At 70.0% G+C, this 46,995-nt stretch carries 48 protein-coding genes, 1 pseudogene and 1 riboswitch (1 of these 50 cut by a window edge); of the genes and pseudogenes, 38 read left to right on the top strand and 11 right to left on the bottom strand.

What is annotated here, in order from left to right; translation table 11 throughout:
- The 5 genes from OC490_RS18870 to ftsH all read left to right on the top strand — a co-directional run.
- Positions 1-315, top strand: partial view of an ammonium transporter gene (locus tag OC490_RS18870; protein ID WP_262059119.1) — the final stretch only. Its footprint begins 1,020 nt before the window's first position; the window shows 315 of its 1,335 coding nt (coding positions 1,021-1,335); the start codon falls outside the window, past its left edge; it ends in the stop codon at positions 313-315.
- Positions 312-650 (top strand): P-II family nitrogen regulator, encoded by a 339-nt coding sequence (locus OC490_RS18875; protein ID WP_003997576.1) that lies wholly within the window; start codon positions 312-314, stop codon positions 648-650. Before OC490_RS18870 ends, OC490_RS18875 begins: the two co-directional genes overlap by 4 nt.
- Before the next feature lie 25 nt (positions 651-675).
- Positions 676-3,126, top strand: coding sequence for a [protein-PII] uridylyltransferase (locus tag OC490_RS18880; protein WP_262059120.1), 2,451 nt, complete (start codon positions 676-678; stop codon positions 3,124-3,126).
- An 81-nt stretch (positions 3,127-3,207) separates the two neighbouring features.
- Entirely contained in the window at positions 3,208-4,764 is a 1,557-nt protein-coding gene (ffh, locus tag OC490_RS18885) for a signal recognition particle protein (RefSeq protein WP_262059121.1), read from the top strand.
- 123 nt (positions 4,765-4,887) lie between these two features.
- Positions 4,888-6,825 (top strand): ATP-dependent zinc metalloprotease FtsH, encoded by a 1,938-nt coding sequence (ftsH, locus tag OC490_RS18890; RefSeq protein WP_262059122.1) that lies wholly within the window; start codon positions 4,888-4,890, stop codon positions 6,823-6,825.
- A 21-nt stretch (positions 6,826-6,846) separates the two neighbouring features.
- Here the strand turns inward: ftsH and OC490_RS18895 are convergent, their stop codons facing one another.
- Positions 6,847-7,704 carry a class I SAM-dependent methyltransferase gene (locus OC490_RS18895; RefSeq protein ID WP_262059123.1) on the bottom strand — a complete coding sequence of 286 codons (858 nt, stop codon included), beginning with the start codon at positions 7,702-7,704 and terminating at the stop codon, positions 6,847-6,849.
- Between the two features lie 198 nt (positions 7,705-7,902).
- Between OC490_RS18895 and proS the strand changes: the two genes are divergently transcribed.
- The 18 genes from proS (at position 7,903) to OC490_RS18985 (ending at position 22,662) form a co-directional block, all read left to right on the top strand.
- Positions 7,903-9,318 (top strand): proline--tRNA ligase, encoded by a 1,416-nt coding sequence (proS, locus tag OC490_RS18900; protein WP_262059124.1) that lies wholly within the window; start codon positions 7,903-7,905, stop codon positions 9,316-9,318.
- Positions 9,319-9,578: 260 nt separating this feature from the next.
- The gene (locus OC490_RS18905; RefSeq protein WP_019068763.1) at positions 9,579-10,175 is read left to right on the top strand and encodes a hypothetical protein; all 597 of its coding nucleotides are present in this window, start codon (positions 9,579-9,581) and stop codon (positions 10,173-10,175) included.
- Between the two features lie 286 nt (positions 10,176-10,461).
- A complete protein-coding gene (gene rpsP / locus OC490_RS18910; protein ID WP_200709732.1) occupies positions 10,462-10,881 on the top strand; it encodes a 30S ribosomal protein S16 in 420 nt (139 codons plus the stop codon).
- Positions 10,882-10,883: 2 nt separating this feature from the next.
- Positions 10,884-11,123: an RNA-binding protein gene (locus tag OC490_RS18915; RefSeq protein WP_005479813.1), complete on the top strand. Its 240-nt coding sequence runs from the start codon at positions 10,884-10,886 to the stop codon at positions 11,121-11,123.
- Between the two features lie 105 nt (positions 11,124-11,228).
- On the top strand, positions 11,229-11,789 hold the full coding sequence (gene rimM / locus OC490_RS18920; protein ID WP_262059125.1) for a ribosome maturation factor RimM: 561 nt from the start codon (positions 11,229-11,231) through the stop codon (positions 11,787-11,789).
- Entirely contained in the window at positions 11,786-12,619 is an 834-nt protein-coding gene (gene trmD, locus OC490_RS18925; protein WP_262059126.1) for a tRNA (guanosine(37)-N1)-methyltransferase TrmD, read from the top strand. The genes rimM and trmD overlap by 4 nt, the downstream gene beginning before the upstream one ends.
- 133 nt (positions 12,620-12,752) lie before the next feature.
- Positions 12,753-13,103, top strand: a complete 351-nt coding sequence (rplS, locus tag OC490_RS18930; protein WP_019058701.1) for a 50S ribosomal protein L19 — start codon at positions 12,753-12,755, stop codon at positions 13,101-13,103.
- A 45-nt stretch (positions 13,104-13,148) separates the two neighbouring features.
- Complete coding sequence (gene lepB, locus OC490_RS18935) at positions 13,149-13,865, top strand: signal peptidase I (RefSeq protein WP_262059127.1); 717 nt, start codon at positions 13,149-13,151, stop codon at positions 13,863-13,865.
- On the top strand, positions 13,858-14,973 hold the full coding sequence (gene lepB / locus OC490_RS18940) for a signal peptidase I (RefSeq protein WP_262059128.1): 1,116 nt from the start codon (positions 13,858-13,860) through the stop codon (positions 14,971-14,973). The genes lepB (OC490_RS18935) and lepB (OC490_RS18940) overlap by 8 nt, the downstream gene beginning before the upstream one ends.
- Positions 14,861-15,835: a signal peptidase I gene (gene lepB / locus OC490_RS18945; protein WP_262059129.1), complete on the top strand. Its 975-nt coding sequence runs from the start codon at positions 14,861-14,863 to the stop codon at positions 15,833-15,835. The genes lepB (OC490_RS18940) and lepB (OC490_RS18945) overlap by 113 nt, the downstream gene beginning before the upstream one ends.
- Positions 15,836-15,913: 78 nt before the next feature.
- Positions 15,914-16,693: a signal peptidase I gene (gene lepB / locus OC490_RS18950; protein WP_262059130.1), complete on the top strand. Its 780-nt coding sequence runs from the start codon at positions 15,914-15,916 to the stop codon at positions 16,691-16,693.
- Entirely contained in the window at positions 16,683-17,222 is a 540-nt protein-coding gene (locus OC490_RS18955) for an NUDIX hydrolase (protein WP_262059131.1), read from the top strand. The genes lepB (OC490_RS18950) and OC490_RS18955 overlap by 11 nt, the downstream gene beginning before the upstream one ends.
- 56 nt (positions 17,223-17,278) lie before the next feature.
- Positions 17,279-17,587: a DUF2469 domain-containing protein gene (locus OC490_RS18960; RefSeq protein ID WP_003965949.1), complete on the top strand. Its 309-nt coding sequence runs from the start codon at positions 17,279-17,281 to the stop codon at positions 17,585-17,587.
- 128 nt (positions 17,588-17,715) lie between these two features.
- The gene (locus OC490_RS18965) at positions 17,716-18,078 is read left to right on the top strand and encodes a YraN family protein (RefSeq protein WP_262059132.1); all 363 of its coding nucleotides are present in this window, start codon (positions 17,716-17,718) and stop codon (positions 18,076-18,078) included.
- A 1-nt stretch (position 18,079) separates the two neighbouring features.
- Entirely contained in the window at positions 18,080-19,705 is a 1,626-nt protein-coding gene (locus OC490_RS18970; protein ID WP_262059133.1) for a YifB family Mg chelatase-like AAA ATPase, read from the top strand.
- Positions 19,702-20,862, top strand: a complete 1,161-nt coding sequence (dprA, locus tag OC490_RS18975; RefSeq protein ID WP_262059134.1) for a DNA-processing protein DprA — start codon at positions 19,702-19,704, stop codon at positions 20,860-20,862. Before OC490_RS18970 ends, dprA begins: the two co-directional genes overlap by 4 nt.
- A 283-nt stretch (positions 20,863-21,145) precedes the next feature.
- The gene (gene whiG / locus OC490_RS18980; protein WP_019068776.1) at positions 21,146-21,988 is read left to right on the top strand and encodes an RNA polymerase sigma factor WhiG; all 843 of its coding nucleotides are present in this window, start codon (positions 21,146-21,148) and stop codon (positions 21,986-21,988) included.
- A 116-nt stretch (positions 21,989-22,104) separates the two neighbouring features.
- Complete coding sequence (locus tag OC490_RS18985) at positions 22,105-22,662, top strand: TetR/AcrR family transcriptional regulator (RefSeq protein WP_262059249.1); 558 nt, start codon at positions 22,105-22,107, stop codon at positions 22,660-22,662.
- Here the strand turns inward: OC490_RS18985 and OC490_RS18990 are convergent.
- Positions 22,616-23,323: a murein hydrolase activator EnvC family protein gene (locus OC490_RS18990; protein ID WP_262059135.1), complete on the bottom strand. Its 708-nt coding sequence runs from the start codon at positions 23,321-23,323 to the stop codon at positions 22,616-22,618. The genes OC490_RS18985 and OC490_RS18990 overlap by 47 nt on opposite strands.
- Positions 23,324-23,604: 281 nt before the next feature.
- Between OC490_RS18990 and rpsB the strand changes: the two genes are divergently transcribed.
- From rpsB to OC490_RS19035, 9 genes are all read left to right on the top strand, one after another.
- Positions 23,605-24,564: a 30S ribosomal protein S2 gene (rpsB, locus tag OC490_RS18995; RefSeq protein ID WP_262059136.1), complete on the top strand. Its 960-nt coding sequence runs from the start codon at positions 23,605-23,607 to the stop codon at positions 24,562-24,564.
- Positions 24,565-24,759: 195 nt separating this feature from the next.
- Positions 24,760-25,596, top strand: coding sequence for a translation elongation factor Ts (tsf, locus tag OC490_RS19000; RefSeq protein ID WP_262059137.1), 837 nt, complete (start codon positions 24,760-24,762; stop codon positions 25,594-25,596).
- Positions 25,597-25,800: 204 nt separating this feature from the next.
- Complete coding sequence (gene pyrH / locus OC490_RS19005) at positions 25,801-26,559, top strand: UMP kinase (protein WP_200685070.1); 759 nt, start codon at positions 25,801-25,803, stop codon at positions 26,557-26,559.
- Between the two features lie 124 nt (positions 26,560-26,683).
- Positions 26,684-27,241: a ribosome recycling factor gene (gene frr, locus OC490_RS19010; RefSeq protein ID WP_127829926.1), complete on the top strand. Its 558-nt coding sequence runs from the start codon at positions 26,684-26,686 to the stop codon at positions 27,239-27,241.
- Positions 27,241-28,431 carry a phosphatidate cytidylyltransferase gene (locus OC490_RS19015; RefSeq protein ID WP_262059138.1) on the top strand — a complete coding sequence of 397 codons (1,191 nt, stop codon included), beginning with the start codon at positions 27,241-27,243 and terminating at the stop codon, positions 28,429-28,431. The genes frr and OC490_RS19015 overlap by 1 nt, the downstream gene beginning before the upstream one ends.
- Before the next feature lie 100 nt (positions 28,432-28,531).
- The gene (rlmN, locus tag OC490_RS19020; protein ID WP_200685074.1) at positions 28,532-29,638 is read left to right on the top strand and encodes a 23S rRNA (adenine(2503)-C(2))-methyltransferase RlmN; all 1,107 of its coding nucleotides are present in this window, start codon (positions 28,532-28,534) and stop codon (positions 29,636-29,638) included.
- A gap of 31 nt (positions 29,639-29,669) precedes the next feature.
- Positions 29,670-29,776: riboswitch (TPP riboswitch) on the top strand.
- The gene (locus OC490_RS19025; RefSeq protein ID WP_262059139.1) at positions 29,773-30,852 is read left to right on the top strand and encodes a thiamine ABC transporter substrate binding subunit; all 1,080 of its coding nucleotides are present in this window, start codon (positions 29,773-29,775) and stop codon (positions 30,850-30,852) included. (Overlaps the previous riboswitch by 4 nt.)
- Positions 30,853-30,896: 44 nt before the next feature.
- Positions 30,897-32,498, top strand: coding sequence for an ABC transporter permease (locus OC490_RS19030; protein ID WP_262059140.1), 1,602 nt, complete (start codon positions 30,897-30,899; stop codon positions 32,496-32,498).
- Complete coding sequence (locus OC490_RS19035; RefSeq protein WP_262059141.1) at positions 32,499-33,521, top strand: ABC transporter ATP-binding protein; 1,023 nt, start codon at positions 32,499-32,501, stop codon at positions 33,519-33,521.
- A 75-nt stretch (positions 33,522-33,596) separates the two neighbouring features.
- On the opposite strand, the gene OC490_RS19040 is transcribed toward OC490_RS19035, so the two are convergent.
- From OC490_RS19040 to OC490_RS19070, 7 genes are all read right to left on the bottom strand, one after another.
- A complete protein-coding gene (locus tag OC490_RS19040) occupies positions 33,597-34,280 on the bottom strand; it encodes an LAETG motif-containing sortase-dependent surface protein (RefSeq protein WP_262059142.1) in 684 nt (227 codons plus the stop codon).
- A gap of 160 nt (positions 34,281-34,440) precedes the next feature.
- Positions 34,441-35,562 (bottom strand): LOG family protein, encoded by a 1,122-nt coding sequence (locus tag OC490_RS19045; protein ID WP_262059143.1) that lies wholly within the window; start codon positions 35,560-35,562, stop codon positions 34,441-34,443.
- A gap of 25 nt (positions 35,563-35,587) precedes the next feature.
- The gene (locus OC490_RS19050) at positions 35,588-35,995 is read right to left on the bottom strand and encodes a VOC family protein (protein WP_262059144.1); all 408 of its coding nucleotides are present in this window, start codon (positions 35,993-35,995) and stop codon (positions 35,588-35,590) included.
- A 63-nt stretch (positions 35,996-36,058) separates the two neighbouring features.
- The gene (locus tag OC490_RS19055; RefSeq protein WP_262059145.1) at positions 36,059-37,435 is read right to left on the bottom strand and encodes a hypothetical protein; all 1,377 of its coding nucleotides are present in this window, start codon (positions 37,433-37,435) and stop codon (positions 36,059-36,061) included.
- A complete protein-coding gene (locus tag OC490_RS19060) occupies positions 37,417-38,157 on the bottom strand; it encodes an ABC transporter ATP-binding protein (RefSeq protein ID WP_262059146.1) in 741 nt (246 codons plus the stop codon). Before OC490_RS19060 ends, OC490_RS19055 begins: the two co-directional genes overlap by 19 nt.
- Before the next feature lie 206 nt (positions 38,158-38,363).
- Positions 38,364-39,743: an aspartate aminotransferase family protein gene (locus OC490_RS19065; protein ID WP_262059147.1), complete on the bottom strand. Its 1,380-nt coding sequence runs from the start codon at positions 39,741-39,743 to the stop codon at positions 38,364-38,366.
- Positions 39,728-40,243: an Lrp/AsnC family transcriptional regulator gene (locus tag OC490_RS19070; RefSeq protein ID WP_262059148.1), complete on the bottom strand. Its 516-nt coding sequence runs from the start codon at positions 40,241-40,243 to the stop codon at positions 39,728-39,730. Before OC490_RS19070 ends, OC490_RS19065 begins: the two co-directional genes overlap by 16 nt.
- 165 nt (positions 40,244-40,408) lie before the next feature.
- Between OC490_RS19070 and OC490_RS19075 the strand changes: the two genes are divergently transcribed.
- Positions 40,409-41,848: a gamma-aminobutyraldehyde dehydrogenase gene (locus OC490_RS19075; protein ID WP_262059149.1), complete on the top strand. Its 1,440-nt coding sequence runs from the start codon at positions 40,409-40,411 to the stop codon at positions 41,846-41,848.
- A gap of 87 nt (positions 41,849-41,935) precedes the next feature.
- Here the strand turns inward: OC490_RS19075 and OC490_RS19080 are convergent, their stop codons facing one another.
- Entirely contained in the window at positions 41,936-42,517 is a 582-nt protein-coding gene (locus tag OC490_RS19080) for a hypothetical protein (protein ID WP_262059150.1), read from the bottom strand.
- 121 nt (positions 42,518-42,638) lie between these two features.
- Here OC490_RS19080 and OC490_RS19085 point away from each other — a divergent pair, with 121 nt between their 5' ends.
- From OC490_RS19085 to OC490_RS19095, 3 genes are all read left to right on the top strand, one after another.
- Positions 42,639-43,295 carry a response regulator transcription factor gene (locus OC490_RS19085; protein ID WP_262059151.1) on the top strand — a complete coding sequence of 219 codons (657 nt, stop codon included), beginning with the start codon at positions 42,639-42,641 and terminating at the stop codon, positions 43,293-43,295.
- Positions 43,296-43,327: 32 nt separating this feature from the next.
- Positions 43,328-44,611 carry a sensor histidine kinase gene (locus OC490_RS19090; RefSeq protein ID WP_262059152.1) on the top strand — a complete coding sequence of 428 codons (1,284 nt, stop codon included), beginning with the start codon at positions 43,328-43,330 and terminating at the stop codon, positions 44,609-44,611.
- A 109-nt stretch (positions 44,612-44,720) separates the two neighbouring features.
- Positions 44,721-45,911: an extracellular solute-binding protein gene (locus tag OC490_RS19095; protein WP_262059153.1), complete on the top strand. Its 1,191-nt coding sequence runs from the start codon at positions 44,721-44,723 to the stop codon at positions 45,909-45,911.
- 90 nt (positions 45,912-46,001) lie between these two features.
- Here the strand turns inward: OC490_RS19095 and OC490_RS19100 are convergent, their stop codons facing one another.
- Positions 46,002-46,232 carry a hypothetical protein gene (locus OC490_RS19100; RefSeq protein WP_262059154.1) on the bottom strand — a complete coding sequence of 77 codons (231 nt, stop codon included), beginning with the start codon at positions 46,230-46,232 and terminating at the stop codon, positions 46,002-46,004.
- A gap of 93 nt (positions 46,233-46,325) precedes the next feature.
- Between OC490_RS19100 and OC490_RS19105 the strand changes: the two genes are divergently transcribed.
- Both OC490_RS19105 and OC490_RS19110 read left to right on the top strand, forming a co-directional pair.
- Positions 46,326-46,685, top strand: coding sequence for a nuclear transport factor 2 family protein (locus OC490_RS19105; RefSeq protein ID WP_262059155.1), 360 nt, complete (start codon positions 46,326-46,328; stop codon positions 46,683-46,685).
- Between the two features lie 181 nt (positions 46,686-46,866).
- Positions 46,867-46,995: pseudogene (locus OC490_RS19110) on the top strand (sortase-dependent protein); the annotation flags it as partial.

The raw sequence follows: 46,995 nt of genomic DNA on the forward strand, positions 1-46,995 counted from the left end.
CTGATCGGCTTCTTCGCCACCGGCAAGGGCCAGTCCGCCGCGACCGGTGTCTTCTACGGCGACCACTCCTTCACCCAGCTGTGGAAGCAGTTCGCCGGTGTCGGCGCGGTCCTCGGCTACTCCCTGGTCGCCTCCGCGGTCCTCGCCTTCCTCATCGACAAGACCATCGGTATGCGGGTCACCGAGGACGAAGAGGTCGCGGGTATCGACCAGGCCGAGCACGCCGAGACGGCATACGACTTCAGCGGCGCCGGCGGCGGCCTCGGCGGCAGCTCTCTCGCCACCGCCACGGAGACGAAGAAGGTGGACGCATGAAGCTCATCACCGCCGTCGTGAAGCCCCACCGGCTCGACGAGATCAAGGAAGCCCTCCAGGCCTTCGGGGTCCACGGTCTGACGGTCACCGAGGCGAGCGGCTACGGTCGTCAGCGGGGACACACCGAGGTCTACCGGGGCGCCGAGTACACGGTCGACCTGGTCCCCAAGATCCGCATCGAGGTGCTGGCCGAGGACGACGACGCCGAGCAGCTGATCGACGTCATCGTCAAGGCCGCCCGCACCGGCAAGATCGGTGACGGCAAGGTCTGGTCCCTCCCGGTCGAGACGGCCGTCCGGGTCAGGACCGGCGAGCGCGGACCGGACGCGCTCTAAAAAGAAACAGAACAGGAGTCGCTGGGTGACGAGTACGGACGTGCGCAAGGATGCAGAGGACTCCGGACCCAGCGGCTACGCGGCGGCCCGGCTGCGCCTCCTCACTGAGGGGGCGCGGTCCGGGCCGCCGCGCCGTGCCGCCCTCGCCGAACTGACCGACGACTGGCTGACCGGCCTCTTCACCGCCGGCAACGAAGCCCTCAAGGGCGTCTCCCTGGTCGCCGTCGGCGGCTACGGCCGCGGCGAACTCTCCCCGCGCAGCGACCTCGACCTGCTCCTCCTGCACGACGGCAGTGACTCCGGAGCGGTCGCCGCCCTCGCGGACCGCATCTGGTACCCGGTCTGGGACCTCGGCCTCGCCCTCGACCACTCCGTCCGCACGCCCGCCGAGGCCCGCAAGACCGCCGGCGAGGACCTCAAGGTCCAGCTCGGCCTCCTCGACGCCCGCCACATCGCCGGCGACCTCGGCCTGACCGCCTCCCTGCGCACGGCCGTCCTCGCCGACTGGCGCAACCAGGCGCCCAAACGCCTCCCCGAACTCCAGGAACTCTGCGCCGAACGCGCCGAGCGGCAGGGCGAGTTGCAGTACCTCCTCGAACCGGACCTCAAGGAGGCCCGCGGCGGCCTCCGCGACGCCACCGCGCTGCGCGCCGTAGCCGCCTCCTGGCTCGCCGACGCCCCGCGCGAGGGCCTCGCCGACGCCCGCCGCCGCCTCCTCGACGTCCGCGACGCCCTGCACCTCACCACCGGCCGCGCCACCGACCGGCTCGCGCTCCAGGAGCAGGACCAGGTCGCCGCCGAGCTCGGCCTCCTCGACGCGGACACCCTGCTGCGCCAGGTCTACGAAGCGGCACGCGTCGTGTCGTACGCCAGTGATGTCACCTGGCGCGAAGTGGGGCGCGTGCTGCGGTCCCGTGCGGTGCGGCCGAGGCTGCGCGCCATGCTCGGGGGCGGCGCCAAACCGGCCGCCGAGCGCTCCCCGCTCGCCGAGGGCGTCGTGGAGCAGGACGGTGAGGTCGTGCTCGCCCGCGCCGCCCGCCCCGAACGCGACCCGGTCCTCCCGCTGCGCGCCGCCGCTGCCGCCGCGCAGGCCGGACTCCCGCTCTCGCTGCACGCCGTACGGCGCATGGCGACCGCGGTGCGTCCGTTGCCCACGCCCTGGCCCGCCGAGGCGCGCGAGCAGCTCGTGACGCTGCTCGGTTCCGGACAGCCGACGGTCGACGTGTGGGAGGCGCTGGAGGCGGAAGGCCTGATCACCCGCCTTCTCCCAGACTGGGAGCGGGTCCGCTGCCGTCCGCAGCGCAACGCCGTGCACATCTGGACCGTCGACCGGCACCTCATCGAAACCGCCGTCCGCGCCTCGGAGTTCGCCCGCCGCGTCAGCCGCCCCGACCTCCTGCTCGTCTCCGCGCTGCTGCACGACATCGGCAAGGGCTGGCCCGGCGACCACTCCGTGGCCGGCGAGATCATCGCCAAGGACGTGGCCGCCCGCATCGGCTTCGACCGCGCGGACGTCGCCGTACTCGCCACGCTCGTACGCCATCACCTCCTCCTCATCGACACGGCCACCCGGCGTGACCTGGAGGACCCGGCGACGGTCCGTTCGGTCGCCGAGGCGGTCGGTACGACGAGCACCCTGGAGCTGCTGCACGCCCTGACCGAGGCGGACGCGCTGGCCACCGGCCCGGCCGCCTGGTCGTCCTGGCGGGCCTCCCTCGTCGCCGACCTGGTGAAGCGGGTCGCCGCGGTCCTCTCCGGCGACGCGCCCGAGGAGCCCGAGGCGGGCGCGGCCACGGCGGAACAGGAACGCCTCGCGATCGAGGCGGTGGCGACGGGCGGCCCGGTCCTCGCGCTGCGCGCCCAGACGGAACCCCCGTCCGAGGACGAGCCCGCCGGCGACCCCGAACCCCTCGGCGTGGAACTCCTGATCGCCGTACCGGACCAGCCGGGCGTACTCCCCGCGGTGGCCGGCGTCCTGGCGATGCACCGCCTGACGGTCCGCACGGCGGAGCTGCGAGCGCTCGACCTCCCGGTCGGCGTAGAGGGCTCGGTCCTGCTGCTGAACTGGCGGGTCGCCGCCGAGTACGGCTCCCTGCCCCAGGCGGCCCGGCTGCGCGCCGATCTCGTACGGGCCCTGGACGGGTCGTTCGACATCGCCGCCCGCCTCGCCGAACGCGACGCCGCCTACCCGCGCCGCCGGGGTGTCGTGGCACCGGCGGCCCGCGTGACGGTCGCCCCGGCCGCCTCCCGGCACGCCACGGTCATCGAGGTGCGCGCGCACGACGCCCCCGGGCTGCTGCACCGGATCGGGCGGGCGCTGGACGAGGCGAAGGTCCGGGTGCGGAGCATGCACGTGAGCACGCTGGGTTCGAACGCGGTGGACGCGTTCTACGTCACCGGGGCGGAGGGGACACCGCTGCCGGCGGAGGAGGCCACGGCGGTGGCGCGCAAACTGGAGGAAACCCTGCGCGGCTGACCCGTGACCCGGTCTTGTGCGACCGGGATACCCTGGAGGGCGATTCCCCAATAGCCACCGACCCCGAGGACCGCGAGCGCCGTGTTCGATACTCTCTCTGATCGCCTCTCAGCCACTTTCAAGAACCTGCGCGGCAAGGGACGGCTCTCCGAGGCGGACATCGACGCCACCGCGCGCGAGATCCGGATCGCGCTGCTTGAGGCGGACGTGGCGCTGCCCGTCGTCCGTACGTTCATCAAGAACGTCAAGGAGCGCGCCCTCGGCGCCGACCTCAACAGGGCGCTGAACAACCCGGCCCAGCAGGTCGTGAAGATCGTCAACGAGGAACTCGTCACGATCCTCGGCGGCGAGACCCGGCGCCTCCGCTTCGCCAAGAACCCGCCGACCGTGATCATGCTCGCGGGTCTGCAGGGTGCCGGTAAGACGACCCTCGCGGGCAAGCTCGGCAAGTGGCTGAAGGACCAGGGGCACTCGCCGCTGCTCGTCGCCGCCGACCTCCAGCGCCCCAACGCGGTGAACCAGCTGAGCGTCGTCGCCGAGCGCGCCGGTGTCGCGGTCTACGCGCCCGAGCCGGGCAACGGCGTCGGTGACCCGGTCAAGGTCGCCAAGGACTCCATCGAGTTCGCCAAGTCCAAGGTCCACGACATCGTGATCGTGGACACCGCGGGCCGCCTCGGTATCGACCAGGAACTGATGCAGCAGGCCGCGGACATCCGCGACGCGGTCAGCCCGGACGAGATCCTGTTCGTCGTCGACGCGATGATCGGCCAGGACGCGGTCAACACCGCCGAGTCCTTCCGCGACGGCGTCGGCTTCGACGGCGTGGTGCTCTCCAAGCTCGACGGCGACGCCCGCGGTGGTGCGGCCCTGTCGATCGCGTCGGTCACCGGCAAGCCGATCATGTTCGCGTCGAACGGCGAGAAGCTCGACGACTTCGACGCCTTCCACCCGGACCGGATGGCCTCCCGCATCCTCGACATGGGTGACCTGCTCACCCTGATCGAGCAGGCGGAGAAGACGTTCAGCCAAGAAGAGGCCGAGAAGATGGCCTCGAAGCTGGCGTCCAAGAAGGGCCAGGACTTCACCCTCGACGACTTCCTGTCCCAGATGGAGCAGGTCAGGAAGATGGGCAGCATCAGCAAGCTGCTCGGCATGCTCCCGGGCATGGGCCAGATCAAGGACCAGATCAACAACCTCGACGAGCGGGACGTCGACCGTACGGCCGCGATCATCAAGTCGATGACCCCGGCCGAGCGCGCCGAGCCGACCATCATCAACGGCTCGCGCCGCGCCCGTATCGCCAAGGGCTCCGGCGTCGAGGTCAGCGCCGTGAAGGGCCTGGTCGAGCGGTTCTTCGAGGCCCGCAAGATGATGTCCCGCATGGCGCAGGGCGGCGGGATGCCCGGCATGCCGGGGATGCCGGGCATGGGCGGCGGCCCCGGCCGCACCAAGAAGCAGCCCAAGCAGGCCAAGGGCAAGCAGCGTTCCGGCAACCCGATGAAGCGCAAGCAGCAGGAGCTGGAGGAGGCGCAGCGCCGCGAGGCCGGCGCCGCCCAGGGCGGCAACGCGTTCGGACTGCCCCAGCAGGGCGCCCAGGACTTCGAGCTGCCGGACGAGTTCAAGAAGTTCATGGGCTGAGCCCCAGAAGGTTCATGGGCCGACAGCCCGTCTTCTACGTCGCCGAGGGCGCCCCTCTCCGGAAGGGCGCCCTCGGCGCATCCCGGGCGTGCCGACACCTTGCCCGTGTCGTAACTTGCCGATATGACCAACCCCGCGCCGCCGCGCAAGTCGCCCGATCAGCCCTGGCGAACGGAAGGCACCCCGGACGAGCCCCCGAAGCCGTCGCCGGGCGGGAAGAAGATGCGCGGCGGCTGGTGGAGTCTGATCCTCACCGCGCTGGTCGTGTACCTGATCGCCAACCTGATCCTGTCGTTCTTCAACGAGGGCGACGAGCCGACGATCTCCTACACGGAGTTCAGCAAGCAGGTCGACGCCGGCAACGTCACCAAGATCTACGCCAAGGGCAACGCGATCCAGGGCCAGCTGAAGAAGGGCCAGGACAACCCGGACGGCGGCGGCAAGTACACCAAGTTCGACACCGAGCGGCCGACCTTCGCGGACGACCAGCTCTGGGAGGACCTGACCAAGCACAACGTCACGGTCACGGCGGAACCGGTCGTACAACACCGTAGTTTTCTGGCCAATCTGCTGATCTCGCTGGCCCCGATGCTGCTCCTGGTCGTCCTGTGGCTCTTCATCGCGCGGCGGATGAGCTCGGGGCTCGGCGGCGCGGGCGGCATGCTCGGCCGCAAGGCCCCGCCGAAACCGGTCGAGCTGGAGCCGGGCAAGCAGCGCACGACCTTCGAGGACGTGGCCGGCATCGACGAGGTCGAGGGCGAGCTGAACGACGTCGTCGACTTCCTCAAGAACCCGGACGAGTACCGCAGGATGGGCGCCAAGATGCCCCGGGGCGTGCTGCTCGCGGGCCCGCCCGGCACCGGCAAGACGCTGCTCGCGCGGGCGGTCGCGGGGGAGGCGGGGGTGCCGTTCTTCTCGGCCTCGGCCTCCGAGTTCATCGAGATGATCGTCGGTGTCGGTGCCTCACGCGTGCGTGAACTCTTCGCGGAGGCCCGCAAGGTGGCCCCGTCGATCATCTTCATCGACGAGATCGACACCATCGGCCGGGCCCGCGGCGGCGGCTCCGGCATGGGCGGTCACGACGAGCGCGAGCAGACCCTGAACCAGATCCTCACCGAGATGGACGGCTTCTCCGGCTCCGAGGGCGTCATCGTCATCGCGGCCACCAACCGCGCCGACGTCCTGGACCCGGCGCTGACCCGCCCCGGCCGCTTCGACCGGGTGGTCGTGGTCTCGCCCCCGGACCGGGGTGGCCGCGAGGCGATCCTGGAGATCCACACCCGCGAGATCCCGCTCGCGAAGGACGTGAACCTCGCCCAGGTCGCCCGTACGACCCCGGGCATGACCGGCGCCGAACTGGCCAACCTCGCCAACGAGGCCGCCCTCCTCGCGGTCAAGCGCAAGCAGAGCGAGGTCACCCAGTCCGACCTCTCGGAAGCCCTGGAGAAGGTCCAACTGGGCGCCGAACGCCCGCTGGTGATGCCCGAGGAGGAACGCCGGCGCACCGCGTACCACGAGAGCGGCCACGCCCTCCTCGGCATGCTCCAGCCCGGCGCCGACCCGGTCCGCAAGATCACCATCGTCCCGCGTGGGAGGGCACTCGGCGTAACGCTCTCCACCCCGGACGCCGACAAGTACGCGTACACCGAGGAGTACCTGCGCGGCCGGATCATCGGCGCCCTCGGCGGCATGGCCGCGGAACAGGTCGTCTACGGCGTGATCACCACCGGCGCCGAGAACGACCTCGAACAGGTCACCAACATCGCGCGCGGGATGGTCGCCCGCTGGGGCATGAGCGAGCGCGTCGGCCGCCTCTCCGCCCTCCCCAACGACGCCCAGCAGGCCTACGGCCTCTCGGCGGCACCGCAGACCCTGGACGTGATCGACCACGAGATGCGCCGCATCGTCGACGAGTGCTACGACGAGGCCATCCGCAAACTCCGCGACCACCGCGGCCAGTTGGACGACCTCGCGGCGGCCCTCCTGGAGAACGAGACGTTGGAGGAGACGGACGCCTACCGGATCGCGGGCGTCACGCGCCTGTTCAAGGAAGACTCCTAGTTCAAGGAAGACTTCTAGTTCTCAGGTCGTACGCGCGATCACATACCGGAAGACGTTCGGCATCCACACCGTGCCGTCCTGCCGCCGATACGGATGCAACGCTTCCGCCAACTCCTTCTCCACCTGCACCTGATCCGTCGCGATGATCGCCGAGTCGAAGAGTCCCGTCGACAACAGCCCTCGTACGGCGCTCTCGACGTCGGCGTACCCGAAGGGGCAGGCCACTCGGCCCGAGCCGTCCGGCCTGAGGCCGGCGCGGTGGGCGACCTCCTCCAGGTCGTCGCGCAGAACCGGGCGCGGGCTGCCCGTGCCGCGCAGCGGGTCCGCCAGCCTGGTGGCCACCCGCAGCACGGACGAGGTCGCGCAGCGCTCCGGCGGACCCCAGCCGGCCAGCACCACGGGCGTCCCGCGCTCGGTCAACGGCGTCGCGGACGCGAGCAGTTCGCCGAGCCCCTCCGAGTCGCCCGCGAGACACCCGATGGGCTCGAAAGCGGTCACCAGGGTGTACGCGGGCGTCTCCGCGTCGGCCGCGTCCCTGGAGGAGCCGTAGACGAGCCGGGTGTGCGCACGCGCGCGTGGGGACCACGGGTCCGGCAGCAGCCGCTCCCGGGCGAGGGCCAGCCGTTCGGGGGAGGAACGCTCGACACCGGTCACCGCAGCGCCTCTGGAGGCCGCCATCAGCAGGGCGAGCCCGGAGCCGCAGCCGAGGCCGAGCAGCCGGGTGCCGGGCCCCACTTCGAGTCGCTCGTAGACGGCTTCGTAGAGCGGCACCAGCATCCGCTCCTGGATCTCGGACCAGTCACGCGCGCGTGCACCCAGGTCCACACGGGGCGCGGGCCCCGTGTGAGGCAGGTAGTGCCGCACGAGCGTAGGTGTCATCGAAAGCGCCCCAATCCGCAGAGAGTTGTGGCCGTGCCCGTTTCCGAGGCCCCCGTGATGTGCGCCCGCACTTCCCCCGTATGCCAGCAAACTCCGCACTCGCTACGGCGTCCAGGGTTTGTGGGGCCCGGCTTGTGGCTTCCCTGTGGGAGTGGCGAGAATTCACATGACGGCAACGTGGGCCCGTACGATCTCGCCATGGCCAAGGCACCCGTACTCACGCCCCGGGCGGAAGATTTCCCCCGCTGGTACCAGGATCTGATCAGCAAGGCCGAGCTGGCCGACAACGGCCCAGTGCGCGGCTCCATGGTCATCCGACCGTACGGGTACGGCCTTTGGGAGCGGATGCAGGCCGAGATGGACGCCCGCATCAAGGAGACGGGCACCGAGAACGCGTACTTCCCGCTGCTGATCCCGCAGTCCTATCTCGCCCGCGAGGCCGACCACGTCGAGGGCTTCGCGCCCGAACTGGCTGTGGTCACCCACGGCGGCGGCAAGGAGCTGGAGGAGCCCGCGGTCGTCCGGCCCACCTCCGAGATGATCATCAATGAGTACTTCTCGAAGTGGGTGCAGAGCTACCGCGACCTGCCCCTGCTGATCAACCAATGGGCGAACGTGGTCCGTTGGGAGCTGCGCCCCCGGCTCTTCCTCCGTACGAGCGAGTTCCTGTGGCAGGAGGGCCACACGGCGCACGCGACCTACGAGGAGGCGCGCGACTTCGCCGCGCACATCCACCGCAAGGTCTACGAGGACTTCATGGTCAACGTCCTCGCGATGGACGTCGTACCGGGCCGCAAGACGGTCAAGGAGCGGTTCGCGGGCGCGATCAACACCCTCACCCTCGAAGGGATGATGGGCGACGGCAAGGCGCTGCAGATGGCGACCAGTCACGAGCTGGGTCAGAACTTCGCGAAGGCCTTCAACACGCAGTACCTGTCCAAGGAGGGCAAGCAGGAACTGGTCTGGCAGACCTCCTGGGGCTCCACCACGCGCATGATCGGCGCCCTGGTGATGATGCACGGCGACGACGACGGGCTCCGGGTGCCGCCGCGTCTTGCGCACATCCAGGTGGTCGTTCTCGCGATCAAGGGCGACGAGGCGGTTCTGGCCAAGGTCCGCGAGCTCGGGGACCGGCTGAAGGCGGCGGGCGTGCGGGTCCGCGTCGACGACCGCACGGACGTCCCCTTCGGGCGCCGGGCCGTCGACTGGGAGCTCAAGGGCGTACCCGTACGGATCGAGATCGGGCCCCGTGACCTGGAGAACGGCACCGCGATGCTGGCCCGGCGGATCCCGGGAGGCAAGGAGCCGGTGGCGATCGACTCCCTCGTAGAGCTGCTTCCCGTCGTCCTTGAGGAGGACCAGGCGCTGCTGCTGAAGCAGTCCCGCGAGCGGCGTGAGTCCCGCACCTCCGAGGTGTCCACGATCGGGGAGGCCGTCGAGGCCGCCACCGCCGGCGGCTGGGCGCGCATCCCGTGGGCGACACTGGGCGAGGAGGGCGAGGCCCAGCTGGCCGAGCACGCGGTCACCGTACGGTGTCTGGTCGCCGAGGACGGGTCGGTACCGGACGCCGACAAGGCACCCGGTAACGTCGCGGTCGTGGCGCGCGCCTACTGAAGCGACGGCCTCCGGCGGCAGAGCGACCGAAAGGCCTCTTGCGCAACGGCGGACAACAGCTCCCCCGGCGCGCGGACACCGTCTACGCGCCGGGTCGTATCTCGGACTACGCACCAGCTTGGTATGAGCTGTGAGGCTTCTCCGCAGATCAGCGCACCTGCCCTCGTCAGGACGCATCAGTGCCAACTGACGGGTACGTGCAAATTATTTGGGATGGCCCGGAATCGGAACACAGGGGCACTCCGGCTCGTTGTCATTACGTGAGCACGACACAGACACCACCTGTTCTCGCCGCAGAGCTGGCAGAGGCGTGGGCCGACATTCAGCGGTACCACCCCGAACTGCCCGATCTGGCCGCGCCCGAGTCCCTGATCGGAGAGTCGTCGTCCGCCTGCGGACACGAGCTCTCCTTCGAGCGACTGCTCCATGAGGCAGTCCATGGCATCGCCGCCGCACGCGGCGTGCGCGACACGTCCCGTGCCGGTCGCTACCACAACCGCAGATTCCTCGCGATCGCCGAGGAGCTGGGCCTGGACCACCCCGACGAACCGCACCCCAGCAGTGGTTTCTCGCTGGTCCAGCTCAACCCCGAGGCCAAGCGGCGCTACCGGCCGACGATGGAGCGTCTCCAGCGCGCGCTGAAGGCGCACACCGTCGCCACCTCGGCGGACACCTCCCGCACCTTCCGCGGCCCGGCCGCCCGGCACGGTTCGTCCGGTGGGGGCGTCCGCGTCAAGGCGGTGTGCGACTGCGGTCGTAACGTACGGGTCGTCCCGTCGGTGCTGGCCCAGGCGCCGATCGTGTGCGGGGGCTGCGGCAAGCCCTTCCGCATTCCGGAGGTCGTGGGCGCGGCCTGAGGGTGCGGCTGCTCGTGGCAGCCGCACCCCGCAGGGCGGGTTGCGTACACCCGCGCCGGTCACCTCCCGGCGCCGGGTGTCGCTTCCGCATGGGCCGGGGTATGCGGGGGCATGCCCCCCGGTCGGGCGAACCGCCAGGGTGTGGCACAATGGCTAGCTGTACTCGACAGCCGCACAGGAACCCTCTCGCCTCCGGCTGACGCGTCCATCGGGCACTCGGGTACCGCAACCCCACGCGGCCATCTCGCCGTGCCCAACCACGTCAAAACCAGGAGAACCCACTCCCGTGGCAGTCAAGATCAAGCTGAAGCGTCTGGGCAAGATCCGTTCGCCTCACTACCGCATCGTCGTCGCCGACTCCCGTACCCGCCGTGACGGCCGGGCCATCGAGGAGATCGGTCTGTACCACCCGGTGCAGAACCCCTCGCGCATCGAGGTCGACACGGACCGCGCGCAGTACTGGCTGGGTGTCGGCGCGCAGCCGACCGAGCCCGTCCTCGCCATCCTGAAGCTCACCGGCGACTGGCAGAAGTTCAAGGGCCTGCCGGCCCCGGCTCCGCTGCTCGTTGCCGCGCCGAAGGCCGCACGCCCCGTGTTCGACGCCCTCGGTGGCGACGACGCGAGCAAGGGTGAGGCCATCACCCAGAAGAAGAAGGCCGACAAGAAGGACGAGGCTGCGGCCGAGTCCGAGTCGACCGAGGCCTGAGCATGCTCGAGGAGGCTCTCGAGCACCTCGTGAAGGGCATCGTCGACAACCCTGACGATGTGCAGGTCGCCTCGCGCGACCTGCGTCGCGGGCGCGTGCTGGAGGTCCGGGTGCACCCCGACGACCTCGGCAAGGTGATCGGCCGCAACGGCCGCACCGCTCGCGCTCTGCGCACCGTCGTGGGCGCCATCGGCGGCCGAGGCGTCCGCGTCGACCTCGTCGACGTGGACCACGTCCGCTGACGTTCGTGGATCACATCCACTGACGTCTATCGCAAACCGGCTCGGGCCGGGGAGGGCCTGCGGGCCGTCCCCGGCCCGTCGTCGTACTACAGGAGATCAAGCACAGTGCAGCTGGTAGTCGCTCGTATCGGCCGCGCCCATGGCATCAAGGGCGAGGTCACCGTCGAGGTACGCACCGACGAGCCGGAACTCAGGCTCGCCCCCGGAGCCGTCCTGGCCACCGAACCCGCCGCCACCGGCCCCCTGACCATCGAGACCGGCCGGGTCCACAGCGGCCGGCTCCTCCTGCGCTTCGAGGGCGTCAGCGACCGCACCGGCGCCGAGGCCCTGCGCAACACCCTCCTGATCGCCGAGATCGACCCGGAGGAGCTGCCGGAGGAGGAGGACGAGTACTACGACCACCAGCTGATGGACCTCGACGTCGTCACCAAGGACGGCGAGGAGGTCGGCCGGATCACCGAGATCTCACACCTGCCCTCCCAGGACCTCTTCATCGTCGAGCGGCCCGACGGCAGCGAGGTGATGATCCCGTTCGTCGAGTCGATCGTCATCGAGATCGACCTGGAGGAGCAGCGCGCGGTCATCGACCCGCCGCCCGGGCTGATCGACGACCGCGCGGAGATCGTGTCGAGCCGGGAAGACTCCTCGGAGGACACGGACGCATGAGGCTCGACGTCGTCACGATCTTCCCCGAGTACCTCGAACCGCTGAACGTCTCCCTCGTCGGCAAGGCACGCGCGCGTGGACAGCTGAATGTGCACGTGCATGATCTGCGCTCCTGGACGTACGACCGCCACAACACGGTCGACGACACCCCCTACGGCGGCGGCCCCGGCATGGTCATGAAGACCGAGCCCTGGGGCGACGCCCTGGACTCCGTCCTGGCCGACGGCTACGAGACGGGCTCCGCCGCGCCCGCGCTCATCGTGCCCACGCCCAGCGGCCGGCCCTTCACCCAGGAACTCGCCGTGGAGCTCTCCGAGCGCCCCTGGCTGGTCTTCACACCCGCCCGCTACGAAGGCATCGACCGGCGGGTCATCGACGAGTACGCGACCCGTATGCCCGTCTACGAGGTGTCCATCGGCGACTACGTGCTCGCCGGCGGCGAGGCGGCCGTCCTGGTCGTCACGGAGGCCGTGGCACGGCTCCTGCCCGGTGTCCTGGGCAACGCCGAGTCCCACCGCGACGACTCCTTCGCGCCCGGCGCCATGGCCAACCTCCTGGAGGGGCCGATCTACACCAAGCCGCCCGTCTGGCGCGGCCGGGACATCCCGGACGTGCTGCTCAGCGGTCACCACGGAAAGATCGCCCGCTGGCGGCGCGACGAGGCGCTGAAGCGCACGGCCGCCCACCGGCCCGACCTGATCGAGCGCTGCGAGCCCAAGGCCTTCGACAAGAAGGACCGCGAGATGCTCTCGATCCTGGGCTGGGCCCCGGACCCGGAGGGGGAGCCGTACGGCCGATTTTGGCGCAGGCCGGACGGCGTGGAAGAATAGGTCGTTGTTGTGCGTCGTCCGGCGTGCGCCCCTGCCACAGGGGGACACGACGCCCGCCCCGACACGGACAACATCCTTCACCTCACCTATCTCCCGTCGGTGACCTGTGGCATCGATGAAGAAAGCAGACGAAATGTCCCACCTGCTCGACATCGTCGACGGCGCCTCGCTGCGCACCGACATCCCGGCCTTCCGCCCGGGTGACACCGTCAACGTCCACGTCCGCGTCATCGAGGGCAACCGCTCCCGTGTGCAGCAGTTCAAGGGCGTAGTCATCCGTCGCCAGGGCGCCGGTGTCCGCGAGACCTTCACGGTCCGCAAGGTCTCGTTCTCCGTCGGCGTGGAGCGCACCTTCCCGGTGCACACCCCGATCGTCGAGAAGATCGAGCTCGTGACCCGTGGCGACGTCCGTCGCGCGAAGCTGTACTACCTCCGTGACCTGCGCGGCAAGGCCGCGAAGATCAAGGAGAAGCGCGACAACTAGTCGCCCTGCGGGGTTCATATCGGAGCCGGATAATATCTGGCTCCGATGGACACCGAACCACAGCCGACAGAGCGCGACCGCTCCTCCCGCCCTTCCGACTCCGAGGACATCTCGGACATCGGAGGACCGGAGGGACGGTCGCGTTTCGCGTTGCTGTCGCGTGTCGTCGAGTGGCTGCCCGGCGGCCGGATCACCCTGACTGCCCTGGTCTGTCTGGTGTTCCTGCTGCTGCTCAACACCTTCTTGGTCCAGCCTTTCCAGATTCCCAGCGGATCCATGGAATCCGGATTGAGGATCGGCGACCGCGTTCTCGTAAATAAGTTGGCGTACCGTTTTGGTGCCCATCCGAGGCGCGGCGACATCGTTGTGTTCGACGGCACCGGCTATTTCGGGGACGCCGACTACATCAAGCGCGTTGTGGGTGTGGGGGGAGACCGCGTGGTCTGCTGCGACGAGAAGGGGAGGCTCCAGGTGAACGGGCGGTCGGTCGACGAGACGGCGTTCCTGTACCCCGGTGACACCCCGTCCAGCGTGCCGTTCGACGTGGTGGTGCCCTCCGGCACACTCTTCGTCCTCGGTGACCACCGCAGCGACTCAAGCGACTCCCGGGATCACCTGGGCGACCCGGGCGGAGGCATGATTCCCGTTGGTGACGTCATCGGACGAGCCGATTGGATTGTCTGGCCCGCCGGGCACTGGACCCACCTCGTCCGACCCGGTGCCTACGCGCGCGTACCCGCCGCGGACGGCGCCCATGGGTAACCGCGGCAGGCCGCGCGGCGCGACGCCGCCGGGCGGCTCCTTCGGGAACGAGAACCTGCTGCCGACCGGCTTCCGGCGCGCGGGCGCGCTGGCCCCGGCCGGGGGCGCCGGCCGCAGCCGGGCCGAGCGGCGCAAGCTCCAGCGCAAGGTCAAGCGACGGCGCAGGCGCGGCGCGGTCCGGGAGATACCCCTCCTGGTGGGCGTCGCCGTCCTCATAGCGCTCGTCCTGAAGACCTTCCTCGTCCAGGCGTTCGTGATCCCGTCGGGCTCCATGGAGCAGACGATCCGCATCGGGGACCGGGTCCTGGTCGACAAGTTCACCCCGTGGTTCGGCTCCGAGCCCAAGCGCGGCGACGTCGTCGTCTTCCACGACCCGGGGGGCTGGCTCGCGGACGAACAGACCACCAAGAAGAACGACCCCGTCGTCGTCAAGCAGGTCAAGGAAGGCCTCCAGTTCATCGGCCTGCTGCCGTCCGACAACGAGAAGGACCTCATCAAGCGGGTCATCGGCGTCGGCGGCGACCACGTCAAGTGCTGTGACTCGGAAGGGCGGGTGACCGTCAACGGGGTTCCCCTGACCGAGGCCGACTACCTGTATCCCGGGAACGCGCCGTCCGAGACGGCGTTCGACATCACCGTCCCCAAGGGCCGGCTGTGGGTGATGGGCGACCACCGCGGCAACTCGGCCGACTCCCGGGCACACCAGAACACCAGCTACGGCGGCACGGTCGCGCTCTCCTCGGTGGTGGGGCGGGCCAAGGTGATCGCCTGGCCGATGGGCCACTGGACCAGCCTGAACGAACCTAAAACCTTCGCATCGGTTTCCAACTCCGTGTCGGGGACGACCGCCGGTCCTGAACTGTCGCATAGGGTTGCCCCGGTCGATCCGAACGGATCGGTCCAACTCCCGAGCCCTGCGGAACTCCCGCTCGTTATGGGAGTGGTGGGCCTGCGCCGAGGATGGGGCAGGCGGCGGCACAGAGTAAGGAGTTGGCGTGGGGGATGTGGCGGTTGGCGCACGGTCCGGACACGACGGCGAGGAGCACCAGGGACATCCCGTGGAAGCACCCGTCCCGGCCGCGGACAGCGCCGTGACCTCCGGGAGTGACGCCGGAGCGGACGAGGACGGTACGGCGCCGGGTGAGGCGACCCGGACCGAGGAAGTGGGGTCGGGCGACTCGACCCCTCCGGTGAAGAAGCCGCGCTCCTTCTGGAAGGAGCTGCCGATCCTGATCGTCATCGCGCTCGTCCTGGCGCTGCTGATCAAGACGTTCCTGGTGCAGGCGTTCTCGATCCCCTCCGACTCGATGCAGAACACCCTCCAGCAGGGTGACCGCGTCCTGGTCGACAAGCTCACCCCGTGGTTCGGGTCCAAGCCCGAGCGCGGTGAGGTCGTCGTCTTCCACGACCCGGACGACTGGCTGGCGGGTGAGCCGACGGCGAACCCCAACGCCCTGCAGACGGTGCTCAGTTGGATCGGCCTGATGCCGTCCGCCCAGGAGAAGGACCTGATCAAGCGGGTCATCGGCGTCGGCGGCGACACGGTCTCCTGCAGCGGCACCGGCCCGCTGATGGTCAACGGCAAGGCGTTGAACGAGCCGTACGTCTACCCGGGCAACACCCCGTGCACCAACGACGACCAGGGTGGTCAGTTCACCGTCAAGGTCCCCAAGGGTGACATCTGGGTGATGGGCGACCACCGGCAGAACTCGCGGGACTCGCGCTACAACCAGTCCGACAAGCACCACGGCATGGTCCCGGTGAAGGAGGTCGTCGGCCGCGCGATCGTCAAGGCCTGGCCCATCAACCGCTGGGGCACGCTGCCGATCCCGGACACCTTCGACCAGACCGGCATCAACACGCAGGCCTCGGCCTCCCGGCTGCTGACGGCCGCACCGGAGGGCCTCGCCCTCGTCGGCGTGCTGCCGCTGGCCCTGTGGCGCCGCAGGCGGTCCGCCAAGGTGGAGTAAAGGCCTTGTAGAGCTTGTGACCTTGGTCCCGGAGGAAGGGCTGACCACCCTCGGTACCGCCGGGTAGGGTGCGGACCCATGGGTGGCGAGAGCGCAACACGTACGGCCCCGCGTACCGGCGGTGGCACTGGCAAGGGCCCGGTGGGCAGCCGGACCGGACAGCGGTTGTCCGGGCTGGCCGTCGCACTGGGCCTTGTGCTGTTCCTCGGCGGGTTCGGCTGGGGAGCTGTGGTCTACCGGCCGTACACGGTGCCGACCAGCTCCATGACGCCGACCATCGACATGGGCGACCGGGTGCTGGCGCAGCGCATCGACGGCAGCGAGGTGCGCCGGGGCGATGTCGTCGTCTTCACCGACAAGACCTGGGTGACCAACGCGCCCGTGGTCAAGCGGGTCGTCGCGGTCGGCGGGGACACCGTCTCCTGCTGCACCAACGGCAAGTTGGTCGTCAACGGCAAGCAGATCGACGAGGGCTACCTCAAGGGGGGCGCGGTCGAGGACAAGACGATCCCGACGGTGAAGGTTCCCAAGGGCCGCCTGTTCCTGCTCGGCGACGAGCGCCAGGGCTCCCTGGACTCCAGCGCCCACCTCACGGACGTCGCCAGCGGCACCGTCGCGAGCAGTGCCGTGAACGCCCGCGTGGACGCCGTCGTATGGCCCATGAAGGGCATGCTGGAGCGGCCCACCGGCTTCGAGGAGCTCGGCGGCCTCTCCCAGCCCGGCCCGCTGCGCACGGTCGTCGCCCTCATCGTCGCGGGCGCGGTGCTCGTCCTCGGCGGCGGCGCCTACGGCCCCGTCGCCAAGCTGCTGGCCGGCCGCCGCTCCCGGACCCGTACGGAGCCCGCCGGTGCCCGCTGAGGCCACCGAGGAGGGCGCGTACGGCGACTCGTACGAGGGCGGGCTGCGCAAGGTCGCCCGGGTGGTCCTCCTCGACCCGCAGGACCGCATCCTGTTGCTCCACGGCCACGAGCCGGACGATCCGGCCGACGACTGGTGGTTCACGCCGGGCGGCGGCCTGGAGGGCGACGAGACGCACGAGGAGGCCGCGCTGCGGGAACTCGCGGAGGAGACGGGGATCACTCAGGTGGAGCTCGGCCCGGTGCTGTGGACCCGGACGTGCTCCTTCCCGTTCGCGGGCCGCCGCTGGGACCAGGACGAGTGGTACTACCTGGCCAGGACGTCCGCCACGGCCGACGGGGTGCCCGGCGCAACGGCCCTCACCGAGCTGGAGCGGCGCAGCGTCTCCGGAGCACGTTGGTGGACGTGCCGGGAACTGGAGCGGGCGCATGAGACGGTGTATCCGACCAGACTCGCCGAGCTGCTCCGCAGGCTGATCGACGAAGGGCCCCCGGCCGGGCCGGTGACCCTTGACACGGAAATCGTCTAGGGGCGCACGGGACTGGCGCACAATGGTGGGATCGCACGGCTGAAGGGGAACATGCCATGAGCGCCGAGGACCTCGAAAAGTACGAGACCGAGATGGAGCTGAAGCTCTACCGGGAGTACCGCGATGTCGTCGGTCTGTTCAAATACGTGATCGAGACCGAACGGCGCTTCTACCTCACCAACGACTACGAGATGCAGGTGCACTCGGTCCAGGGCGAGGTGTTCTTCGAGGTGTCCATGGCGGATGCCTGGGTGTGGGACATGTATCGACCGGCTCGCTTCGTGAAGCAGGTCCGGGTGCTCACATTCAAGGACGTGAACATCGAGGAGCTGAACAAGAGCGATCTGGAGTTGCCGGGCGGCTGACGGCGGCTCTTCGCGGAGCACCCGTCGCTCGTGTGGGTGACGGAGTTCTCCACAACCACTGAACGGTCCACCAAGATCCACTCGGTGGACCGTTCTGCGTGACGGTTGGCGCCGGAGGTGGTGCCGACATGAACGCACGCAGTGCACTCGGCAAGTACGGCGAGACGCTGGCCGCACGACGGCTGGTCGAGGCCGGGATGACGGTCCTGGAGCGCAACTGGCGCTGTGGCAGGACCGGCGAGATCGACATCGTGGCGCGGGACGGCGACGTCCTGGTCGTCTGCGAGGTCAAGACACGGCGGGCCGGTGCCTACGAGCACCCGATGGCCGCCGTGACCCCCGAGAAGGCGGAGCGCCTGCGCGGCCTCGCCGAATGCTGGATCCACGCCCACGGAGGCGCGCCACCGGGCGGTGTCCGCATCGACCTGGTGGGCGTGCTCCTGCCCGGCCGCGGCGCACCCGTCGTCGAGCACGCGCGGGGGGTGGTCTGAGATGGGGTTCGCTCGTACGTGTTCGGTGGCGCTGGTGGGCGTCGAGGGCGTGGTCGTCGAGGTCCAGGCCGACCTCGAACCCGGCGTCGCCGCGTTCACCCTGGTGGGCCTGCCCGACAAGAGCCTCACGGAGAGCAAGGACCGGGTGCGGGCCGCGGTCGTCAACTCGGGCGCCGCGTGGCCGCAGAAGAAGCTGACGGTGGGCCTGAGTCCGGCGTCCGTACCGAAGAGCGGCAGCGGGTTCGACCTGGCCGTGGCCGCGGCGGTACTCGGCGCGGCCGAACGGATCGATCCCCGGGTGCTCGCCGACATCGTGATGATCGGAGAGCTGGGACTCGACGGAAGGGTCCGCCCGGTCCGGGGGATCCTGCCGGCCGTGCTGGCGGCGGCCGACGCGGGGTACGAGCAGGTGGTGGTGCCGGAGTGCGCCGCCGCCGAGGCGTCCCTCGTGCCCGGGGTGTCCGTGCTGGGCGTCCGCAGCCTGCGACAACTGATCGCCGTACTCGCGGACGAGCCCGTCCCCGACGAGGAACCGGACGGCCTGGGACGACCCGACCCGCTCCTCGCCGGCCTGCGCATGCCGGGCACCGGGGCCGCCACGGGCATGCACAGTATGGGAGCGGCACACTACGACCCCGTTCATGACCTCGCCGATGTCGCCGGGCAGCACGCGGCGCGCACAGCGGCCGAGATCGCCGCGGCCGGCGGACACCACCTCTTCCTCGAAGGTCCGCCGGGTGCGGGCAAGACCATGCTGGCCGAGCGGATGCCCGCGATCCTGCCCCGGCTCAGCCGACAGGACTCTCTGGAGGTCACGGCGGTCCACTCGGTGGCGGGCCTGTTGCCTCCGGGCAAACCCTTGATCGACGTCGCCCCCTACTGCGCTCCGCACCACTCGGCCACGATGCAGGCCCTCGTCGGGGGCGGACCCCATATGGCGAGGCCCGGAGCCGTGTCCCTGTCGCACAGGGGAATTCTCTTCCTCGACGAGACCCCGGAGTTCAGCGGCCAGGCACTCGACGCGCTACGGCAGCCACTGGAGTCGGGGTACGTGGTGATCGCCCGCAGTGCGGGGGTGGTGCGGTTCCCGGCGCGGTTCCAGATGGTGCTCGCGGCCAATCCGTGTCCCTGTGGCCGCTACTCCCAGAAGGAGGACCTCTGCGACTGCCCGTCCACGTCGATCCGCCGCTATCAGGCCCGGATCTCCGGCCCACTGCTCGACCGGGTGGACCTGCGGGTCACGGTGGACCGCGTCACGCGGGAAGAGCTCAGCATGTACGGGGCGCGAGGAGAGACCACGGCGACGGTCGTGGACCGGGTGAGGGCGGCGAGGGAGCGGGCGGCGGCACGCCTCGCGGACACTCCGTGGCGCACCAACAGCGAGGTGCCCGGCCGTGAACTGCGCAGCCGCTGGCACGCCGTGCGCGGGGCGATGGACGAGGCCGAACGCAGTCTGGAGCGGGGCGCGCTGACCGCGCGCGGAATCGACCGGGTCCTGCGTGTGGCCTGGACGGTCGCGGACCTCAAGGGGCATGACCGACCCGACGACACGGACGTGCTCCTCGCCCTGCAACTGCGCACCGGTGTTTCACGAGGTGCGCCGATGACCCTCGGGGCACTGGTATGACCGCGCACGAGGACCCGGGCGACGAGTTCCACGCCCGCGTCCTCCTCGCCCGGGTCGTCGAACCCGGCGACGAAGTGGCCGGTCGGTGGATTCGTGAGCTGGGAGCCGTGGAAGTGGCCCGGCGGCTGTGGGACGGACGGCCGCAGCTCACCGGGGTCACCGACAAACGGTGGGCCGGGCTGTGCGCGCGGGCCGAGTCGGTAGAGCCGGGCCGGGACCTGGAGGTGGCCCGGGAGGCCGGGGTGCGGTTCGTGTGCCCCGGTGACACCGAGTGGCCCGCCCAGCTAGACGACCTCGGGGACGCACGGCCCGTCGGACTGTGGGTGCGCGGCCGGCCCAGCCTGCGGGTGTGGGCGCTCAAGTCCGTCGCCGTCGTCGGCGCCCGCGCCTGCACCGAGTACGGCGCCCACATGGCGGCCACCCTTGCCGCCGGCCTCGCCGAGGACGGCTGGGTGGTCGTGTCCGGCGGTGCCTACGGAGTCGACGGTGCCGCACATCGCGGCGCCCTCGGCGCGGGCGGTGCCACCGTCGCCGTGCTCGCCTGTGGAGTGGACCGGCCCTACCCGCGCGGCCACGCCCAGTTGATCGGCAGGATCGCCGAACAGGGGCTCGTGGTGGGCGAGTTGCCGCCCGGTGAGCATCCGACATCGAGCAGGTTCATCCTCCGGAACCGGGTGATCGCCGCGCTCACCAGGGGCACCGTGGTGGTCGAGGCCGCGTATCGCAGCGGATCGCTCGTCACGGCCCGGGCGGCGCAGCGGTTGGGGCGCCACACCATAGGAGTGCCCGGCCCGGCCACCAGCGGGCTGTCCGCCGGTGTGCACGAACTCCTGCGCGGGAACGCGGTGCTGGTCACCGACGCCGCCGAAGTCGTCGAACTGGTCGGTGACATGGGCGAACTGGCCCCGGACAGGCGCGGACCGGTGCTCCCGCGCGACCTGTTGGAACCGGCCGCCCGCCGCATTCTCGCCGCCCTCCCCGGCAACAGGGTGGCAGCGGTGCGGGAGATCGCCCGGGGTGCGCAGACCACGGAGGACGACGCGGTCGCGAGACTGTACGAACTCCGAGCACTTGGTTACGTCGAACGACACGGCGACGGCTGGAAGTTGACACGCCAGGCGATGATCTCGGTCCGGCCGGATCGGGGGCGCCGCTGACCGAGTGTGTTCGGCCGTCCGGGGGAACCCCGACACCCTTGGGAATTCCCGCAGTTGGCGCATTCGGATGATCACGCACAGCGATCGGGGCGACCCGTTCCCGCACCATGTCGAACGCGTTCGTGGCCGGTCCGGGCCCTGGACTTCGCGCACCGCGACACTCCAGTCACGCTACGCTCACGGGGATTCCGGCACAGACCGGCAAACAGACTGGTAACTCCCCATTACTCCGACAGCTCACCCAGGCACCCCCACTTCACGGCAGAACGGCACAAGGCGACGAATGCCTCAGCACACCTCCGGGTCCGACCGGGCGGCGATCCCCCCAGCCGCCCGCGACGGTGGCAGCGTCCGGCCGCCCGCTCCCTCGACGCTCGACGAGCTGTGGCGGTCGTACAAGACGACGGGCGACGAGCGGCTGCGTGAGCAGCTGATCCTGCACTACTCGCCGCTCGTGAAATACGTCGCGGGACGGGTGAGCGTCGGGCTGCCGCCCAACGTCGAGCAGGCGGACTTCGTGTCGTCGGGGGTGTTCGGACTGATCGACGCCATCGAGAAGTTCGACATCGAGCGGGAGATCAAGTTCGAGACGTACGCGATCACCCGCATCCGGGGCGCGATGATCGACGAGTTGCGCGCGCTGGACTGGATCCCGCGCTCGGTGCGGCAGAAGGCGCGGAACGTGGAGCGGGCGTACGCCACGCTGGAGGCGCGGCTCAGGCGCACCCCCAGCGAGGGCGAGGTGGCCGCCGAGATGGGCATCGCGGTGGACGAACTCCACGCCGTCTTCAGCCAGTTGTCGCTGGCCAACGTGGTCGCCCTGGAGGAACTGCTGCACGCCGGCGGCGAGGGCGGCGACCGACTCAGCCTGATGGACACCCTGGAGGACACCGCCGCCGACAACCCGGTGGAGGTGGCGGAGGGGCGGGAGTTGCGGCGGTTCCTGGCGCGGGCGATCAACACGTTGCCCGAGCGGGAGAAGACCGTCGTCACGCTCTACTACTACGAGGGGCTGACCCTCGCCGAGATCGGCAACGTGCTCGGGGTGACCGAGAGCCGGGTCAGCCAGATCCACACCAAGTCCGTGCTGCAACTGCGCGCCAAGCTGGCGAGTTTCGGCCGCTGACCAAGTCGTACGGCCGCTTCGACCTCGCAGAATCGTGACTGCATGGCTCCTGTCACTCCCGCCGGGGGTGGACCGTCCGTAGAGTGGTTGACGTGCCAAGGATTCGAGCGGCCTCCGTGGCCGAGCACCGGTCGATGCAGCGAGCCGCCCTGCTGGACGCGGCTCGTTCCCTGCTGTCCGAGGGCGGGACGGAGGCGCTGACCTTCCCGGCCCTGGCCGAGCGGACGGGGCTCGCACGGTCCTCCGTGTACGAGTACTTCCGCTCCCGGGCCGCCGTCGTCGAGGAACTCTGCGCGGTCGACTTCCCCCTCTGGGCGGCGGATGTGTCGGCGGCGATGGAGCGGGCCGGCTCCGCCGAGGGCAAGGTCGAAGCGTATGTGCGGCAGCAGCTGGCCCTGGTCGGGGACCGGCGGCATCGGGCTGTGGTTGCCATCTCGGCGAGTGAACTGGACGCCGGGGCGCGGGAGAAGATCCGGGCCGCGCATGGTGGGCTGGTCGCGATGATCGTTGAGGCGCTGGCGGAGATGGGGCATGCGGAGCCGCGGCTGGCGGCGATGTTGCTTCAGGGGGTTGTCGATGCGGCTGTGCGGCGGATCGAGCTCGGGGCTGCGGAGGATCCTTCGGTGATCACTGAGGCTGCGGTGAGTATGGCTTTGCGGGGTGTCTCGGGTTGAGTTGTCGGCTGCGGGCCGGTGGGGGCCGGGCGCGCCCCGCGGCGGAGCTGCAAATCGATACAGCCCCGCGCCCCTGAAGGGGCGCTCCAAGCACCGGCAGCAAGCGTGATGGGCCGCTGTTCAGCAGCCACGGCGGCAGTAGCCCCAGCGGGTCCAAGTACACCTCCCCTCTCAGCAAGCCCCAGTGCACGCACGAAGTCGCGCCGCAGTGCGAGCCTGTGAGCTCCACTGTTCCCACCACCTCGCCCGCCTCCACCTCGTCCCCCTTCTTCACCGTCGCGCTCACCGGCTCGTAGGTCGTGCGGAGATCCGTCCCCGTCAGTTCGACCGATACGACACCCTTCCCCGCCACCCGGCCCGCGAACGACACCCGTCCCGCCGCCACCGCCCGTACCGGAGCGCCCGCCGAGGTCGCCAGGTCCACGCCTCGGTGGCCACGGGTGTAGAGCGTCGCCGGGGGCTCCCAGGCTCGTAGGACCAAGGGGTGGGAACCGACGGGCCAGGTGCGGGCGATGGCCGGTACGGGAGGGGGTGGGACGCCGGCCGGTGTCGGCGGAGGGGTGTCGTCCGCCTGGGCCGCGCAGGTCAGCAGGGTCAGGAAGAGGGCCAGCGCCAAGCCCAGTGCGGTGTGCGGATGTCGCAGGTGTCGTCGTGTTCGCATGGCACAAACCGTGCCGTATCCGTGTCGATCATGGCTGGGACCTGTGGACCGCCGGGTGCTTGTGGACAACGGCGTCACCCGGTACCTCGCGGGTCCCGTACACTTCCTTTGGCGATCCGGGTCACCGGGTCGACTTCGCACGCCCCGACATCCGGTCCTCCGTCGAGAGACGAAATCCGGTGTCAGCGCTCCTCGGTCCTCTGGGCACGCGCACGTGGGCGTCAGGCGCGAGTGCCGTCCCGGTGCTCGCGGCACAACCGAGAAAATCAAGGAGAACGGCCATGGCCGTCGTCACGATGCGGGAGCTGCTGGAAAGCGGCGTCCACTTCGGTCACCAGACCCGTCGTTGGAACCCGAAGATGAAGCGCTTCATCTTCACGGAGCGCAACGGCATCTACATCATCGACCTGCTCCAGTCGCTGTCGTACATCGACCGCGCCTACGAGTTCGTCAAGGAGACCGTCGCCCACGGCGGCACGGTCATGTTCGTCGGCACGAAGAAGCAGGCGCAGGAGGCCATCGCCGAGCAGGCCACCCGCGTCGGCATGCCCTACGTCAACCAGCGCTGGCTGGGCGGCATGCTCACCAACTTCTCCACCGTCTACAAGCGTCTGCAGCGCCTCAAGGAGCTCGAGCAGATCGACTTCGAGGACGTCGCCGCGTCCGGTCTCACCAAGAAGGAGCTTCTCGTGCTGTCGCGCGAGAAGGCCAAGCTGGAGAAGACCCTCGGTGGTATCCGCGAGATGTCCAAGGTTCCCAGCGCCGTCTGGATCGTGGACACCAAGAAGGAGCACATCGCGGTCGGTGAGGCCCGGAAGCTCAACATTCCGGTCGTCGCCATCCTCGACACGAACTGCGACCCCGACGAGGTCGACTACAAGATCCCGGGCAACGACGACGCGATCCGCTCCGTCACCCTGCTCACCCGCGTGATCGCCGACGCCGTCGCCGAGGGCCTCATCAGCCGCTCCGGTGTCGCCGCCGAGGCCAAGGGTGACAAGGCCGCCGGCGAGCCGCTCGCCGCGTGGGAGCGCGACCTGCTCGAAGGCGAGAAGAAGGCTGACGAGGCCCCGGCCGCCGACGCCGAGGTGCAGACCTCCGCCGAGACGGAGAAGGTCGCCGACGCCGAGCAGGCCGACGAGGTTCCCGCCGCCGAGGTCGAGGCTCCTGCCGCCGAGGCCGCTCCGGTCGCCGAGGCCGAGGTCGAGGCCGCTCCGGTCGCCGACGCCGAGCAGGCCTGACCCTCCGGCCAACGGCCTGACCTTCCGGGCCAAAGGGCTGAGCTGAAGTGACGGCGGGTGGTGCCGACCGCGCCACCCGCCGTTCACTCACAGCCCCTAGATCTTCGTAGCCCGTAGATCTTTGGCGGGAGCCCGCTCACCACGCGGCCGCCGCCGACTTCGAGACTTCGAACTCCGAGAAGAGATTTCCAGATCATGGCGAACTACACCGCCGCCGACGTCAAGAAGCTCCGTGAGCTCACCGGCGCCGGCATGATGGACTGCAAGAAGGCGCTGGACGAGGCCGACGGCAACGTCGAGAAGGCCGTCGAGGCGCTCCGTATCAAGGGCCAGAAGGGCGTCGCCAAGCGCGAGGGCCGCTCCGCCGAGAACGGCGCCGTGGTCTCCGTCATCGCCGACGACAACACCTCCGGTGTCCTGGTCGAGCTGAAGTGCGAGACGGACTTCGTCGCCAAGGGCGAGAAGTTCCAGTCCGTCGCCAACCAGATCGCGCAGCACGTCGCCGCGACCTCCCCGGCCGACATCGCGGCGCTCCTCGCGTCCGAGATCGAGTCCGGCAAGACGGTCCAGGCGTTTGTCGACGAGGCCAACGCGAACCTGGGCGAGAAGATCGTCCTGGACCGCTTCGCCCAGTACGCCGACGGCTACGTCTCCGCGTACATGCACCGCACGATGCCCGACCTGCCCCCGCAGATCGGTGTCCTCGTCGAGCTGGACAAGCCGAACGCCGAGGTCGCCCGCGGTGTCGCCCAGCACATCGCCGCCTTCGCGCCGAAGTACCTGGCCAAGGACGACGTGCCGGCCGAGGTCGTCGAGTCCGAGCGCCGTATCGCCGAGGAGACCACCCGCGCCGAGGGCAAGCCCGAGGCCGCGCTCGCCAAGATCGTCGAGGGTCGCGTCAACGGCTTCTTCAAGGACGCGACGCTGCTCGGCCAGCCGTACGCGCTCGACCCCAAGAAGTCCGTCCAGAAGGTTCTGGACGAGGCGGGTGTCACCCTGAAGCGCTTCACGCGCATCAAGGTCGGCATCTGAGTCCGTACCGCGATCGACGCGCGGCGCCCGGCGGAATCCCGCTAGGGTCGTCAGCAGTCGGCCCGGTACGCCGTCGCGCACGCGCGCGTGGCGGACGACAGCAGATCTGACGAGGAGGCCATTGCCGAGCATGGGATGCGACAGACACCCCACCGGCAGTGGCCTTCTTCGTATGTGCGACCACGTAAAAGAGGCGAGAACGTCATGACCACCAAGGCCCAGAAGAGCGACGACGGCAAGGTACGCGGCAGGTTCATGTTGAAGCTGTCCGGAGAGGCCTTCTCCGGCGGCGGGGGCCTGGGCGTCGACCCCGATGTGGTGCACAAGATCGCCCGTGAGATCGCGGCCGTCGTCCGGGACGGCGCGGAGGTCGCCGTCGTCATCGGCGGCGGCAACTTCTTCCGCGGTGCCGAACTCCAGCAGCGCGGCATGGACCGGGCCCGCTCCGACTACATGGGCATGCTCGGCACCGTGATGAACTGCCTCGCCCTCCAGGACTTCCTGGAGAAGGAGGGCATCGACAGCCGCGTCCAGACCGCCATCACCATGGGCCAGGTCGCCGAGCCGTACATCCCGCTGCGCGCCGTGCGCCACCTGGAGAAGGGCCGCGTGGTCATCTTCGGCGCCGGTATGGGCATGCCGTACTTCTCCACCGACACCACCGCCGCCCAGCGCGCCCTGGAGATCAACGCCGAGGCGCTGCTCATGGGCAAGAACGGGGTGGACGGGGTCTACGACTCCGACCCGAAGACGAACTCGGAGGCGGTCAAGTTCGACGCGCTCAGCTACGGCGAGGTCATCACCCAGGACCTCAAGGTCGCGGACATGACCGCCATCACCCTGTGCCGCGACAACAAGCTTCCGATCCTGGTCTTCGAGCTTCTGGCGGAGGGCAATATCGCCCGCGCCGTCAAGGGTGAGAAGATCGGCACGCTTGTGGGTGACCAAGGCAGCCAGGGCTGATGACCCTGACCGGGGGATGGACAATGTCCTGCCGGTCGGGAACCGTGCAGGAAGAAGACGCGACGCAGCCGGCCGCCGACACAGCACAGCAGCCGGGCCTACTCAAGACACGCAGGAGCAAGTGGTGATCGAAGAGACCCTCCTCGAAGCCGAGGAGAAGATGGAGAAGGCCGTCGTGGTCGCCAAGGAGGACTTCGCCGCGATCCGCACCGGCCGTGCGCACCCGGCGATGTTCAACAAGATCGTGGCCGACTACTACGGCGCACTGACACCGATCAACCAGCTGGCTTCGTTCTCCGTGCCGGAGCCGCGCATGGCCGTGGTGACCCCGTTCGACAAGAGCGCGCTGCGCAACATCGAACAGGCGATCCGCGACTCGGACCTCGGCGTCAACCCGAGTAACGACGGCAACATCATCCGTGTGACGTTCCCCGAGCTGACGCAGGACCGCCGCAAGGAGTACATCAAGGTCGCCAAGACCAAGGCCGAGGACTCCAAGATCTCGATCCGTTCCATCCGCCGCAAGGCCAAGGAAGCGATCGACAAGGCGATCAAGGACGGCGACATCGGCGAGGACGAGGGTCGCCGCGCCGAGAAGGAGCTCGACGACACCACGGCGAAGTACGTCGCCCAGGTGGACGAACTCCTCAAGCACAAGGAAGCGGAGCTGCTCGAGGTCTGATGAACGACTCTTCCTGGGGGGCACCGCCACAAGCCGGGTACTGGGGGCCGTCCGACCAGGGGCCTGTCCAGGGGGCTGCCCCGGCGGGTCCCACGTACGATGCGCCTGAGGCGCAGCAGACTCGCCCCATGCCCATCGTGCCCGACGAGCCCGCATACGGCGGACACCAGGATGACGACCGGGGGGCCGCTCGGCTGAGCGGCCCCTTGTTCCGCGACGAGACGCAGCGACCGCCGTACGACGTACGGCAGTCGCCGTCGTACGACCCGCGGACGCAGCCCTCTGACACGCCGCAGGCGCAGCCCTACGGGGCGGTGCCGCAGAATCCGGAGCCCATGCCCGACGTCCCGCCACCGGCGCCCGCCCCGCAGAAGAAGAGCGCGGGCCGGGACCTGGGTGCGGCCATAGGCGTCGGGGTCGGGCTCGCCGTGGTGATCGTCGCGTCCCTCTTCGTGGTGAAGGCCGCGTTCGTCGGAGTGATAGCGGTCGCCGTCGTGGTCGGTCTCTGGGAGCTCACCTCGCGGCTCCAGGAGCGCAAGGGCATCAAGGCGCCCCTCGTGCCCCTGGCGGTCGGCGGTGCGGCGATGGTCGTCGCCGGTTACGTCCGGGGTGCGGAGGGCGCCTGGGTCGCCATGGCGCTCACGGCGCTCGCCGTCCTCGTATGGCGGATGACGGAACAGCCGGAGGGCTACCTCAAGGACGTCACGGCGGGCGTCTTCGCGGCGTTCTACGTGCCGTTCCTGGCCACGTTCGTCGCCCTGATGCTCACCGCCGAAGACGGCGCCTGGCGGGTCCTCACGTTCCTGCTGCTGACCGTCGTCAGCGACACCGGGGCGTACGCCATCGGCTGGCGCTTCGGCACACACAAGCTCGCTCCGCGCATCAGCCCCGGAAAGACCCGCGAGGGCCTGTTCGGGGCGGTGTCCTTCGCGATGGTGGCGGGCGCGCTGTGCATGCAGTTCCTGATCGACGACGGCAGTTGGTGGCAGGGCCTCGTCCTGGGCCTCGCGGTCGCGGCCAGCGCCACGCTCGGCGACCTCGGCGAGTCCATGATCAAGCGGGACCTCGGCATCAAGGACATGGGCACGCTGCTGCCGGGCCACGGCGGCATCATGGACCGGCTGGACTCCTTGCTGCCGACGGCGCCGGTGGTGTGGCTGCTGCTGGTGCTGTTCGTCGGATCCGGCTGAGAGCCTACAAAACCAGCTGACCTGTGGTTTTGCGTACGAGGGGCTCGTTGTCCACAGGGCGGCGAGTCCCTCTTCGTATGTCTGCGACACTGGTAGGGCCATGCCTAAGCCCGGAGAACTCACATTCGTCGCCCCCCGCGGAGCCCAGAAGCCGCCGCGGCACCTTGCCGATCTCACGCCCGCCGAGCGCAAGGAAGCCGTTGCCGCGATCGGCGAGAAGCCGTTTCGCGCCAAGCAGCTCTCGCAGCACTACTTCGCGCGCCTCGCGCACGACCCCGCGGAGTGGACCGACATCCCCGCCGGTTCGCGCGCCAAGCTGCAGGAAGCGCTGCTTCCCGAGCTGATGACCGTCGTACGGCATCTGTCGACCGACCAGGAGACCACCCGCAAGACGCTGTGGCGGCTGTTCGACGGGACGCTCGTCGAGTCGGTGCTGATGCGGTACCCGGACCGGGTCACCATGTGCATCAGCTCGCAGGCGGGCTGCGGGATGAACTGCCCGTTCTGTGCGACTGGTCAGGCCGGCCTGGACCGCAATCTGTCCACCGGTGAGATCGTGCACCAGATCGTGGACGGCATGCGGGCGCTGCGGGACGGCGAGATCCCGGGCGGTCCGGCCCGGCTCTCCAACATCGTCTTCATGGGCATGGGCGAGCCCCTCGCCAACTACAAGCGGGTCGTCCAGTCCATCCGCGCCCTCACCGACCCCGAGCCGGACGGCCTCGGCCTCTCGCAGCGCGGGATCACCGTCTCGACGGTCGGACTGGTCCCGGCGATCCACCGGTTCTCCGACGAGGGCTTCAAGTGCCGGCTCGCGATCTCGCTGCACGCGCCCGACGACGACCTGCGCGACACCCTGGTCCCCGTGAACACCCGGTGGAAGGTCCGTGAGGTCCTCGACGCGGGCTGGGAGTACGCGGCGAAGTCGGGGCGCCGGCTGTCCATCGAGTACGCGCTGATCCGTGACATCAACGACCAGGCGTGGCGCGGTGACCGGCTGGGCCGCCTCCTCAAGGGCAAGCCCGTGCACGTCAACCTGATCCCGCTGAACCCGACGCCCGGCTCCAAGTGGACGGCCTCCCGCCCCGAGGACGAGAAGGCGTTCGTCGAGGCCATCGCGGCCCACGGGGTGCCGGTCACCGTCCGGGACACCCGTGGCCAGGAGATCGACGGAGCGTGCGGTCAGCTCGCGGCCACCGAGCGGTAATCTTCACCCGTACCACCTGTACGTACACCTTCATATCCGACAGGGGAGCGCGCAGCGCTGAGAGTGCGGCAATCGGGCCGCAGACCCTCTGAACCTCGCCCAGGTCATTCTGGGTAGGAAGTTCGGTCATCACCGTGAACACCAAGAAGTACTGTGCTGTGCTCGTCGGCCTCGGCCTGGTCACGCTCTCCGCGTGCGGGTCGGGGTCGGACCAGGGCAGCGGCTCCGGATCCGACAAGACCGTCACCCTCGTCAGCCACGACTCGTGGGCCGTCTCGAAGAGCGTCCTCAAGGACTTCGAGAAGCAGTCCGGCTACACCGTCAAGGTCCTCAAGGACGGCGACGCCGGACAGGCCGTCAACAAGGCGATCCTGACCAAGGGCAACCCCCAGGGCGACGTCTTCTTCGGCGTCGACAACACCCTGCTGTCCCGCGCGCTCGACAACGGCCTCTTCCAGTCCTACGACGCGAAGGGCTCCGCCACCGTCAAGCCCGCGTACCGCGTCGACGAGACCAAGCACCGGGTCACGCCCATCGACACCGGCGACATCTGCGTCAACTACGACAAGGCCTACTTCAGCAAGCACAAGCTGACCCCGCCGACCTCCTTCGCGGACCTCGTCAAGCCCGAGTACAAGAACCTCCTCGTCACCGAGAACGCCGCCACCTCCTCACCAGGCCTCGGCTTCCTGCTGGGCAGCGCGGCCCAGTTCGGGGACGACGGTTGGCAGGCGTACTGGAAGAAGCTCCAGGCCAACGGCGTCAAGGTCGTCGACGGCTGGGAGCAGGCCTACGACCAGGAGTTCTCCGGCTCGGCGGGCGGCAAGAAGGCGGGCGGTGACCGGCCCCTCGTCGTCTCGTACGCCTCCTCGCCGCCCGCCGAGGTCATCTACGCCGACCCGAAGCCGACCACCGCGCCCACCGGGGTGTCGTACGGCACCTGCTTCCGCCAGACCGAGTACGCGGGACTGCTCAGCAACGCCAAGAACACCAAGGGCGGCAAGGCCTTCATCGACTTCCTGCTCACCAAGAAGTTCCAGCAGGACATGCCGCTCAACATGTTCGTCTACCCGGTGATCGAAGGCGCCCAGGTGCCGCAGGAGTTCGTCGAGTACGGTCGCCAGGCCCCGGACCCCGAGACCATGGCCCCCGCGAAGATCGCCGCCAACCGGGACCAGTGGGTCAAGTCGTGGACCTCGCTCGTACTGAAGTAGCCCCAGGCAGGACGCGCACGGGGAATGTGACGCGGCTCGGCCTCATGGCCCTCCCCGTCGCGTTCTTCGCGGTGTTCTTCGCCTACCCGGTCGCCGCGATCGTCGCGCGCGGCCTGAAGGCGGACGGCGTCTGGCAGTTGGGCCGGATCGGGGACGTGCTGGCCCAGTCCGACATCCGGCACGTCCTGTGGTTCACCACCTGGCAGGCGCTCGCCTCGACCGCGCTCACGCTGCTGATCGCGCTCCCCGGCGCGTATGTCTTCGCGCGCTTCGACTTCCCCGGAAGGCATGTGCTGCGGGCCGTCGTGACGGTCCCCTTCGTGCTGCCCACGGTCGTCGTCGGTACGGCGTTCCTCGCGCTCGTCGGCCGGGGCGGACTCCTCGACGACCTGTGGGGCGTACGGCTGGACACCACCGTGTGGGCCATCCTGCTCGCGCACGTCTTCTTCAACTACGCGGTCGTCGTACGGACGGTGGGCGGCCTCTGGGCACAGCTCGACCCGCGTCAGGAGGAGGCCGCGCGGATGCTCGGCGCGTCCCGGCTGCGGGCCTGGCGGAAGGTGACGCTGCCCGCGCTCGCCCCCGCCGTGGCCGCCGCCGCGCTGATGGTCTTCCTCTTCACCTTCACCTCCTTCGGCGTGGTGCAGATCCTCGGCGGGCCGACCTTCTCGACCCTCGAAGTGGAGATCTACCGCCAGACCTCCGAGATCTTCGACCTCTCCACGGCGGCTGTGCTGACGATCGTCCAGTTCGCCGCGGTGGGTACGATCCTCGCCGTCCACGCCTGGACGGTACGGCGACGGGAGACGGCCCTACGGCTCGTGGACCCGGCGGTGACCGCACGGCGCCCGCGTGGAGCCGGCCAGTGGTTCCTGCTCGCCGGAGTGCTGGTCTCCGTCCTGCTGCTGCTCGTGCTGCCGCTCGCCGTGCTGGTCCAACGGTCGCTCGGCACACCGGACTTCGGCTACTACCGGGCGCTGACCCACGACGACGGCGGCACCTTCCTGGTCCCGCCGATCGCCGCGATCGGCAACTCGCTGGAGTACGCCGTCGCCGCCACTGCCATCGCCGTGGTGATCGGAGGGCTCGCCGCCGCGGCCCTGACCCGGCGCGACGCCGGGCGGCTGGTGCGGGGCTTCGATGCGCTGCTGATGCTGCCGCTCGGGGTGTCGGCGGTGACCGTCGGCTTCGGGTTTCTGATCTCGCTCGACAAACCCCCGGTGGATCTGCGGAGTTCATGGATCCTGGTGCCGCTCGCGCAGGCGCTGGTCGGCGTCCCCTTCGTCGTACGGACCATGCTGCCCGTGCTGCGGGCGGTGGACGGGCGGCTGCGGGAGGCGGCGGCCGTGCTCGGGGCCTCGCCCTGGCGGGTGTGGCGGGAGGTCGATCTGCCCCTCGTACGGCGGGCGTTGCTGATCGCCGCCGGGTTCGCGTTCGCGGTGTCGCTGGGGGAGTTCGGGGCGACCGTGTTCATCGCCCGGCCCGACAACCCGACGCTGCCGGTCGCGGTGGCCCGGCTGCTGTCCCGGCCCGGTGATCTCAACTACGGCCAGGCGATGGCCCTTTCGACGATTCTGATGGTGGTGTGCGCGGTGGCCCTGCTGGTCCTTGAGCGGCTGCGCACCGACCGGACGGGGGAGTTCTAGATGCTGCTCGGTCTTGAGAGCGCGACCGTACGGTTCGGCGGGCGGCCCGTGCTCGACGCCGTGGACCTCGGGGTCGCCGAGCACGAGATCGTGTGTGTGCTCGGGCCCAGCGGCAGCGGCAAGTCCACGCTGCTGCGGGTGGTGGCCGGGCTGCAACCCCTGGACTCCGGGCGGGTGTTGCTCGACGGACGTGACCAGGCCGGGGTGCCCGCGCACAAGCGGGGGGTGGGTCTGATGTTCCAGGACCATCAGCTGTTCCCGCAGCGGGACGTGGCCGGCAACGTGGCCTTCGGACCGCGTATGCACGGGGCGTCGAGGCGGCAACAGGAAGCTCAGGTGGGGGAGTTGCTCGACCTCGTCGGCCTCCCGGGTGCCGCCCGCCGTGCCGTCGCGGGGCTGTCCGGCGGTGAGCAGCAGCGGGTGGCGCTCGCCCGCGCCCTCGCGCCCCGCCCCCGGCTCCTCATGCTCGACGAGCCGCTCGGCCAGCTCGACCGGTCACTGCGGGAGCGGCTGGTCGTCGAACTCCGGGAGCTGTTCGGGGCGTTGGGCACGACCGTGCTCGCGGTCACGCACGACCAGGGCGAGGCGTTCGCGCTGGCCGACCGGGTCGTGGTGATGCGGGACGGGCGGATCGCTCAGTCCGGTACGCCACTTGAGGTCTGGCAGCGCCCCGCCGACGAGTTCGTGGCCCGTTTCCTCGGCTTCGACAACGTGGTGGGGGCCACGGTCGCCGGAGAGGCCGCCGACACCCCCTGGGGCAAGGTCCCGGTCCCCGACGACGCCCCCCAGGGCGCCCGCACGCTTCTGGTACGCCCCGCGGGCGTCCGCCTGGTCCCCGCCGACGAGGGCCTGCGCTGCACGGTCGCCGCCCGCACCTTCAGGGGCACCCATGTCGCCGTACAACTGCAGCCGGAGGGCGCGCCGCGGCTTGAGGCGGCGTGTGCGCTGCGGGAGGCGCCGGAGGTCGGGGACACGGTCGGGGTGGAGTTCGACGCGGCCGAGATCGTCGTACTCGACGGCTAGAAGACGACGGCTGGAAGACATGCGTGTGGCCCGTCCCCACGAACCGGACGGGCCACGACAGCAACAGCGGTCGGATCAGCGGCCGTTGGTCGCACCGCGGCGGCGCATGCCGTAGTAGACGGCTCCGCCGCCCGCGACGACGAACGCGCCCGCGATACCGGCGATCATGCCGGTGTTGGAGTTGGCACCGGTCTCGGCGAGGTTCGAGCTACCGGCCGCCGGAGACGGCGCGTTGTCCGTCGTCGTGGCGGGGGGGGTGCTGCTGCTCTCCGAGGCCGACGGGGTCGGGGTGTCGGACTCGGCCGGGGTCGAGGGGGTCTCCGACGGGGTGGGAGAAGCCTCGGTCGGAGTCGGGGAGGGCGACTCCGTGGCGCAGGCCTTGGACGGGGTGGTCAGGTTCGGCGAGATGTCCTTGTCGACCTTGTTGCCGGCCTTGACGTGGACGCGGTACGTGGCGTTCGGCTGCCAGGCCTCGGAGAAGGTGACGGTGACGCCCTTGGCCGAGCCCTTGACGGGCGTGGCATCGCCGATCTGCTTGGCGTCGGAGCCGTTGTTCTCCAGGAACACCGTGATGGTCGCCTCGGTGCCCGAGGCGTCATTGTCGGTGACGGTGATGACACCGTTGGAGCCGTCGCAGCTGGCCGAGGCGGAGAAGTCGCCGATTTCACAGGCGAGCGCGTTGCCCGCGAATCCGAGCGCGAGCGCGGCCGAGGCGGACGCGACACCGAGGATGCGTACGGAACGTCGAGATATGGACACGTTTGCCCTTCACGGGATGTGCAACTGCGGGGGGTTTAGGGGGAGATGAGGCAGCATTGAGGTGAGGCACCACCACCCCCAGGAGTCTCACTGGTCTATAAGTGCTGCGTAAGCAGTGTCAATGCATATGCGGTGTGCAGCAGTTGGCTTTACCTGCACTTTAATGAGTGAGACGTTTCAGTGCCTCCGGAGCCTCCTCGATACGGTCAACGAGGGCGATACGGCTCTCCATCGACCGTTCCCGGGCAAGTGCACGCAGCAGCGGCCATGTCGGCAGCCGCTCCGTCCAGTGCTCCCGGTCCACCAGAACCATCGGTGTGGGCTCGCCGCGCGACTCGTAGTAGTTCGGCGTCGCGTTGTCGAAGATCTCCTGTACGGTCCCGGCCGCGCCCGGCAGGAACACCACCCCCGCGTTCGAGCGGGCCAACAGGCCGTCCTCGCGGATGGCGTTGGCGAAGTACTTGGCGATGTGCGAGGCGAAGGCGTTCGGCGGTTCGTGGCCGTAGAACCAGGTCGGGATGCCGATCGAGTGGTTGCCCTTCGGCCAGCGGGTGCGGACCTCGAAGGCGCGCTGCGCCCAGTCGGTGATCGAGGGGCTGAACGAGGGTGATTTCGAGAGGAGTTCGCACGCCTCCTCCAGCATGGCGTCCTCGTACGGCGCCGCGTACGCGCCCAGGTTCGCCGCCTCCATGGCACCCGGCCCGCCGCCCGTCGCCACGGTGTATCCGGCGCGGCTCAGGTCACGGCCGAGGCGCGCGGCACCGCCGTAGGCCGCCGTCCCGCGCGCCATCGCGTGGCCGCCCATGACGCCCACCACCCGCGCGCCGCGCAGGAGTTCGTCGAGGGCGTCGGAGATCGAGTCGTCGTGGACGGAGCGCAGCATGGACGCGTAGACATCGCCGTCGGCCTTGGTCCGCTGGAACCAGGCGTACGCGAGCGCGTCCGGCGTCTGCTCGTATCCCTTGTCGAGCGAGGCGAACAGCTCGGCCGACGTGTAGAGACGGCCGCGGTAGGGGTCGAACGGGAGGTGCGGGACGGGCGGGAAGACCAGGGCGCCGTCGGCTCGGACCTTCGCCGCCGCCTCGTCGCGCATCCGGCAGCCGAGGAAGACGGCGTCCGCGGCGTCCGTGGTGAGCAACTCCCGCGTACGGTCCGTCAGATCGACGCCCTGGACGCGGTGTCCGGCGAGGGTGCCGCGGGCCGAGACGGTCGCGTCGAAGTCCTCGACCGTCTCGATCTCGCGTTCGTCGTGGTGGGCCGCATGGGCCGGGCTCGTCTGCACGCGCCCATGCTAGGCATCCGAGTGGTCAGCCCTGGACGGCCGCCGGGTCCATCCACACGACCTCCCAGGAGTGGCTGTCGAGGTCCTCGAAGGAGCGGCCGTACATGAATCCCTGGTCCTGGACGTCGTCGTTGGCGGTGCCGCCCGCCGCGACCGCCTTGTTGATCAGCTCGTCGACCTTCTCGCGGCTCTCGGCGCTCAGGCACAGCAGCACCTCGCTGGTCTTGGCCGAGTCGGCGATCTCCTTCTTCGTGAAGTCGCTGTAGCGCTTCTTCTCAAGGAGCATCGCGATGATCGTCTCGCTGATCACGACACAGGTGGTGTCGTCGGTGCTGAACTGGGGGTTGATCGAGAAACCGAGCTCGGTGAAGAACTTCTTCGACGCGGTGGCGTCGTCCACGGCCAGGTTCACGAAGATCATCTGCTGGTACATACGGGGTGTCTCCCATCGGGCGTGCGTGCTATTCGGTGGGTAGACCGGCGGCCGACACGAAACTCATCGGCCGGCCAGCGGCAGCGCCGCCAGCTCGGCCACGAACAGGGTCAGCGGCAGGAACAGGGCCAGCAGGGCGCCCGCACGCAGGGCCGCAGCGCTGCGCAGCATGGTGGCGGGGGCGCCGAGGCGGAGCAGCGCGGCCGTGGTGTCGGCGCGGGCGTGCTTGGCCTCCAGCGCGGCGGTGAGCAGGGTCGCCACCGTGCAGCCGGTGACCAGGAACAGGCCGAGGGTGGTCAGCGGGCCGAAGGCCGGGGCATCCGCGTCGTAGAGCGCCGTCATCGCGAAGCCGCCCGACGCCACCGCGCACACCACGCCCAGCGGGCGCCCGATCCGGGTCGCCTCCTCCATCAGCACCCGCCCGGCCAGCAGCCGCAGCGCGCCGGGGCCGACGGACTGCAGCAGCCGGCCGCACAGGTGCGTGAGCCCGGGACCGGCCAGCGCGAGACCGATCGCGGTCAGCACCCAGCCGGCCAGGACACTCGCGGGCCCGTCGGCGAGACCGCCGGGCAGCGACAGCCCGCCGCCGTCCTTCGCCCGGCTCGCGTACGCCTCCACGGCGAGCCCGGCGGCCAGTACCGCGATGCCCCAGGGGAGCCCGCGAGGGGCCTCTCGGGGAGCCGCGGGGCGCGAGGGGTCGGGGTGGTCGCCGGGCGCGGTGGCCGATGCGGTGTCGTTCGTGGCTGCCAACTGCTCGTCCTGCGCGGGCTGTTCGGCCGGCTCGGGCTCCGGCCCGCCACTGCGGCCACCCGCGCGCAGCTGCGCGCCGAAGCGGCCGTACGCCCCGAAGGTCTCGCGGGAGTGCGGGCGGCCCTGCACGCCGAAGCGGCCGTACGACCTCGCCGGGCCCTTCTCGGAGGCGGGGCGGAGGTCGCGGGGGCGCAGGGCGAGGGCCACCGCGACGGAGGCGGTCACCGGTACGAGGGCGAGGAGGGTCAGTGCGGCGGGCAGGGGGAGGGGCTGCTCCGAGGCCAGGAACTCCGCCGCCGCTCCGTCGAAGGGCATGCCGGTGAGGTCGCCGCGCAGGTGCAGGAAGAAGAGGAGCGCCAGCATGGAGCCGAGGGTGCAGGCGAGGGCGGTCGTGGTCGCCGAGATGGCCATCAGGCGGCTGGGGCCGAGGCCGATCGCGGAGAGGCCGGGGCGGGGTCTCGTCGCCGGGTCGGTGCGGGCGACGGCCATCGCGAAGTAGACGGTGGCGGCCAGCGGGGTCGCGCACCAGCCGAGGCGGAGGGCCGAGGCGGCGGGGGAGTCGGGGTGGCCCATCGCGTAGCCGAGAGTGCAGAGGAGGAGGAAGCCCGTGCCCGCCGAGGCCAACGCGACCAGCAGGCGGCGCAGTTGGACGGCGGGGTGCGAGCCGCGGGTCAGACGGAGAGCGAGCACTCGGCCCGGCCTTCCGCTTCGGTGACCGGGGGAAGGTGGACCGTGTTCACCCGGCGCCCGTCGAGGAGCGACACCGTGCGGTCCGCGAGGGCCGCGGTCTCCGCCTCGTGGGTCGCGAGGACGACCGTGATGCCGTGCGAGCGGGCGGCGGTGGTGAGCGTGCGCAGGACGTGGGCGCGGTCCGCGCGGTGCAGTGGGGCCGTCGGCTCGTCGGCGAACAGGACCGTCGGCGCCGGGGCCAGCGCCCGGGCGATGGAGACGCGCTGGCGCTCCGCCTGACGCAGTTCGTGCGGGCGTTTGCGGGCGTGCTCGCCGATGTCGAGGCGGTCCAGCCACTCCAGGGCGGCGGTCTTGGCACGGCGTCGACTGGTGCCGCGCAGCATCAGGGGGAGGGCCGCGTTCTCCCAGACGTTCAGCTCGGGGACGAGCACGGGCGCCGGGTCGATCCAGCCGAAGCGGTCGCGGCGCAGCCGCTCCCGGGTCATCGGGCCCATGGTGTGCACGGGCACGCTGTTGAACCAGACCTCGCCGCGGTTCGGACGCTCAAGCCCGGAGAGACAGCGCAGCAGCGTCGTCTTGCCGCTGCCCCGCGGACCGCTGACGGCGAGGATCTCGCCCTCCCGGACGCCCAGCGAGACGCCGCCGAGCGCGGGCGTTCCGTCGTGGTGCTGGAAGTGCAGGGCACGTGCCCAGAGCACGTCGTTGTCCGGCGGGGCCACCATGCGCGTACACCTCGTTCAGATCCGTTTTCCCGTATCGCATCCCCCGTCCGGGGGAACGAAGAGGGGGCCGATCGGTCACTGGCACGCTAAGGAGCGGTCGACGGGAGCCCGGACAGCACACGGCCCCGGGCCGCCGTTTCTCACTCGAACGGCGGCGCCGGGGCCGGTGTTGATCATCCAGAAGGAAGATCCGAACCTCGGAACGATCAGAGCTTCGTCCAGGCCTCCGTGAGCACCTGGCGGACGATCCCCTCGATCTCGTCGAAGGTCGACTGGTCGGAGATCAGCGGCGGCGACAGCTGGATGACCGGGTCACCTCGGTCGTCGGCGCGGCAGTAGAGGCCGTACTCGAAGAGCTTCTTGGAGACGAAGCCGTAGAGCACGCGCTCCGACTCCTCGTCCGTGAAGGTCTCCTTGGTGGCCTTGTCCTTGACCAGCTCGATGCCGTAGAAGAAGCCGTTGCCGCGGACGTCGCCGACGATCGGGAGATCGTGCAGCTTCTGCAGGGTCTGCAGGAAGTTGGCCTCGTTGTCGAGGACGTGCTGGTTGAGGCCCTCGCGCTCGAAGATGTCGAGGTTGGCGAGGCCGACCGCGGCGGAGACCGGGTGGCCGCCGAAGGTGTAGCCGTGCAGGAAGGTGTTGTCGCCCTTGTAGAACGGCTCGGCCAGGCGGTCGGAGATGATGCAGGCGCCGATCGGGGAGTAGCCCGAGGTCATGCCCTTGGCGCAGGTGATCATGTCCGGGACGTAGTCGAACTTGTCGCAGGCGAACATCGTGCCCAGGCGGCCGAAGGCGCAGATGACCTCGTCGGACACGAGCAGCACGTCGTACTGGTCGCAGATCTCGCGGACCCGCTGGAAGTAGCCGGGCGGGGGCGGGAAGCAGCCGCCGGCGTTCTGCACGGGCTCCAGGAAGACCGCGGCGACCGTCTCCGGGCCCTCGAAGAGAATCTGCTGCTCGATCTGGTCGGCGGCCCAGCGGCCGAAGGCCTCCGGGTCGTCGCCGAAGAGCGGGGCGCGGTAGATGTTGGTGTTCGGGACCTTGTGCGCGCCCGGGACGAGCGGCTCGAACGGGGCCTTGAGGGCCGGGAGTCCGGTGATGGACAGGGCGCCCTGCGGGGTGCCGTGATAGGCGACCGCGCGCGAGATGACCTTGTACTTGGTGGGCTTGCCGACCAGCTTGAAGTACTGCTTGGCGAGCTTCCAGGCGGTCTCGACGGCCTCGCCGCCGCCGGTGGTGAAGAAGACCTTGTTCAGGTCGCCGGGCGCGTGGTGGGCGAGACGCTCCGCCAGCTCGATGGCCTTCGGGTGGGCGTACGACCAGATGGGGAAGAACGCCAGCTCCTGCGCCTGCTTGGCCGCGGTCTCGGCCAGCTCGGCGCGGCCGTGACCGGCCTGGACCACGAACAGACCCGCGAGACCGTCGAGGTAGCGCTTGCCCTTGTCGTCGTAGATGTAGGTGCCCTCACCACGGACGATCGTGGGAACGGGCGCGTTCTCGTACGAGGACATGCGGGTGAAGTGCATCCACAGGTGGTCGTACGCGGTGCGGCTGAGGTCCTTGCTCACGGTTATCGGGTTCCCCACATGTAGGTCTGCTTCTTGAGCTTCAGATAAACGAAGCTCTCGGTGGAGCGCACCCCGGGCAGCGCCCGAATGCGTTTGTTGATGACGTCCAGCAGGTGGTCGTCGTCCTCGCAGACGATCTCGGCGAGGAGGTCGTACGAGCCCGCGGTCATCACCACGTACTCCACTTCCGGCATGGCCGTCAGCGCGTCCGCCACGTGCTCGACATCGCCCTCGACGTTGACACCGACCATCGCCTGTCTGCGGAAGCCCACGGTGAGCGGGTCCGTGACGGCGACGATCTGCATGACGCCCTGGTCGAGCAGCTTCTGGACGCGCTGGCGCACGGCCGCCTCGGAGAGGCCGACGGCCTTCCCGATCGCGGCGTACGGCCGGCGGCCGTCCTCCTGGAGCTGCTCGATGATGGCGAGGGAGACGGAATCCAGGTGCGGAGTCCCGTTCCTGGACTCGCGGGAGTCCCTGTGTTCTGCGCTACGACTGGCCACGGCTTCACTGTGCACGACGTCTCGACCGTTCCGCAAGGCCGCTTCGATGAAATTCGTTGTTTACGTGGTCGAGACTTGCGGATTTCGTAGTCTTGATGCGATCAGGGGTGTTGAAAACGTGGGCCGGGCGATTAGGGTGGGTGTCTCAGTGATTGGACACCTGAACTTGGAGGGCCGGCAGTGAGCACCGAGCTGCGTCGTCTGCGCAATTACATCGACGGTGAGTTCCGGGACGCCGCCGACGGACGGACCACCGAGGTGGTCAATCCCGCGACGGGGGAGGCGTACGCGACCGCGCCGCTGTCCGGACCGGCGGACGTGGACGCCGCGATGGCGGCTGCCGCCGCCGCGTTCCCGGCCTGGCGGGACGAGACGCCCGCGGCGCGGCAGCGGGCCCTGCTGAAGATCGCGGACGCGTTCGAGGAGCGGGCCGAGGAACTGATCGCGGCCGAGGTGGAGAACACCGGCAAGCCGATCGGGCTGACCCGCTCCGAGGAAGTCCCGCCGATGGTCGACCAGATCCGCTTCTTCGCGGGTGCGGCCCGGATGCTGGAGGGGCGAAGCGCGGGCGAGTACATGGAGGGCATGACCTCCATCATCCGCCGCGAGCCGATCGGCGTCTGCGCGCAGGTCGCCCCGTGGAACTACCCGATGATGATGGCGGTGTGGAAGTTCGCCCCGGCGCTGGCCGCCGGCAACACAGTGGTGTTGAAGCCCTCGGACACCCCCCCCGCCTCCACCGTCCTGATCGCCGAGATCCTCGGCTCGATCCTCCCCAAGGGCGTCTTCAACGTCGTCACCGGCGACCGCGACACCGGCCGCCTGATGGTCGAGCACCACACCCCGGCGATGGCCTCCATCACCGGCTCCGTGCGCGCCGGCATGTCGGTCGCCGAGTCCGCGTCCAAGGACCTCAAGCGGGTCCACCTGGAGCTGGGCGGCAAGGCGCCGGTCGTCGTCTTCGAGGACACCGACATCGCCAAGGCCGTCGAGGACATCTCGGTCGCGGGCTTCTTCAACGCCGGGCAGGACTGTACGGCGGCGACGCGCGTCCTGGTCCAGGAGGGCATCCACGACGAGTTCGTGGCCGCGCTCGCCAAGGCGGCGGCCGAGACGAAGACCGGGCAGCCGGACGACGAGGACGTGCTCTACGGCCCCCTGAACAACCCCAACCAGCTCAAGCAGGTCTCCGGCTTCATCGAGCGGCTGCCCGCGCACGCCAAGGTGGAGTCCGGCGGCCACCAGGTCGGCGAGAAGGGCTACTTCTACGCCCCGACCGTCGTCTCGGGCCTCAAGCAGGACGACGAGATCATCCAGAACGAGGTGTTCGGACCGGTCATCACCGTCCAGTCCTTCACCGACGAGGCCCAGGCCGTCGAGTGGGCCAACGGCGTCGACTACGCGCTGGCCTCCTCGGTCTGGACGAAGGACCACGCCCGCGCGATGCGGCTGTCCAAGGCGCTCGACTTCGGCTGTGTGTGGATCAACACCCACATCCCGCTGGTGGCGGAGATGCCGCACGGCGGCTTCAAGAAGTCCGGCTACGGCAAGGACCTTTCGGCCTACGGCTTCGAGGACTACACGCGGATCAAGCACGTGATGACGTCGCTGGGCGAGTAGTGGTCACCGGCACAAGTGCGCGGCCCCGGACGGGAGTTGATCCGTCCGGGGCCGCGCTGTTCCCCCTCTGTTTCCCCCTCCGGATGGTCAGGCTTGCTCGAAGGCGCGGGTGAGCGAGGGCAGTTCGGAGGTGACCTTCCCGGGCTTGCCCGGCTTGCCTGCCTTGCCGGGGGTCGGCAGTGCCGGCAGGTCGGCCGGGTCCGGGAAGGTGATGCCGGCCTTCTCCAGGATGGGCCCACAGGTGGCGACGGCCTTCTTGTAGCCGGCCGTCGTCGGGTCGAAGTCCCCCTTCCCGACCTTCACTTGAAGGCTGACGTGCCCCGCCGAGTCCTTGGCCGCGTGGAAGCCGGGGAAGACGGTCTGCCCCTGCTTCCGCATGCACGCGGCGAAGTCGCCGTTCGCGGTGTTGAGATCGCCCGGCGCGTTCGAGGTCGGGTGGTAGGCGACCGCGAAGGCCACGTGCCGGGGAGACGCGAAGTGTGTGCCGCCCGAGCCCTTCGCGGTGGTCACGCCGGCTCCGGAGCCGGATTCGGCTCCGGACACAACGGTCGTACGGGGTGCGGTGGTTGTCGCGCCGGACGCCTGCGCGGCCGTCGTGCCGAGCGCGGCGGCCGACAGTACGGCGATCCCGAGGGCGAGCCGCTGCGGCCTGGTCGCCAGAGCGCGCATGGTTCCTCCTGCTGGTGTGCGGGTGCTGCTGGACATGGCCCACACAACCGCCCGGGCGGTTACACCACGGGAACGGCCGCCCTTATACCCGTGTAACCGCCCGCCCGTCACACTGACGGCCATGCGTGTGCTGGTGGTCGAGGACCACGAAGAACTCGCCGAGACCGTGGCGGCGGGCCTGCGCCGCGAGGGCATGGCGGTCGACCTCGCCTTCGACGGTCCTACGGCCCTGGAGCGCGCGGAGATCAACGGCTACGACGTCGTCGTGCTCGACCGCGATCTGCCCGGACTCCACGGCGACCAGGTGTGCCGGACGCTCGCGGCGGGGAACAGCCGGGCGCGGGTGCTGATGCTCACCGCGTCCGGGACCGTCGCCGACCGGGTCGCCGGGCTCGGACTCGGCGCCGACGACTATCTGCCCAAGCCGTTCGCGTTCACCGAACTCGTGGCCCGCATACGGGCGTTGGCCCGCCGTGCGCAGCCCGCGCTGCCGCCGGTCCTGGTGCGCGGCGAACTCCGGCTCGACCCGGCCCGCCGGGAAGCCACCCGGGACGGCTGCCAACTGCCGCTCAGCCCCAAGGAGTTCGCCGTACTCGAACTCCTTCTCGGCGCGCAGGGGACGGTCGTGTCCACCGAGGAACTTCTGGAGCGGGCATGGGACGAAGCCGCCGATCCCTTCAGCCAGACCGTCAAGGTGACCGTCAGCAGACTGCGCCGCAAGCTGGGGGAGCCACCGCTGGTCGAGACGGTCGACCGGGCGGGGTACCGGATCCGATGAGGGCGTGGGTCCCGGGCCGGGTGGCGCGTGCGATGACGGCGTGGGTCCCGCGCGGGGTACCGCGTTCGAAGTGGGCGTGGGCCACGTGCCGGATACCGCGTCCGAGGTGGGCGTGGGCCACGCGACTGCCGCGCGGGCCGCGTACCGTCCGCTGGCGCCTCACCCTGCTCTACGGCGCGCTGTTCGCGGCGGCCGGCGCACTCCTGCTGACCTTCGTGTACCTGCTCGCCCGCGCCACCGGGGGCGGACCCGGCACCGCCACCGTGCAGAGCTCCCAACTGGACGGCGGCGCACCCGCGTTGAGCACGCCGACCCTCACCCGCGTCGCCGAGGCCGCCCGCAGCGACCAACTGCACCAACTGGTCGTCTACGCCGTCGTCGCGCTCGCGCTGATGACCGTGGCCTCGCTCGCGCTGGGCTGGCTGATGGCCGGTCGGGTGCTGTCGCCGCTGCGCACGATGACGGCCTCGGCGCGCCGGATCTCCGCCGACAACCTGCACGAACGGCTCGCGGTGTCGGGTCCCGACGACGAGTTGAAGGCGGTGGCGGACACCTTCGACGCCGTACTGGCAAGGCTGGAGGGCGCGTTCGAGGCGCAGAAGCAGTTCGTCGCCAATGCCTCGCACGAACTGCGCACCCCGCTCACGCTCCAGCAGGCGATCGTGGACGTCACCCTCGCCGACCCGGACGCCTCGGTGTCGGCCCTGCGGGCCGCGCTGGCCCGGGTGCGGGCGGCCGGGCAGGAGCAGGAGCGTCTGATCGACGCGCTGTTGACCCTCGCGCGCAGCCAACGCGGGCTTGAGACGCGGGAGTTCGTGGACCTCGCGACGGTTGTGGGGGAGCGGCTGCGGGGCGTGGAGCTGTCGGTGCGGGCCCGACTCGAATCCGCTCCCGTCCTCGGTGATCCGCAGCTCGTCGAGCGGCTGGTCGTCAACCTGACCGACAACGCCGTACGGCACAACCTCCCAACGGGGGAGGGGAGTTGGGTGAGCGTGTGGACGGGGGTCGATGCGCGGGGGCGGCCCGGGCTGCGGATCGAGAACAGCGGGCCGGTGATTCCGGCCGACCAGGCCGCGGGACTGTTCCAGCCGTTCCGCCGACTCGGCGCGGAGCGGGTCGGAAAGCGGGACGGCCTCGGCCTCGGCATGTCCATCGTGGCGGCGGTCGTCGCCGCGCACGGCGGACGGGTGCGGGCGCGGACCCGTCCGCAGGGCGGCCTTGTGGTGGAGGTGAGCCTGCCGCCGTACGCCCCGGCGGAGCACCGGATCCCGGACGTCGCGGCGGCCGGGATCTCGCATTCCGCGCCTGTCGTGTGAACTGGCGGTTACTTCACGGACAACCGATCGACAAGGTGTCGGGTCCGCGGGGACCCGCTGGACGCAGCGTCCATTGATCGGACACGGGTCGGCGGGTCATGCTGCGCGGGTGCCCAGGACTCCGAAGCCGTACTCGCCCTCCCGCCGCTCGCTGCTGCGCGCGCTTGGCGGTACCGCCGCGCTCGGCGCCCTTGCCGGGTGCGGTGTGCCCGCCGCCTATGTGAAGGCGGGTGACCGTGCCGGTGCCGATCTGTCCGCCACCGACAAGCGGCTGACCTGGGCGAACTGGCCGTTGTACATCGACACCGATGACAACGACGAGACGAAGCGGCCCACGCTGGACGCCTTCGAGAAGCGCACCGGGATCTCCGTCGACTACATCGAGGAGATCAACGACAACGACGAGTTCTTCGGCAAGATCAGCCCGGCTCTCATGAACCACCAGCAGACCGGCCGCGACCTGATCGTCATGAGCGACTGGATGTGCGCGCGGTTCGTCCGCCTCGGCTGGGTCCAGCGGATGGACCGGGCCGCGCAGCCGAATGTGGCGAAGTACCTGGACCCGCAACTCAGTTCGCCGGCCTTCGACCCGGGCCGCCGCTACACGGTGCCGTGGCAGTCGGGCATCACCGGCATCGCGTACAACCACCGCAAGCTCGGCCGCGAGATCCGGCACGTCTCCGACCTGTGGGCGAGCGACCTGAAGGGCCGGGTCACCCTGCTCTCCGGGCTCGACGAGGCGTTCGCGCTGCTGATGCAGGGCAACGGCGTCGACATCACCAAGTGGACCGCCGCGGACTTCCACAAGGTGTGCGACCAGGTCCAGACCCAGATCAGCAGGAAGCAGATCCGCCGCTTCACCGGCAACGACTACACCAAGGACCTGGTCAGCGGTGACGTCCTGGCCTGTCAGGCGTACTCCGGCGACGTGATCCAGCTCCAGGCCGACAACCCGGACATCCGCTTCGTCGTCCCCGAGGAGGGCGCCGAACTCTGGGCGGACTCCCTGATGATCCCCGACCTGGCCCGCCACAAGACCAACGCCGAAAAACTGATCGACTACTACTACGACCCCGAGGTCGCCGCCGAACTCGCCGCCTGGGTCAACTACGTCTGCCCCGTCCCCGCCGCCCAGGACGTCCTGGCGGGCTCCAAGGACAAGGACACCGCGGCCCTCGCCGAAAACCCCCTGATCTTCCCGGACGCGACCATGCGCAAGCACCTCGCCATCGCCCGCGACATCACGTCGACGGAACGGGTGGAGTTCGCGAAGGAGTGGAACAAGATCGTGGGGTTGTAGGGGGCCGCGCCCGAAAGTCGCGTGCCCTGCGGGTGACCTCTGCCCAGTCACCGGCCGCCACGACCCCGGGATGTCGCCGGCGACATCCCACTACTTCGTGCCCGCGTTCGCCGACGGGGCATCCGCGTCACCCACCCGCGCCGCGACCGCCGCACCGTCCCCGGTGCCGAGCGCCACCCGGGTGCCGACCCCGGTCCCCAGCGCCACCGCCGACCGGAGCGCGAGCGCCGAGCCCGCCGTCGCGGCGAGCCCAGCCAGGTCGCCACCGTCCCCCGCGGCACCCCGTCCACCGAAGCGGCCAGCCTCGCGTGAAGCGCTCAACTCCCTTGCCCCGGCCCCGACTAGGCTCGACGCCGTACGAAGGGACCGGGCCGCCGGTGCCGTCACCGGAGTCTCGACTTGAGGGAGCCCGCCATGCCCACAGAATTCGCCGCCAGGGTCTTCGCCCTGGTCGACGGGACCGACGCCGTCGGCTTCAGCCGCCTGTTCGCCTTACGGGGCCGGATGCGCTTCGGGAACGCCGCGCCGATGACCGGCCCGGAGGAGATAGCGGCCGGCATCGGCGGCTTCTTCAGCACCATCAAGGGGCTGCGCCACAACGTCGTCCGTGAGTGGTACACCGGGGCCGACGCCATCGTCGAGGAGACGGTCGACTACTTCCGGCTGACCGGCGACACCGTCACCGTCCCCGCCGTCACCATGTGGCACGTCGACGAGACCGGCCTCATCGACGACTTCCGCGTCTACACCGACCTGGCCCCGCTCTTCGCCTGAGCCACGACGCGCGGTGCGGTGCGGCGCGGGACGGTCGGCGAAGTCCCGTACGACTTCAGGACTTTGCCCGCTCTTTACAACCCGCCCACCCGCTGCCTCGTCTCTCCGCTCGATCCGTGACCCGCCCCGCCGGTGCACCACCGGCGGACCCGGCGGGCCGGCCGACGAGAGAGAGCGATTCATGCGCCGAACTGTCCTCAGCGCCATGGCACTCGCGTGCGGCGCCGTACTGGCGAGCACCGTGCCCGCGTTCGCCGACGGGGCATCCGCGTCACCCACCCGCGCCGCGACCGCCGCACCGTCCCCGGTG

The organism is Streptomyces sp. STR69, assembly GCF_024519455.1.
Lineage (GTDB): Bacteria > Actinomycetota > Actinomycetes > Streptomycetales > Streptomycetaceae > Streptomyces.

Coding starts and splice junctions, on each gene's coding strand:
- OC490_RS18875 (WP_003997576.1), top strand. CDS start 312: ATGAAGCTCATCACCGCCGTCGTGAAGCCCCACCGGCTCGACGAGATC.
- ftsH (WP_262059122.1), top strand. CDS start 4,888: ATGACCAACCCCGCGCCGCCGCGCAAGTCGCCCGATCAGCCCTGGCGA.
- OC490_RS18895 (WP_262059123.1), bottom strand. CDS start 7,704: ATGACACCTACGCTCGTGCGGCACTACCTGCCTCACACGGGGCCCGCG.
- proS (WP_262059124.1), top strand. CDS start 7,903: ATGGCCAAGGCACCCGTACTCACGCCCCGGGCGGAAGATTTCCCCCGC.
- OC490_RS18915 (WP_005479813.1), top strand. CDS start 10,884: ATGCTCGAGGAGGCTCTCGAGCACCTCGTGAAGGGCATCGTCGACAAC.
- trmD (WP_262059126.1), top strand. CDS start 11,786: ATGAGGCTCGACGTCGTCACGATCTTCCCCGAGTACCTCGAACCGCTG.
- rplS (WP_019058701.1), top strand. CDS start 12,753: ATGTCCCACCTGCTCGACATCGTCGACGGCGCCTCGCTGCGCACCGAC.
- lepB (WP_262059127.1), top strand. CDS start 13,149: ATGGACACCGAACCACAGCCGACAGAGCGCGACCGCTCCTCCCGCCCT.
- lepB (WP_262059128.1), top strand. CDS start 13,858: ATGGGTAACCGCGGCAGGCCGCGCGGCGCGACGCCGCCGGGCGGCTCC.
- lepB (WP_262059130.1), top strand. CDS start 15,914: ATGGGTGGCGAGAGCGCAACACGTACGGCCCCGCGTACCGGCGGTGGC.
- OC490_RS18960 (WP_003965949.1), top strand. CDS start 17,279: ATGAGCGCCGAGGACCTCGAAAAGTACGAGACCGAGATGGAGCTGAAG.
- OC490_RS18965 (WP_262059132.1), top strand. CDS start 17,716: ATGAACGCACGCAGTGCACTCGGCAAGTACGGCGAGACGCTGGCCGCA.
- OC490_RS18970 (WP_262059133.1), top strand. CDS start 18,080: ATGGGGTTCGCTCGTACGTGTTCGGTGGCGCTGGTGGGCGTCGAGGGC.
- dprA (WP_262059134.1), top strand. CDS start 19,702: ATGACCGCGCACGAGGACCCGGGCGACGAGTTCCACGCCCGCGTCCTC.
- whiG (WP_019068776.1), top strand. CDS start 21,146: ATGCCTCAGCACACCTCCGGGTCCGACCGGGCGGCGATCCCCCCAGCC.
- OC490_RS18990 (WP_262059135.1), bottom strand. CDS start 23,323: ATGCGAACACGACGACACCTGCGACATCCGCACACCGCACTGGGCTTG.
- rpsB (WP_262059136.1), top strand. CDS start 23,605: ATGGCCGTCGTCACGATGCGGGAGCTGCTGGAAAGCGGCGTCCACTTC.
- tsf (WP_262059137.1), top strand. CDS start 24,760: ATGGCGAACTACACCGCCGCCGACGTCAAGAAGCTCCGTGAGCTCACC.
- pyrH (WP_200685070.1), top strand. CDS start 25,801: ATGACCACCAAGGCCCAGAAGAGCGACGACGGCAAGGTACGCGGCAGG.
- OC490_RS19015 (WP_262059138.1), top strand. CDS start 27,241: ATGAACGACTCTTCCTGGGGGGCACCGCCACAAGCCGGGTACTGGGGG.
- rlmN (WP_200685074.1), top strand. CDS start 28,532: ATGCCTAAGCCCGGAGAACTCACATTCGTCGCCCCCCGCGGAGCCCAG.
- OC490_RS19030 (WP_262059140.1), top strand. CDS start 30,897: ATGGCCCTCCCCGTCGCGTTCTTCGCGGTGTTCTTCGCCTACCCGGTC.
- OC490_RS19035 (WP_262059141.1), top strand. CDS start 32,499: ATGCTGCTCGGTCTTGAGAGCGCGACCGTACGGTTCGGCGGGCGGCCC.
- OC490_RS19050 (WP_262059144.1), bottom strand. CDS start 35,995: ATGTACCAGCAGATGATCTTCGTGAACCTGGCCGTGGACGACGCCACC.
- OC490_RS19060 (WP_262059146.1), bottom strand. CDS start 38,157: ATGGTGGCCCCGCCGGACAACGACGTGCTCTGGGCACGTGCCCTGCAC.
- OC490_RS19080 (WP_262059150.1), bottom strand. CDS start 42,517: ATGCGCGCTCTGGCGACCAGGCCGCAGCGGCTCGCCCTCGGGATCGCC.
- OC490_RS19085 (WP_262059151.1), top strand. CDS start 42,639: ATGCGTGTGCTGGTGGTCGAGGACCACGAAGAACTCGCCGAGACCGTG.
- OC490_RS19090 (WP_262059152.1), top strand. CDS start 43,328: ATGACGGCGTGGGTCCCGCGCGGGGTACCGCGTTCGAAGTGGGCGTGG.
- OC490_RS19105 (WP_262059155.1), top strand. CDS start 46,326: ATGCCCACAGAATTCGCCGCCAGGGTCTTCGCCCTGGTCGACGGGACC.